Genomic DNA, 51,849 nt, shown 5'->3' with positions numbered 1-51,849 from the left:
TAATCTACTTCAGCCCCAAATATTTTAGTCTGTTGCGGATTAAACTTACCCCTATTACTCGATGTACTAATGAATCGTGATTTACCATTTGGTGAAATGAAATCACTTATTCAAACAGCCTATCAAAACGGATTAACTATTCGAGATTTCAATGATTTACAAAAAAAGGAGGACGAAGATGATTTGCTTTAGTCGCATTGATGATCGCTTAATTCACGGACAAGTCGTTACCACTTGGGTCAATCTATTCAAAGTAGAACAAATTGTGGTGCTAAACGATAAATTAGCGACCGATCAAACTCAAAAAAATATTTTAGCTATGGCTGCCCCTCAGGGAATTAAAGTCGTTGTACTGACAATTGAGAAATTTGCAGAAATTTATCGAACTAAGGGCCTCAGCAGACGCACAATGTTGCTCTTCACTAACAGTATTGATGTGTTATCAACTGTCAATGCAGGCGTTCCTATTAATGAACTAAATGTTGGCGGAATGCGTTTTCAAGAGGGGAGAACCCAATTAACGAAAGCTTTATCTGTGACTAACGAAGAGCGTTCGGCTTTTCAACAACTTTTGGATAAAGGGGTGACGGTGACCATTCAAATGGTACCCAATGATGAAAAAGTAAACTTAACGGAGGTGATTAAATGATAACTGCACTTTTCGTTGCATTATGGTCAGGCATTTGTGCGATTGATGATATCGGTACGCAAATGATTAGACGACCACTTTTGATCGCAACAGTTGTCGGCTTAATTATGGGTGACTTACAGACCGCACTTTTAATTGGCGCAACCTTAGAAGTGATGTGGATGGGGGTAGGGAATGTTGGTGCCTATTCCGCACCGGATATGATTTCCGGTACTGCAATTGGTACGGCATTAGGTATTGCCGCAGGAGGCACAGAAGCGGCGATTGCCCTTGCTGTTCCAACTTCATTACTTGCTCAGCAACTTTTGATTTTATATCGCTCAGGTATTGTAGCCCTCAACCCGATTGCAGAGCGTTGGGCTGAAGAAGGAAATTTCGATAAAATTTTTCGGATCCAATATATTCCGATGATAATCGCTTTCTTAATTCGTGCTGTGCCGACCTTTTTAGCTGTCTATTTCGGTGCGGATTTAATCGCACAAATCGTGGCGCAATTACCGGGTAAAATGATTACCGGTTTGAATGTTGCCGGCAAAATCATTCCCGCTATCGGTATTGGTTTACTTATGTTAATGATGTTGAAAAAAGCAGAACTCTGGCTCTTCTTAGTCGCAGGTTTCACGCTTGCCGTTTATCTTAAATTATCCGTCTTACCGATCACCCTAATTGCCTTACCGTTAGCCCTAATTTATGACTTAGCCATTCATAAAAATACTCAAACGGTAGCTTCCAATCAAAATACGAATGATGAGGACTATGATCTATGACCCAGCAAACTTCACACAAAATTACTAAACAGGATTTAAACAAAGTCTTTTGGCGAATGCAGTTACTCAATGTCACCAATAATTATCAATCTATGCAGGCTATCGGTTTTCTATCCAGTTTTATTCCTGTTTTAAAACGACTTTATCAAGATAAACCTAAAGAGCAGAAAGTCGAGGCAATGAAACGCCATTTAAAATTCTTTAATAGCCACGTCAATTCAGATGCCTTAATTCTAGGTATTGCGGCTGCGGTGGAAGAATCTACTCAAGAAAATGAAAAAGAAACCGTCACCGCAATAAAAACCGGTTTAATGGGCCCGCTAGCGGGATTGGGTGATAGTATTTTGAAATTCACTTGGTTACCTATCTGTGGCAGTATCGGTGCAGCACTCGCACTCAACGGTAGCCTGTTGGGCCCCATTTTAATGTTCTTGCTCTACAACATTGTCAATGTTGCCTCCAAATATTATGGTATCCATTATGGTTACCATAAAGGGATGGATATGATTAACGGTAACAGCAATATTTTGCAACGTATCAGTAATATGGCGAACGTTGTGGGGCTAATGGTTATCGGCGCACTCATCGCCTCCGTTGTAAGGGTGAAATTCGGTGTCGAATTTAGTGTGGGTGAAAATACGATCAAACTCCAAGAAATGTTTGATAAAGTGATGCCAGGTTTGTTTAGCCTATTAGTCACGGTCGGTATTTATTCAATACTGAAGAAAACCAATGGTAAATATGCCGCCACACTGATTATTGGCACAATGCTCCTCTGTATTGCCCTTGTCTATTTGGGAGTATTAGTAAAATGACGGCAAATTTACAACAACAAGCCCAATTACGAACTCTCCCCATAGAAGGAATGAATAACTTTCGTGATATGGGGGGCTATCTCACCCAAGATCACCGAAAAGTCAAATGGCAACGGCTTTATCGTTCCGATCATTTATACAATGCGACTGAAAATGGGATAGCAATGCTAAAACCCCTGAATATTCAGGCAGTGATCGACTATCGCAGTCCAAATGAAATTGCTAAATATCCCAATAAGGTGATAGGGGCAGAGAAAATTTACCAATTTGATCCCAATGCCCACACAGCAGAATTGGCGGCACAATTCACCTCATCAAAAGAAAATGAAAATGAAAATTTGGTGAATAAAATTATTGAGCAGAAACAAAATGGTTGTTTGGTACATTATGATGATATTGTGATGAAACAATACAAAAATTTTGTGGAAAAACCAGAATGTCAACAGGCTTTTGCTTCAATGTTAAAAGTTGCCGCTCATCTGAAAGGGGGGGGCTTTTATACAACATTGTCGAGGGGGAAAAGATCGCACCGGTTTTGGCGCTATGTTATTGCTAGGGGTTTTAGGGGTCGATAAAAATCAAATTATTGATGATTATATGCTGACCCATATCAATCGCTTGGAACGTAATCGTCAAAAAATGGCAATTTACCGTCAACTCACTCAAGATCAAGAAGTATTGAACTATCTTTACTCACTCATTGATACCAAACCCGAATTCATTGAAATGTCGATTGATACCATTGAACAGAAATATGGTTCAATTCAACGCTATACTGAACAACAACTTGGTATCAGTAAGGCTGAAATTCTTCAATTACAAGCAGATTATCTTGAATAATCAGGTCATATCTTCTCAAAGTGCGGTCAATTTTGCCGATATTTTTGCGTTATGCCGCACTACTCAATAACTGAGGTCTAACATGAAAAAATCATGTCTTTTGCTACTCTGCGCTATGAGCTTTTTATCAAATTATGCCGTAAGCGCTGTATATACTACGCCAACAACCGACTATCAGCTGGAAAAAATCTTTATTTTTAGCCGACACGGTGTCAGAACGCCGATTATCAAATCGGATAGTCAACTCACACAAGTTACCCCCTATCAATGGACGGCTTGGCAAGAAGCCCCGGGAGAATTAATGTCTAAAGGCGCTGACTTGGAAGTTAAATTCGGGCGTTATATTCGAGATTACCTCAATCAACAAGGTTTAACAAAAATCAACCAATGTTTACCACCTGAACAAGTGTTGATTTATACCAATAGCCTTCAACGAACCTTAGCAACAGGCCAGGCATTAACATTGGGGCTATTCCCCGGCTGTGGCATTCAGCCGGTAAACAATAGAGCCCTTGGCACAATGGATCCGGTATTTAATCCAATTGTGCGTAATGATAGCGAAACCTTCAAACAAGCGGTCATTTCCCGCATTCCGTTAAAACAAACTCATCAAAAATTACAAACAGCATATCAAGTGCTTAGTGAGGTGATTGATTATGCCCAATCCCCGCATTGCAAAGGCAAAAGCGACTGCGCTTTTTTCTCCGAAGAAGGAAAATTGAAAGTGGAAAAAGAAAAAGAAGTGGGGGTATCGGGAACATTACGTCTAGGGAAAAGTATCGTAGATAATTTATTAATTGAACTCTATGCAAACCCAACTTCATCGAAAATGCTTAGCCAATTAACACCAGAAAAATGGGAAATCATCAATCAAATTAAAAATGAATATTTCACCGTGTTACGAGGCGAAAAATTCATCGCAAGCCACCTTGCCCAACCCTTAGCCACATTTATGCAGCAAGAATTGAACAATTCCCAACGAACAATGAGTTTATTGGTCGGACATGATACTAATATTATTACCCTACTCGGTGCATTAGGGGTAAAATCATACCGCTTGCCAAATCAGTATGAATCGACTCCAATTGGAGGGAAAGTCTTTTTTGAAATATGGCGGGATAAAAAGAACAATACAAAATGGGTAAATACACAATATGTTTATCAAAGTATTGAACAAATTCAGCAAGATCAAGCACTAACACTGGCCACTCCACCACAGTCCGTTCAACTTCATTTTGAACAATGCAAAGAAAATGAACTGGGATTTTGTGCATATTCGGATATTGAAACAAAATTGACTGAAATTATAAATCAATCATTTGATTAGATTAAATAAAGGCTGTTATTTCGGACAGCCTTAATACATTAAAGAAAGGGAATTAAATGGATATTAGTCAAATTTTAAGGATATTAGATAAAAATAAAAGGTATAAAGCGATCTTTCTACTGCTATTAAGAAATAACCAACATATCAACAGTGAAAAGTTATCAAGTGAAATACAAGTAAGTAGCCGAACAATAAAAAATGATATTAAATATTTAAAAGAAGCATTAGAAAAATATCAAATTTCTATTTTTTCTAAAGCGGCTTATGGTTATAAATTGCATATCGAACAAGATGAATTAGCCAACGCCCTACTTTCCCACTTTCAAATCTCACAACTTTCTAATATCAATAATAAATTTGAACATAGAGTTAACTATATTCTACGCCAATTACTTTCCAGCGAGCACTATATTAAAATTGAGCAATTACAAGAAGCTCTCTTTTTAAGTTTTAACAGTTCGTTAAGCAAAGAACTCTATCAAGTAAGAAAAACACTCGAAAAGTATGATCTAAAATTAGTGAGCAAACCTTATTATGGTATAAAAATTGAAGGTGCAACCTTTAAGAAAATCATGCTTACGGTGAGAATGTATAAATATTTTAACTATAAAACGAAACCAAACTTTTTCATACCTCAATTCAATCAACTTTTTAATCATCCTAAAAAAGAAAAAATTCGTCTTATATTAAATAAAACATTAATTCAATCTGAAATTTTGCTTTCTGACATCTATGCAGAGCGATTTTTGTTGTATCTGATTTATTTTTATCATCAATACGATCAGCAAAAAGATTATTATATTGATCTCCCTGTTTTGCCATTCCATTATAAAAAGACAAAAGAATATTTATTTTTAACTCAACTGAGTGAAAATCTAAAACAGGAAAAAATGCCCCTTTTATTCTCTCCGGAGATTATACGTTTTCTCACTTATGTTCTCATTATGAGTAATGATCTTTATCGTTATGCAGATTGTAGTAAAGAAAATTACAACAATCTCATCAAGCAAACGACTGAAATTCATCAGTTTATTTTTAATGAGATCGCCGCTATTTTATATGTAGACATTTCAAGGGATCACACTGGTTTCAAGGATCTGTTTAAATTACTCATTCCAATTACAGTGAAAATTTCACTTGGCGTATCGGATGATGTGGATCTTGGTTTTTACAATACGAATACCATTCAATCTAATCCTTTGTTACTGAAAGTTGTTGAACGTTTAGACAAGGTATTTAAACAAAAATATTACTATCAATTCTCACAACGAGAGAATTACTTTATTTTCGATATACTTTCCGGTATTTTCAATCGCATAGCGTTAAGTAAAAAGAAGCTCAAACTAGCGATCATTTCAATTAATGGTAGGTTAAGTACACAACAAATCAAATTTAATTTAAAAAACTATTTTAGTAATGAAATACTCAAAATTGATACTAAGATGCTCTATGAATTAGAGTTAAATAAAAATCTCGATTATGATTACTACTTATGTAATAGCTATGGAAAAAATATGGATATTCCTTACTCTCCTATCTATTACGCTGATGATAATATGCAGGAAAATGAATATGTGAGTTCACTTTCCACTATTTTCTACCATACCTATCAATATGATAAAACCTTACCTAAAATCACCCCTAAACTTATTCCAAAAGAATATAAACTCAATATATTTCCTATTCAAAATCAATTAGAAAAAGGCAAACACTATCTCTACTTAGATATTTTATCTAAAAAACAGAAAATAGGTATTTACTGTAATTTATCGGCGAGAGAAGAAAAGTTTGATATCCACTATTTCTCAGATAGTGAAGATTTCACTTTACATAGTGAAATTATCTTTATGGTAATTAATCTTAATATTAACCAGAATACTCAGAAGCTAAAAATGTTGATGAATATTATTAAACAAATTGCAGGTCATCAGCTTGATTTACGCCAACTTTGTTTAAGTGAAAATCCTAATTATCAATTCTTTTTTATGCCGGATTATTACAACATTTAAAGCGATAGTTAATAGAAGATTAAACCATAATCTTTCATTATCACTGAAATTTGATATCGTTAAGGAGACATCAATGAAAATGTTTAAAACCCGCCGACTTTTTACCGCACTTTTATTCGGAATTGGGACACTTTCCCTTTCAGGATGTATGCAAAATACCCAGGATATATCACCGCTTGGTTTTACTTTATCAAGTGTCGTTGAAGCACCTAAAGGTAAAGAAACTGGACGAGGAGAGGCAATTGAGCATCTCGTTGTAAAATATGCTCAAGATTATGAAAACGATCCTTATTTGAAAGACGATGTAAAAGCTTTCCGCCACTGGGAATGGCAAAAACTTTATCGTTCTTTAGATCAAAAAGTGAAAGAAAAACCCGATTATCTTAACACCTACCGACTTCAAGCTGAAGCCTATCTCATCAATAAAGACTACCGTCAAGCCCTTTCTCAGTTAGATCAAATTCTACGCCGTAAACCGGATGATCTACACGCCCTTGCAGTCAGTATTTTGGCAGCAAGAACCTTGGAAGATGAAAAACAAGTCAATCAACGTTTAAATGCCTTAGAAAAACGTTCACCACAAGCGGCACTGGCGATGCGTAATTTTTTCCGTTTCACCGAAAAAATTCTACAACAGCCATTTTCCACTCAACCTCAAACCCAATTGAAATTTGATGCTATTGCCGTATTCGGGCAATCACCCAATCCGGACGGTTCACCATCAAAGGGCTTATTACAACGCTTAGAAAAAACCAAAGAAATGGCGGAAAAATATCCAAATGCAAAATTGGTACTAAGTGGAGGGCCGGTCAAAACGCCTTATGCAGAATCCGATGTGATGGCAAAATGGCTGAAAGAAAATGGCGTAAATCCAAATCGTTTCTTACTTGATCCGATTGCCCGAGATACCCAGGGAAATGCAATTGGTATGGTAAAACTGTTTAAACACCATAACCTGCATACCGTTCTTGGTATCGGAACACAACTTCATATCCCAAGAGCTACCGCCGTATTAAAAGGTTACGCTGATTATGTGGGCTATCCACTCAAAATTGATGGCGTTGGCGGTGGGAGCGCACCAAGTGCTGAGAAAAAACAGATTGAAGCGCTCTATACTTATGTCAATGTTGCCCGCTCAATGGGATTATTCACGCTCAGTGATTTTCAACGTTTCCAATAATCATTAAATTCACTATTTCTCAATCATCTCTCCCCGTTTAAAAACAAACGGGGAAGGGATTTGATACGCTTTTTATAAGGTAAATATGATGAAAAAATTAGGCTTATTTTTATTCACTTCAGCTCTTGTCCCTTACTCTTTTGCCGCACCTATCTATCAAGAAGAGGGCTCTCGAATTGATTTAGGGGGTTCGCTCCGCTTCCAACTACACCATAAACAAGGCGAACGCACCGATTTAGACGATAATGGCTCACGCATTCGTTTGCGGATAAACCATAAAATGAGTGAAAATTTAACCGCACTTGGTTATGTCGAAATGCGTTTTACCGATAAAAAAACAGGGAGTTCTCTCTACACTCGCTATCTTTACACTGGTTTTCAATATAAACCACTGGGCACTTTCACTTTTGGTAAACAAATTACTAATGGTGATTTACTCAGTGCTGCAGATTACAGCTATAACCTAACTGATGTAAAAAAAGTGATTAAACGGGCAGATCAGGTCATCCATTTCACATCAAGGGAGTTCTACGGTTTTAAAGTCGGAGCAGATTATATTTTTGGTGAAAGCGGTAAACAAACCGTAGATAAAAGTGGACAAGTAAAAACGTTACCGAACACCAATGGTTATGTTTTAGCACTATTTTTCAATAATACTTTTCAAGATTGGAAAATTGATGCGAAAGTGGGGGCTAGTCGTCAACGGAAATCAGAAACCAATGTCGAGCGGGCATTAGGATTGGGATTAGGATTAACCTACCACGATTTTTCGGTGGGCTTGGATTACGGTCGCCGCCGCTATCATCAACAATATGGTTTTGGTTGGCGAGGACAAAAAGTCGAGGTCAAAAACAAACAAAGCAATGTCCAATTCCGTCAAGTGGAAGAATGGCTCGTTGCTGCCAAATATCAATTTAATCCGAAAAGTAAAATTTATGCTGGCTATTTGTGGGGGAAAGCACAATCACCAATCAAAAATGGTAAAGAAAACTTCACTACACGAAAATTAAAAGGAATTATTTTAGGCGTAGATTACAAGTTACATCGCCAAGTCGTCGCATTTCTTGAGGGGGCAAAATATCGCTATAACGGAGGAAAATCATCAAAACAGCCTTTTGTAAATAATTCGGATTATGTCATCAGTTTAGGATTAAGAGTTCATTTTTAGAAAAACGAGGAAATAAACACCAACGCTGCATACCTGAATTTACAAGGCTGTATATATAATTAAACTAAAGCTTATATGACCGCACATTAAATCAGATCTATTAAAGTGCGGTCAATTTCAACCCTGTTTTTAACGATACTTATCCAAAAATTGATAGTATTTCACCCCAATTTTTGTAGCTAAATTTTTCACCCATTTCCCACCGTAAACAGAAGGGACTTTTAATCCTTCAAAAATTTGCAGGCGTTCGTCATTGCCTAAAATGGCTTCCGCAATAATGCGACCGGCCAACCCAGTTAAGGCGACACCATGCCCCGAATAACCTTGTGCAAAATAAATATGCGGAGAAATTCGCCCGAAATGGGGGGTAGAATTCATCGTCATATCAATGGGGCCTGCCCAGCCGTAATCAATTTTCACCCCCTCTAATTGAGGGAAAACGTGCAACATATTTTGTCGCATAATGGCGACCATATCTTTTTCCGAGCTGGAATCGCTACCAAAAAGCAGGCGGTTGTCCGTACTTAAACGGTAATAATCAAGCAATAAATTGTTGTCGCACACAGACATCCCATTATTAATCACCGAGTCTGCCATCGCTTGACTGAGGGGTTCGGTGGCGATAATAAAACTTTCCACCGGCATAATTTTTCGGTTAATACCATGATGAATAGATTTAGGGAGCGTATCAATATAAGCGTTGGTGGCTAAAATAACATCTTGCGAAATGACCGCACTTTGGTCGGTTTTCACCTCAATACAACCACTTTTTTCAATAAGATCCACCACCGGTGATTGTTCAAAAATCTGCACGCCAAGATCTAAACAGGCTTTCGCTAGCCCCAAACAATAATTGAAAGGATGTAAATGACCGGAATGGCTATCGTATAAGCCCCCTACATAAATATCGCTCCCTAAATGCTGTTTGAGTTTCGCTTTATCCCAAAGCTGCATATTTTGATAGCCAAAATTTTTGTGGCTGGCTTTTTCCATTTCAATCAGATCATCCATACGGCGATGGTTCAATGCCAGGGTCGCATAGCCTTTTTTCCAGTCGCATTGAATACCGTATTTTGCGATGCGTTCATCAATAATATCAATGGCTTCCAACGACATTTCCCAAAGCTTACGGGCTTTCTCAAAGCCGACTTGATGAATATATTCATCAATGCCTTCTTCAAACCCATTAATCGCTTGCCCACCACTTCGACCGGAAGCGCCAAAGCCCACCCGAGCGCCTTCCAATACCACGACTTTTTTCCCTTTCTCTGCCAGTTCCAATGCGGCAGATAGCCCAAAAAAGCCGGCACCGATAACGCAAACATCAGCCCGTTCAAGCTGTGTTAAAGGAGGGAGTTGGAAATCTTGATTGCGGGAATCAAAATAGTAGGAGGAAACGTGTTCTTGATGAGCAAAAGTGAGCATAAAACCTCTCGTTAATAAAAACCGGCGAAATCTTACGCTTATGGGGAAATATGTCAAATCCTTTGCGAAAAGTGGTCGGATTTCATTAGGATATTTTTTGAGCTATTATGCCGAAATTTGTGATTTATAACAGCTTAACAGCTTAACAGCTTAACCTTAACAGCTTAACAGCTTAACAGCTTAACAGCTTAACAGCTTAACAGCTTAACAGCTTAACAGCTTAACAGCTTAACAAATATAAAACACAAACTGTCTATCGTCTATTTTGTTAAGGAATCACAATGATGAAAAAAATCTCTTTTTTTCTTATCTCTATCTTTCCCTGCTTAAGCTACGCTGATGTAATAAAAAACGGTTCAATAGATGCTATTGAAGCATTCATTGATAATCCGTCAAAAGATGAGGAGGGATTTCATTTTTATAACTATTTAATTGTTGGTGAAAAAGATAAAGCTGAACTGACTATCAATAAGGGGAGCAAAGTTAGCATACTTGGTTATCCCGGGAAAGGAAGATATCGCACCAATGGAAGTGTGACAGTGGGTTATGGAAAAAACGGTGATGGAAAATTAATCGTTGATGGCGAAGGTAGCATTTTGAAAGTAGGCAATGCGATTCTCCTTGGGGACAGTCGTGGGAATGCTGAACTTCATATCACCAACGGTGCAAAAGTGATACAGGTAGGAATAAATGATCCTTATTCCTCAAGTAGTAATCTAGCTGGGGATAGAAACGAAAAAACACTTATTGTCATTGATGGAAAAGGTTCAGAACTTACTTATAGCGGGGGAATCGCCACCCCTGCGCGCACAGATAAAATCACCCTTCTAAATGGCGGCACACTCACCCTCCCCGGTCAACCGCTCACAGATATTGAAAACCAAGGCTACTTAAATGTGCTCAATCACACTCTAACTATTCATAAAACCCTAAAAATAGGGAGTGATGATCACAAAAATGCAGGTGAATTTAACCTTCCACATGGTGTGATAGCAAGTAGTCCGGGCGATAGTTATCCCGTCCGTTTAATTTTTAATAAATTGAAAGAAGATCAGATTATTTTCCCGTTGTATCAATGTTCAAGATGCACGATTGAATATAATGCCCCGGAAAATATGAAGATAGAATTGCTTAATCATGGGATTGGGCGAGAAGGGCAAGCGAAAAATGCGAATGTTTCTATTAAACAAGGCACTTTATCACTGACCGATCAATCAACCTTTGATCGTTTTAGCTTGCGTGATTTAACCCTTTTGAAAAAGGGTACGCTTTCGCTTAGTCATCTTGGGTACAAGCAACCTTTTGATGAAAATAGGCTAGATGTATCAAGAATTAAATCTGATCTTGAGATAGATGATCGCAATGATAATTGGCTGAGTAATGAGAACTTTATTGTAAAAAGAACCTTTCTTCATCAAGGCACCCTTGATTTAGCCGATGGCTCAAATCAACCCAATTTCACTCATTTTATTGTTAATCACTATACTTCCGGTGGAACATTGCTTGTAGATACGGTTTGGAATAAAGATTCAAATATATCAGGCAGTGATATTTTGCACGTGCTAGGTCATATTGATACCTCACTCGGTGCGACCATCGTCAAAACTAAAACAGGGATTTTTGGTGATATTGAAAAAACGGCTCAGGAACAAACATCCTCTCCCGTTGTTATCGCTGAAAAAGATCATAATGGATTAGCATTTGTTGGGAAATCAGACACATTGAATGCCGGCGAAGCACAATTAGTGAAAATTGGTAATAAATACTACTGGACACTTGAGGCACTTGAGCCGAAACCTAATAAGGAGATTAGAACAGCAGCCTCATCTACTTATATTCAAATGCCTTATACCAATATGGAGTTGGGTTACAGTGCTATTGATACCTTAGCGAAACGGCGTGGTAGCACAGTCAATCCGCAAGCATCTGCTCAAAACGGTGTTTGGGGACGGGTTGTCAGCAAATATCTGAAAGTTGAAGGTAAAAATCGTCTTAATCATAGACAAAACCAATACCTTGCTCAAATTGGTGTGGATTTAGATATCAATACCCAAGATTCAGTCACCAAACAAACAGGGATTTATGCCACTTTTGGTTATAATCACCTTAATTTTTCCGATAGATTCCGTGCCGAAAATGGGCGGATCGTTAGTGATAAACACACTGGAAAAGGAAAAACCAAAGCCGGATTATTTGGGCTTTATCATTCAATCTTTTGGCAAAATGAATCTTATCTCGATCTTGTCGGACAAGTAGGCTATTTACGTAATGAATATCGCCCAAGAGAAGGAAGTAAGCTCAGTCAAGATGATATGACCACCTTAATTTCGACAGAAATAGGACAAACTTTCCATCTTAATGAAAATTGGTCATTGGAACCGCAAACCCAATTAATTTATCAACACTTGTACTTAAAAGATCTGTACGATAAACATCTTAATATTCAATTCCATAACCAATCAGGCTTACGAGGACGATTAGGTTCAAGCCTTAATTTCCGAAATGAAGCCTATTTGTTTGCTCTGACGACAAATGTTTGGCACGATTTCCTGCACAATAAATCGGTGAAAATCGGTAACCGTGATTATCGGGAAGATTATGCTCAAACGTGGTTAGATGTGGGATTACAGTTCCAATGGAATGCAACAAACAATCTTTCATTCTATGCACATACCCATTTGGAGCATTCACTGAAAAGCCAAACCCGTAATACCTATCAGCTTGGCGCAGGTGTACAATATGTTTGGTAATTGATAAACTTCGCTCGGTAATGAAAGTTACCGAGCGATTTTTTACTTATCATTTTTTATTTTATCACCCATAGGAGGTCAATAAATTGAAAAAATCCCTTGTTCGTACTCTCAAAAATCTTTTCCTTTCTGTGACCGCACTTTTTGCAGCATCCGCTTTTGCCAACAACAAACTTTATGTTTATAACTGGACGGATTATGTCCCACCTGAACTCGTTGCACAATTTACCAAAGAAACCGGTGTGGAAGTGATTTATTCCACCTTTGAAAGCAACGAAGAAATGTATGCCAAATTAAAATTGACGGAAAGCACCGGATCAGGCTATGACGTGGTGTTTCCATCAAGCTATTATGTCAATAAAATGATCAAGGAAAATATGTTACAGCCCCTCGATCACAGCAAATTAGCGAATTTAAAACAAATTCCAAAACACTTGCTGAACAAAGAATTTGACCCTGAAAACAAATTCTCCCTGCCTTATGTTTACGGTTTAACCGGGATTGAAGTTAATGCTGATGATATCGACCCGAAAAGTATCACCAGTTGGGCGGATTTATGGAAACCCGAATTTAAACACAAAGTGCTGATGACAAGCGATGCCCGTGAAGTATTCCATATTGCACTGTTACTTAATGGCAAATCCCCAAATACGACCAACGAAGAAGAAATCAAAGCGGCTTATGAGCGTTTAGTAACCTTATTGCCGAATGTGATTACCTTTAATTCCGATTCACCGGAAGTGCCTTATGTGCAAGGTGAAGTGGCACTGGGGATGATTTGGAACGGCTCTGCCTATCTCGCCCATAAAGAAAATCCAAGCCTACAATTTATCTACCCGAAAGAGGGCGCAATTTTTTGGATGGATAACTATACCATCCCGAAAACGGCAAAAAATGTGGAAGGGGCGCATCAGTTTATTGATTTCCTCCTTCGCCCTGAAAATGCCAAAGTGGTGATTGAACGAATGGGCTTTTCAATGCCGAATGAAGGGGTGAAAGCCTTGCTCAGCCCGGAACTTGTGAATGACCCAACCTTATTCCCTCCTTCAGAAGAAGTGGAAAAAGGCATTATGCAAGGCGATGTGGGTGATGCCGTAGATATTTACGAAAAATATTGGAATAAACTAAAAACCAATTAATTCTTATAAAAAAGTGCGGTTAAAATCATCAAAGATTTTAACCGCACTTCAGTTACTTATTTTATGAAACTATTTGTTTAATTTCGCTTTGTAGGTTGGGTTCATTAAGTTTTCCACAGAAAGAATATCATCTAACTGTTCTTCGGTTAACAACCCTTTTTCAAGCACGACTTCACGCACGCCTTTGCCGGTTTCTGCACAGATTTTACCCACTAAATCACCATTGTGGTGACCGATAAACGGGTTGAGATAGGTGACGATACCGATTGAATTGAAGACGTAGTTTTCACAAATTTCTTTGTTAACGGTGATACCGTCCACGCATTTATCCCGTAGGTTTACGCAAGCATTGGCTAAGATATCGATAGATTCGAACATCGCTTGACCGATAACCGGTTCCATCACGTTTAATTGTAACTGACCGGCTTCTGCGGCAAAGGTGACGGTTGTGTCGTTACCGATTACTTTAAAGCATACTTGGTTAACCACTTCAGGGACAACAGGATTGACTTTGGCCGGCATAATAGACGATCCAGCCTGCAATTCCGGAAGATTAATTTCTTTTAAACCTGCACGAGGGCCGGAAGAAAGTAAACGCAAGTCATTACACACTTTAGAGAGCTTCACCGCCGTGCGCTTTAATGCACCGTGAACCATGACATAAGCTCCGCAGTCAGAAGTGGCTTCAATAAGGTTTTCCGCCGGGGTGCAAGGCAATCCGGTCACTTCCGCAAGGTGTTTTACGGCTAATTCACTGTAGCCTTGAGGAGTATTTAATCCCGTGCCGATTGCGGTCGCACCAAGGTTCACTTCTAACAATAATTCGCCAGTTCGTTTCAAATTACGCACTTCTTCTTCAAGCAAGACGGCAAAGGCTTTAAATTCCTGACCTACGGTCATTGGCACGGCATCTTGTAATTGGGTGCGGCCCATTTTTAAGATGTTGGCAAATTCTTTTGCTTTATTTTCAAAGCCTTCTTGTAAGTATTGGATTTTATCAACTAATTTCAGAATACTGTTATAAACAGCGATACGGAAACCGGTCGGGTAGGCATCGTTGGTGGATTGGCTGGCATTGACGTGATCCATTGGGTTGATAAGGTGATATTCCCCTTTTTGATGACCCATTTTTTCCAGCGCCAAGTTTGCTACCACTTCGTTGGTGTTCATATTCACTGAGGTGCCGGCTCCCCCTTGATACACATCTGAAGGGAATTGATCCAAACATTTTCCTGTGGTTAAAATTTCATCGCAAGCAGCCACAATCGCATTGGCAATGTCAGCCGGAATCGCACCTAATTCACCATTGGCAAGGGCAGTGGCTTTTTTCACCATGACCATTCCACGGACAAATTCCGGTACATCAGAAATGGTGACATTCGAAATATTGAAATTTTCAACCGCTCTTAATGTATGAATGCCCCAGTAAGCATTGGCAGGCACTTCACGTTCACCGAGTAAATCCACTTCTGTTCTAAATTGTGTCATTGTTATTCACCTCTTTGGGTTAGTTAATTCGTGGCTATTATAAAAATTCCTACAGGAAAAAAATTGATCTAGGTCACAATTTTAAAATGGGCTATCACGACATATTTTCATTTTTCGCATTAGTTTTTTTAAGGGAAAATTTTTTTGCTTTTCCCCTTGAAAGGGGAATTTTGCACCCTATTATAGTAAACGCATTTCAAACTTTAGAAGGAAATTAACCAATGAATATTCGTCCGTTACATGATCGTGTCATTATTAAACGTGAAGAAGTGGAAACCTTATCTGCAGGCGGGATTGTATTAACCGGTTCTGCAGCAACCAAATCAACCCGTGCAAAAGTTTTAGCGGTAGGAAAAGGCCGTATTTTGGAAAATGGCACGGTTCAACCTTTAGATGTGAAAGTGGGGGATACCGTCATTTTTAACGAAGGTTATGGCGTGAAAAGCGAAAAAATCGATGGCGAAGAAGTGTTAATCATTTCTGAAAACGATATTTTAGCGATTGTAGAATAATGAAAAGACGGTGAAAAATAACCACACTTTTCATCAATTAAGAGAATAATAACTGAGAAAGGAAAACATAAAATGGCAGCAAAAGATGTGAAATTTGGTAATGATGCACGCGCAAAAATGTTAAAAGGTGTGAATGTATTAGCCGATGCAGTGAAAGTAACCCTTGGGCCGAAAGGGCGTAATGTGATTTTAGATAAATCTTTCGGTGCGCCAACCATCACGAAAGACGGGGTATCGGTGGCCCGTGAAATTGAATTGGAAGATAAATTTGAAAATATGGGCGCACAAATGGTGAAAGAAGTAGCCTCTAAAGCCAATGATGCCGCAGGTGACGGTACGACAACGGCGACTGTGCTTGCTCAAGCCATTGTGAGCGAAGGATTAAAAGCCGTTGCGGCAGGTATGAACCCAATGGATTTAAAACGTGGGATTGATAAAGCCGTTAGCGCAGTGGTGGCAGAGCTGAAAACCCTGTCTAAACCTTGCGAAACCTCAAAAGAAATTGAACAGGTGGGAACGATTTCCGCCAACTCTGACAGCGTGGTAGGTCAGTTAATTGCCCAAGCGATGGAAAAAGTGGGCAAAGAAGGTGTGATTACTGTTGAAGACGGTACAGGCCTTGAAGATGAGTTAGCCGTGGTAGAAGGTATGCAGTTTGACCGTGGTTATCTTTCTCCATATTTCATCAATAAACCGGAAGCGGCAACCGTTGAATTGGATAACCCGTATATCTTATTAGTGGATAAAAAAATTGCCAATATCCGTGAATTATTACCGGTATTAGAAGCGGTGGCGAAAGCCGGCAAACCATTATTAATTATTGCAGAAGATGTAGAAGGCGAAGCCCTTGCAACCCTCGTGGTGAACACCATGCGTGGTATTGTGAAAGTGGCAGCAGTGAAAGCGCCGGGCTTTGGTGATCGCCGTAAAGCCATGTTACAAGATATTGCGATTCTCACTGCGGGTACCGTGATTTCTGAAGAAATTGGTATGGAGCTTGAAAAAGCGACATTAGAAGATCTTGGTCAGGCGAAACGTGTGGTGATCAATAAAGACAACACCACCATTATTGATGGCGTAGGAGATCAGGCACAAATTAACGGTCGTGTGGCGCAAATTCGTCAGCAAATTGAAGAATCAACGTCTGATTACGACAAAGAAAAACTTCAAGAACGTGTGGCAAAATTAGCCGGCGGTGTTGCGGTAATCAAAGTAGGTGCGGCAACCGAAGTGGAAATGAAAGAGAAAAAAGACCGTGTAGATGATGCGTTACACGCAACCCGTGCTGCGGTTGAAGAGGGTATCGTTGCCGGTGGTGGTGTAGCGTTAGTGCGTGCCGCTTCTAAAGTGGCTGCAAGCCTACAGGGTGACAATGAAGAACAAAATGTGGGTATCAAACTTGCATTGCGTGCAATGGAAGCGCCTTTACGTCAAATCGTCACCAATGCCGGTGAAGAAGCTTCTGTGGTGGCAAGTGCGGTGAAAGCGGGCGAAGGTAACTTCGGTTATAACGCCAGCACCGAACAATACGGTGATATGTTAGAAATGGGGATCTTAGATCCAACAAAAGTGACCCGTTCTGCATTACAATTTGCTGCATCGGTTGCAGGCTTAATGATTACCACCGAATGTATGGTGACCGAATTACCAAAAGAAGAAAAAGCCGATCTTGGTGCCGGCATGGGCGGTATGGGAGGCATGGGTGGAATGATGTAATTTTTCCTCCTATGACGAAATAAAAAGTGCGGTCGTTTTTCCATGGGAAAAGCGATCGCTTTTTTATTGCTAAAGGGGTACACTGAACAGCATTTCACTACAGGAAGAAACGATGACAATCCTTCAAGAACTTAACCAACAACTCAAATCTCAAGGGATTGGGATTAATGCTACAGAGCTTCACGGCTTTTTAAGCGGTCTCATTTGTGGTGGGGTCAACGATCAAAGTTGGCAACCCCTCCTTTATCAATTTACCCACGACAATCACGCCTATCCAAGTGTCCTTCTCGCACAAGTGAGCGCACTTTATCAACGTATTTCCGATGCACTCGCGGATATGGAAGGTTTTTCTTTTGAACTGGGCTTGCCGGAAAATGAGAATGTTTTTGCCCGTGCAGACAGTTTATCCGAATGGGCAAATCACTTTTTACTTGGTTTAGGTTTGGCACAACCTCATTTAGATAAAGAAAAAGGCGAAATTGCAGAGGCAGTCGATGACTTACATGATATTTGCCTACTGGGTTATGAGGAAGATGATGACGAAGAAGAAATGAGTGAGGCATTGGAAGAAATCATTGAATATGTCCGTACCATTGCCACCTTGTTTTACACACAATTTAACCAAGCGCCAAATACGAAAAAACCAATATTACATTAATTTAAAAAACGCATAAAAGGAGAGAGAAATGGATCTTGCATATATGGCGGAATTGCCTCAAAAAGAATTTGCAGAACGTCGAAAACAATTATTGACAAAAATGCGGACTAATTCGGCATTGTTACTGTTTTCCGAAATTGAAAAACGTCGCAACAATGATTGCACGTTTCCATTTCGCCAAGACAGCTATTTTTGGTATTTGACCGGTTTTAATGAACCGAATGCCGCTTTACTATTTGTAAAAACCGAACAATCGGAAAAAGCGATACTCTTTCTTCGACCGCGAGATCCTTTACTTGAAACTTGGAATGGTCGCCGTTTAGGGGTAGAGCGTGCGCCCCAAACTCTTGAGGTGAATGAGGCTTATTCTATTGATGAATTCGCTATTCATTTGCCAAAAATTACCGAAAATCTGACCGCACTTTATCATGTGCCGGCGCTTCATTTATGGGGGGACAAATTACTTTCGGAAAGTGCGGTTAATTTTACGGAAATTTTAGATTGGCGTCCTATCATCAGTGAAATGCGCTTGATTAAATCTCCCAATGAAATCCGCCTTATGCAACAAGCCGGGCAAATTAGCGCATTAGCCCATATCAAAGCCATGCAAGAAACCCGTCCTCATCGCTTTGAGTATGAAATTGAAGGTGAGATTTTGCATGAATTTAATCGTCATGGCGCTCGTTTTGCTTCTTATAATTCTATCGTTGCCGGCGGGGATAATGCTTGCATTTTACATTACACCGAAAATGACCAACCCTTGAAAGACGGGGATTTAGTGTTGGTTGATGCCGGTTGTGAATTTGCTATGTATGCCGGTGATATTACAAGAACCTTTCCGGTAAACGGCAAATTTAGCCAAGCCCAACGTGAGATTTATTCGTTGGTATTAAAAGCACAAAAACGTGCTATTGAGTTATTGGTGCCGGGCAGCTCTATTAAACAAGTGAATGATGAAGTCATTCGTATCAAGGTGCAAGGTTTGGTGGAATTAGGGATTTTACAAGGCGATGTCGATGAACTGATCGAACAAAAAGCCTATCGTCAGTTTTATATGCACGGCTTAGGGCATTGGCTCGGTTTAGATGTACATGATGTCGGAGAATATGGTGAGGAACGTAGCCGAACGCTCGCCGTTGGCATGGTGATTACCGTTGAGCCGGGGCTTTATATTTCGGAAGAGGCAGAGGTGCCAGAGCAATATAAGGGCATTGGGGTGCGTATTGAAGATAACTTATTAATGACGGAATATGGCAATAAAATCCTAACGGCAGCCGTGCCAAAAGAAATCGAAGAGATTGAAAATCTCATGGGAAAAAGTAGGGAATTTCTCAAAATGTGATCTAGTGCAAGTTTTTTTGATGATTGAAATGCTACTATGCATTCAAAAGAAAGACAAACTCAATCAGATAAGGAGTCGATTATGTATAAACATGTTTTAGTCGCCGTGGATCTTTCCGATGAAAGTGCTTTTTTAGTGAAAAAAGCTGCCGGCATTGCCAAACGCCATGATGCGAAGCTTTCAATTATCCATGTTGATGTGAATTTTTCGGATCTTTACACGGGGTTGATTGATGTCAATATGTCTTCTATGCAAGATCGAATTTCAAGTGAAACTCAAAAGGCGTTATTAGACCTCGCTGAAAATGCAGGTTATCCGATTCAGGAAAAATTGAGTGGTAGCGGTGATTTACGTCAGGTGCTTACCGATGCAATTGAGCAGTATGATGTTGATTTATTGGTAACGGGTCATCATCAAGATTTTTGGAGTAAATTAATGTCATCTACACGTCAAGTGATGAATAGCATTAAGATTGATATGTTAGTTGTTCCACTTCGTGACGAATAAGTGGCGCTTGTTTATTAGCAATCTAAGATAAATTTTAACCGCACTTCTCAAATTTCGTAGTGAAGTGCGGTTTTTATTTTTCAGTAATTAGTCAATATAATTTATTTTCAGCCTGTCTTTTGTCGGAAAAACAATAAGTAGCTTAAATAATCAACAAAGGCAGCTGAGTATAATTAAAAAGCCTTTTTATAAACTTGAAAAATATGCAAGAATAGTGCGTTTTAGTTTTTTTAACTTTAAATTATTTTTAACAATAGGTTTACGATGAAAACAACAGCGGAAATCAGACAATCTTTCCTTGATTTTTTCCATAGCAAAGGACATCAAGTGATCGCAAGCAGCTCGCTTGTCCCTGAAAATGATCCTACGCTACTTTTTACCAATGCAGGAATGAATCAATTTAAGGATGTCTTCCTTGGTTTGGATAAACGCCCGTATTCCCGTGCAACCACCGCACAACGCTGTGTGCGCGCAGGTGGAAAACATAATGACTTAGAAAATGTGGGATACACGGCCCGTCACCATACTTTTTTTGAAATGCTTGGCAATTTCAGTTTTGGTGATTATTTCAAACATGATGCCATTAAATTTGCTTGGGAGTTTTTAACCTCTCCGCAATGGCTTAGTTTGCCAAAAGAAAAATTGTGGGTGACAGTTTATGAAACGGATAACGAAGCTTACGATATTTGGAATAAAGAGGTGGGTATACCGGTAGAGCGTATCATCCGCATTGGCGATAACAAAGGTGCACCTTATGCCTCTGATAATTTCTGGGCGATGGGCGATACCGGTCCTTGTGGTCCTTGTACTGAAATTTTTTATGATCACGGTGATCATATTTGGGGCGGACCACCGGGTTCACCAGAAGAAGATGGCGACCGTTACATCGAAATCTGGAACGTGGTATTTATGCAATACAACCGTTTGGCTGACGGTACAATGGAAAAATTGCCACGTCCGTCAGTAGATACCGGAATGGGATTAGAACGGATTTCAGCCGTATTGCAACATGTCAATTCAAACTACGATATTGATATATTTAAAACATTAATTGCGAAAACCGCAGAAATTGTGGGAACCACCGATTTAGCGAATAAATCGTTGCGTGTGATCGCAGACCACATTCGTTCTTGTGCTTACTTAATTGCAGATGGTGTGATTCCGTCAAATGAAGGTCGGGGTTATGTGTTACGCCGCATTATCCGCCGAGCTGTACGTCATGGTCATTTATTAGGTGCAAAAGAAGCCTTTTTCTATAAATTGGTGCCGACTTTAATTAAAGTGATGGCTCAGGCCGGTCAAGATGTAAAAGAAAAGCAAGCGAATGTTGAAAAATTATTGCGTTTAGAAGAAGAACAGTTTGCCCGTACGTTAGAACGTGGGTTGACACTTTTGGATGAAGCACTTGCCGAAGTGAAAAACGGAGTGCTTTCCGGTGAAGTGGCATTTAAACTTTACGACACCTATGGTTTCCCATTGGATCTTACCGCTGATGTCTGCCGTGAGCGCAATATTATTATTGATGAAGCCGGTTTTGAGCGGGAAATGGAAGCACAACGCACCCGAGCACAGGCTGCAAGCCAGTTTGGTGTTGATTACAACAATGTCATTCGTGTGGAAGGTGAAACGAAATTTGAAGGCTATACCGAATCGGAATCTTTGGCAAAAGTGACCGCACTTTTCCATGACGGTAAATCAGTCGAACAAATTTCTGCAGGTCAAAGTGCAGTAGTGGTATTAGAAAATACCCCATTCTATGCAGAATCAGGCGGTCAAATTGGCGACAGCGGCTATTTATCCGCTCAAAGCTTGGTTTTCCAAGTAAAAGATACTCAAAAGTATGGTCAAGTATTTGGGCATATTGGTGAATTAGAGCAAGGCTCATTATCGGTTGGTCAAACCGTGAATGCGGTGGTAGATATTGAGCGTCGCCATCAAACCTCACTTAACCATTCCGCAACGCACTTGTTGCACGCTGCACTACGTCAATTATTAGGTACGCATGTAGTTCAAAAAGGGTCGCTTGTAGCAGACAACGCATTACGTTTTGATTTTTCTCACCCTGAAGCGATAAGTAAAGCGCAGCTGGCGGAAATAGAGCGTCTTGTGAATCAAAAAGTTCGAGCCAATTTCCCTATCCAAACAGATATTATGGATATTGAATCGGCAAAAGCAAAAGGTGCAATGGCTCTCTTTGGTGAAAAATACGCCGATCAGGTTCGTGTGCTAACCATGGGCGATTTCTCTATTGAACTCTGCGGCGGTATCCATGCAAAACGAACCGGCGATATCGGTTTATTTAAAATTACCGCTGAAACTGCCGTTGCCGCAGGTATTCGTCGTATTGAAGCTGTAACAGGGGAAAATGCGATAGATTGGATTTTAAATCAACAGCGTATTTTGAACCAAAGTGCAGAATTATTGAAATCGGATGTTAATACCCTTACGGAGAAAATCCAGCAGCTTCAAGACAAAGCGAAGAAAGGGGAAAAAGAACTGCACAGTTTAAAAGAAAAGGCTGCAATGCAAGCAGGTTCGGATTTGGCGAAAAGTGCGGTCAAAATTAATCATGTTTCTGTGGTTATCCATCAACTTGATGGAATTGAAACAAAATCGCTTCGTGTTATGGTTGATGATTTAAAAAATCAGCTTAGCTCGGGCGTCATTGTATTTGCATCGGTTTTAGATGAAAAAGTCAACCTCGTCGTTGGTGTGACAAGCGATTTAACTACTAAAGTAAAAGCTGGTGAGCTGGTGAATTTAATGGCTCAGCAGGTTGGTGGTAAAGGCGGTGGTCGCCCGGATATGGCAATGGCAGGAGGCTCCCAACCGGAAAATGTGGCACAGGCATTAAAAGTGGCACAGAACTGGTTAAACGAAAATCTGTAGTACAAGCCTTGGTTGGTGGGATTGCCAACCGTTCCTTGATTGATAGGGATATCTAATAAATGCAAACTAAGGAGATAAAAGATGTTAATCTTAACTCGTAAAGTTGGCGAAAGTGTACTTATTGGAGACGATATTTCTATCACGGTTTTGAGTGTACGTGGAAACCAAGTAAAACTCGGTGTTCAAGCGCCTAAAGAAGTATCCGTTCACCGAGAAGAAATTTACCAACGAATTAAGCAGGCTCAAGATGAATCTTCCAATGATTCAGCTTGATTATTCAAAATAATTAATGGATTTTAGTATGAAAGTAATTATTCCCGTCGCCGGTTTAGGCACGCGTATGTTACCTGCCACGAAGGCAATTCCAAAAGAGATGCTCACGTTGGTAGATAAACCACTGATTCAATACGTGGTAAATGAGTGTGTGGCTGCCGGTATTAGAGAAATCGTGCTTGTAACCCATTCATCAAAAAATGCTATCGAAAACCATTTTGATACATCTTTTGAGCTTGAAACAATGTTGGAAAAACGTGTTAAACGCCAGCTTCTTGAAGAAGTGCGTTCTATTTGCCCAAAAGATGTGACGATTATGCATGTTCGTCAGGGTAATGCGAAAGGGCTGGGGCATGCCGTGTTATGTGGTCGACCATTAGTGGGTAATGAGCCTTTTGCAGTGGTTCTCCCTGATGTTTTGCTTGCTCATTTTAGTGCAGATCAGCAAAAAGAGAACTTAGCGGCAATGATTAAACGTTTCAATGAAACCCAAGCCAGCCAAATTATGGTGGCTCCGGTCGATCAAGAAGATGTAAGTAGCTATGGTATCGCTGATTGTGGCGGCGTGGCATTACAAGCCGGGGAAAGTGCGAAGATAGAAAGTATTGTCGAGAAGCCCTCCATTGAAAATGCTCCCTCTAACCTTGCCGTTGTAGGGCGCTATGTTTTTTCAGCGGCAATTTGGGATTTATTGGAAAGAACGCCGGTTGGAGTTGGCGATGAGATCCAATTAACCGATGCAATTGATATGCTCATCGAAAAAGAAACCGTAGAAGCATTTCATATGACCGGCGAATCTTTTGATTGTGGTGATAAAATCGGTTACCTGGAAGCCTTTGTGGAATATAGTATTCGCCATGAAAAGTTAGGCAAAGATTTCAAAGCCTTTATTAAAAATCTTGCGAAAACACTATAAACATACTGAAAACATTGATTAAAACGAATCTGCACCTTAAAAATTAACTAAGGTGCAGATTTTTTTATAGTTAAATTGGGTTAATCAGTCAATCATTATGATTTGAGGAAATAAAACCTAAATCCCTTTTTCTCTAAGCTTCCATCGACTGACAAAGCAGAGTCAATGGGTGAATACAGGTTACATTAGATGACATATCAATTTGCCATTTACAGGTTTGGCATTCGGAAATCACATAATCAAATCCGCCTTCGTTGATATGCTCAAATAAGCTTTTCCCAATGGCTTGTGCGGTATCATAGTTTTCCGCTTTAAAACCATAAGTACCGGCAATGCCACAACATTGTGATGGCAACATAATGATTTCCAATCCCGGAATTTGTTTCAACACTTCCAATGTGTAAGGTGCCCAACCTGCTTTTTCGACATGGCACGCCGTGTGGTATGCCACCCGCAATTTCAGCGGCTTCAATGGTAAGCGTTTCCCCTCTTTAAAAAGCCGATATAAGAAAGGGGTCACCATATGGATATGTGGGCGAACTTTAGCATTGTCGATGCCCAAAATATGATGATATTCATCCCGTAAATTTAACGCACAACTTGAGGCTTCGCTAATCACCTCCAAGCCATTTTCGTCCACTATTTTGCCGATAAAATTGGTATTGAATTGAGCAATATTGCGTGCACGCTCAGGAAAACCATTCACCGTTAAAGGTAAACCGCAGCATTTTTCTTTTTCCAACAACATCACGCCAATCCCCATGGCATTGAATACTTTCAAAAATTCTTTGCCCAGTTGGGGATTGTTATAGTTCACATAACAGCCATGAAAATACGCCACTTTATGTTCAAACTTTTTCTGCGCTTCCAGGGCATTTTTCATATACCAGCTACGAAATGTGCCAAAGGCATATTTTGGTAAGGTGCGTTTTTTGCTGATATTGAGAGTTTTCTCAAGCACAAATTTTGTTGCGCTTAATCCGGTGATGGTATTTACAATCGGCGCAAGAGGTGTGTTGAGTTTGCCCATCACATCGGTGTTACTCAAAATGGCATCACGCAATTTGTTCATCAACGGTTTTTTCTGTTGTGCCAGATGATTATTGCGCGCCCGAACAATGAGGTCACCAATTTTAACATCAGACGGACAAGCCACTTCACAACGCTTACAGTTGGTGCAGTATTTAAGGGCTTCGTCATAAAGTTCGGCGGATTTTAAACGCAAACGCTCCCCATCAGGGCCGGACTGTTTCGGGCCGGGATAAAGCGGGTTATTACGGGAAACCGGGCAAACGGCAGTACAGGCAGTACATTTAATACAACTTTCAAAACTTTCATCAATATATTGATGGCTTGAGGCCGAATTAAGCGATTGTTTTGCGCTCTCAATTAATCGTTGAATATTGGTATCCATATCGCTCCCTATTTCGCCAAAATTTCATCGGCAACCGTCAATGCCGTCACCACTGCAACCCCGGAACCACAGCCGAGTTCTAAGGCATTAAAACCGCCGATGACATTCCCGACTGCATATAAATTCGTTAAAAATTGACCGCTCTTTTGCACTTGGCAATGGGCGTTAATCACCACCCCTGCCGATTGATAAGGTTGCGGATTTGCAAAACGGCTATCCGTCCAAGTGAAACGATCTTTCTCATCAAAACCGCTAACACCTGTGATATCGGCATAAAATACCGGTTCGAAAATTCGATCAAATTCGGACATTAAGCCTTTGCTGAAAAAACTCCCCGAAGCAAGCACAAAATTATCGGCAATAATTTCTTCATCATTATGCAAACGCGTCATAATGCAACGCACACGATCGCCGTCAAAATGTGCCTTTACCGCACTGTCGCCATTTATCATCAAACCGCCGAGAGATTCAAATTGACGGCGTAATTGAAGACACTGACGCATACCCAATAATGAGGGTGGCAAGGTTGGCAATTCAAATAAAGCAAGTTTTGTGGCTTGACGAAGCGCACGCATAAATGCCTGATTTTCTAACCCAAAGCACGCCGGTAAAAAGACCGCTTCAGCCCCTTTCGCCGCCTCCACAATTTCGTTTACTAAATCATCAAACGCTAATTTGTGTTCCAAAAGTTGTGCGATATTGACACTACGGAACTCTCGGGCATTTTGGCGAAGTTCGTCTAACTGTGGAATATTCAAGAAACCGCTGGTGACCTCGCAATGAGTGAATTGTGCATTAAGCACTAAATTTGCCGCTAATAATTGCGGTTGGAAATCGTGATAACCTTCAATCCCTAACACTGCAATGCGTTTGTGTGGGAAAGGTTCGTTCCCTTCTACCGTAGGCACACTATTCGGGGAAAGCCATGTGCCACGCAAACTCCCTAGCCCCGCAACCCGCCAGTGGTTTTTTTCACTCGAACCGACTAAATGAAGATTGAGCGATTGCGCCAAGTCTTCAAAGGCTTGCGCTTTGCTTATCACCTGTTCTGCACCTAATAGGCTATAAGGATGTGCCGGTAATGCGTTGCAAAGTGCGGTCAAATTTTCGGGTAAATTTTCCACCGCACTGCCGTCAGGCAAACGGCTTAATAAATCAAACGAACCGGAAGCAAAATCCATAGCGGCTTGTCCGTTGTTGATGATCACACAATGTTTACCCTGTTGTTGAAGGGCGATACCGCAGGTTAATCCTGCCAAACCGCCACCAATAATGGCTACATCAAAATTCATTACTGTCCGTCCCCTGTTGTGCTTGTTCTTCAAGGGGTTTCACATCATTCAACCCCAATACACTGCCATACATCCAAGCGGTAAATTCCGCCTCACGAATTGCCTCGCCCCAAGCGATAGGCTGAATTCCACGCCAACGTTCTTCCATAAAAGCATTCAGTTGCGTGGTGGATTGGCGAGGCGTGGCAACCTCAAAACGGTTCATCAACCCGGCAGCACGACAGGCGCAAAGTTCTGCTTGGCAAGTTCCCATACCCACTCGGGTGCGGCGGCGTAAATCCACCAGATTATTCACATCAAGTTCATCAACGGCATAACGCACTTCACCAGCTGTCACCGCTTCACATTCACACACCATGGAACGATCTAAACGATCTGTTTGAAGCAATCGGCTTGCCCTTGCACCGTGGCGATACACGGCGGAATAACGAATGGTGCTTGGTAATGAAATGACTTTTTGATTGGTTTCTTGGCGGCTTTCTGTCGAACCCGGCAAAGGACGCTCTGCGGTCACACAAGACGCATTTTTATTCAGTTTTCTGCACACCAAATCCGTAGCCCACTCCGCCATTAAGCGATAAGTCATCAATTTACCGCCGGTTATTGTGATAAATCCGTCTAAGCCATCACGCTCGGCATGATCCAATAAGACAATACCACGGCTCACATTCCGACCGGACGGATCATCATCCGTTGCCACTAATGGTCTAACCCCTGCATAAGCACGAAGCACACGGGTATGACGTAAACTTGGCGCTAATTTTTCCCCTTCACGGAAAAGAATATCCACCTCTTCAGGGGTAATTTCCATATTGTCAATTTGATCGTAAGGAATACGGCTAGAAGTGGTGCCAATCACACAAATGGTATCACCCGGCACAAGAATATCCGCATCTGCCGGTTTACGACAGCGGTTAATCACCATTTTATTGATACGGTGTCCCATTACCAACAATGCGCCTTTTGCGGGGAACATTTTTATTTTGAGATCCGCATATTCCGCAATCCCTTGTCCCCAAATCCCACTGGCATTCACCACTATCGGTGCAAAAAATTGGCGTTTCACTTTGTTTTTATGATCATAAACCTCAACACCAATGACTTTTCCCCCTTCCCGAATGAGATTTTTCACTTCACAGTAGGTGAAAACTTTCGCACCGTTTTCTGCCGCATCCATCATATTGGAGGCAGTTAAACGGAAAGGATCAATGGAACCGTCAGGCACTACCACAGCGCCCACTAAATTTGGATTAACGGAAGGTTCCATTATTTTGGCAAGTTGAGGATCAATCGCCACGGCTTCAATACCGGATTTTGTACAGCTTTCAATGAAGGTTTTTTGATAGTCGAGGGAATCTTCAGGTAGGGTAATAAATAGACCTTCTGTTTCGTCCACACAGTGACGAGCGATTTTGCGCAAAATACGGTTTTCTTTAATACATTCTTCCGCCGATTCCTGATCATTTACCGCATAACGCGCGCCACTATGCAAAAGCCCGTGATTACGCCCCGTTGCACCGGTGGCAATATCACGGCGTTCTAATAAAATGCAGGAAATCCCCCGCAATGCACAGTCACGGGCAATCCCCGCGCCGGTTGCCCCCCCACCGATGATAATCACATCTGTTGATAAAGAAGAAAAATCTCCAACATCTCGATATAAATTAGGCGATAATCCCATGTTTACCCCCACAGCCCACAAAAATAATAAAAAAACAAAACCTCTAAAAAAACCTTTGGCAAATTGTAGAGAATAACGCCTAAATTAACAACATTTTGAGCGAAAAAGAAAATAAATCTGTGAAATAGATCACAATATTTTCGCATTCACTCATATCAATATAACTTTTTTGTGAACAGGCTCACATTTTTCAATTCTCAAACTTTCTTATTTTTTATTTTTCATTATTATGCGCGCTATCCTTTCCTTTTAGTCGGGAAGGAAAACCATAACGATAAATGTTGGAGAAAAATTATGTTTGGACCATTTAAACCCGCACCGCACATTGCGGAACTTCCAGCGGAAAAAATTGATTCTACCTATAAGCGTTTACGTTGGCAGGTCTTCGCAGGGATCTTCTTTGGCTACGCCGCTTATTATTTTGTGCGTGCAAACTTTGACTTGGCTCAAAAAGGGTTAATTGAAGCCGGTATGTATAACAAGGCTGAGTTGGGTCTTGTTGGTACAGCTGCCGGTTTAGCTTACGGTTTGTCAAAATTCTTTATGGCAATGCTTTCGGATCGTTCTAACCCGAAAGTCTTTTTACCGTTCGGTTTATTGCTGTCCGGTTTATGTATGACCATGATGGGGTTATTCCCGTGGGCAACATCCGGCATCGTTGTTATGTGGATTATGATCTTCTTAAACGGTTGGTTCCAAGGTATGGGTTGGCCTCCATGCGGACGGACAATGGTTCACTGGTGGTCTAAATCCGAACGTGGAACCATTGTTTCTATTTGGAATACTGCACATAACCTTGGTGGTATGGTACCGGGTGCTATGGTGCTTCTTGCCGGCGCGCTTTATTTCAGCACACACGGTGTAGAAGCCACAGCGAAAGATGTATGGCAACAAGCCCTTTACTATCCGGGTATTGCAGCGATGATCATCGCTATTCCAATTTATCTTGTGATGAAAGATACCCCACAATCTTGTGGCTTGCCGTCTGTTGAAAAATGGCGTAATGACTACCCTGATGACTATAACGAAAAAACCTACGAGCATGAGCTTTCCACGAAAGAAATCTTTATGACTTATGTGGTGAAAAACAAATTGTTATGGTACATCGCCATTGCTAACGTCTTTGTTTATTTAATTCGCTACGGTGTGTTGAAATGGTCACCGGTTTACTTAGGTGAAGTAAAACACTTCAACATTAAGGGAACAGCTTGGGCCTACACCATTTATGAATTGGCTGCAATTCCAGGCACATTATTATGCGGTTGGGTTTCTGACCATGTATTCAAAGGTAAACGTGGATTAACCGGTTTCATCTTTATGATTTTAACCACGATCGCCGTTGTCGCTTTATGGAAAAACCCGGCAACACCGGAAGCCGAGATCGCAAGCTACGGTGCTTGGTATGAAAACCCATATCAATTAACCGACTTTATTTTAATGACGACTATCGGTTTCTTAATTTATGGTCCGGTGATGTTAATCGGCTTACACGCCCTTGAGCTTGCACCGAAAAAAGCCGCAGGTACGGCAGCAGGTTTCACCGGTTTATTCGGTTATTTAGGCGGTACGGTATCGGCTTCTGCTGTGGTTGGTTGGGCAGCAGAATACTACGGCTGGGATGGCGGTTTCTATGTGATGATCGCCGGTGGTATCTTAGCGGTATTACTCCTTTTCATTGTGATGGTTGAAGAAAGTAAACACAAAGCAAAATTAGGTGATACCTACGGTACGAAATAATTTACATAAATAAGGCGACAAGCAAAAGCTAAAGTCGCCTTTTTTATTTAATAAATCTTTAACATCAATGAATTATATTGATTCAATATTATTCACTCAAAAACAGTCTTAAAATTAACCGCACTTCTTCAAGGAGAAATAGTTATGAAACTTAAAACATTAGCCTTTTCTTTACTGGCTACGAGTGTATTAGTCGGCTGCAGCAGCCAATCTTCAATGACGGCAAGTAATATGAAATCAGAAAAAATCATTATCGCCCACCGTGGTGCAAGTGGTTATTTACCAGAGCATACACTGGAATCCAAAGCCCTTGCCTTTGGTCAACAGGCCGATTATTTAGAACAAGATTTAGCCATGACAAAGGATGGCCGCTTAATTGTCATTCACGATCATTTCTTAGACGGCTTAACGGATGTGGCAAAAAAATTCCCAAACCGCCACCGTAAAGACGGTCGCTACTATGTGATCGACTTTACTTTAAAAGAAATTCAAAGTTTAAATATGACAGAAAACTTTGAAACCAAAGACGGTAAACAAATTGCCGTTTATCCTCACCGCTTTCCGCTTTGGAAATCCCATTTCAAAATCCATACTTTTGAGGATGAAATTGAATTTATCCAGGGTTTAGAAAAATCCACCGGTAAAAAAGTGGGTATTTATCCGGAAATTAAAGCTCCTTGGTTTCATCACCAAAACGGCAAAGATATTGCGGCTGAAACACTCAAGGTATTGAAAAAATACGGTTATGATAAAAAAACCGATAAGGTTTATTTACAAACTTTTGATTTCAACGAGTTAAAACGTATCAAAACCGAATTACTGCCGAAAATGGGAATAGATTTGAAATTAGTTCAATTAGTGGCATATACGGATTGGCATGAAACTGAAGAAAAAAATGCTCAAGGAAAATGGGTGAATTACGATTACGATTGGATGTTTAAACCGGGAGCCATGGCTGAAGTGGTGAAATACGCAGACGGGGTGGGACCGGGCTGGTATATGTTAATCGACAAAGAAAAATCGAAAATCGGCAATATCCAATATACGCCGTTAGTGAAAGAATTGGCACAATATAACGTGGAATTGCATCCTTATACGGTGCGCAAAGACGCACTACCGGAATTTTTTACCGATGTGAATCAAATGTATGATGCATTACTCAATAAAGCAGGAGCAACAGGGGTATTTACCGATTTCCCTGATACCGGGGTTGAATTTTTAAAAGGTAAAAAATAATTTTTCTATGCTCAAAGAAAGAACCCAACCTTTTAGAGATTGGGTTCTTTTTTATGCTTGAAAAGTGCGGTTGTTTTTCAGCCTATTTTTCGAGCTACATCACCACTGCATAAACTGCCGCTGCTAATAATGCTCCAATAATCGGGCCTGCAATCGGAATCCAACTGTAACCCCAGTCCGGTTTAGTGTTTAACTGACGGCTAAGGAAAAGTCCTAAGGTTAAACGTGGTCCAAAGTCCCGTGCAGGGTTGATAGCGTAGCCGGTTGTCCCCCCTAAACTCAAACCGATCGCCCAAACCAGAATGGCAACAGGTAATGCGCCGATAGAACCTAAACCAATCGGTGTGACTTCTGTTTTGCCCGGTAAAGTAATATCCGCCCCAACGATATAGAAAATCACAAAGACCAATACAAAAGTACCGATAATTTCACTGACAAGATTGCTTGGATAATGACGGATTGCCGGTTCTGTACAGAAACAAGCACGTTTCGAGCCTTCATTTTCTGTAGCGAGGAAATGGCTACGATACATCACATAAACCAACAATGCACCCACCATGCCACCAACAACTTGAGAGATGACATAACCCGGTACTAGGCTCCAGTCGAACGCCCCTTTTGCAGCAAGCCCTAAGGTCACAGCCGGATTCAAATGCGCCCCACTGTAAGGTCCAACGACGACGACCGCTACATACACGGCAAACGCCCACGCGGTCGTAATCACAATCCAACCGGAACTTTGTCCTTTTGTTTTATCAAGACAAACATTGGCAACCACGCCGTTCCCTAAAAGAATCATAAGTGCGGTGCCGAAAAACTCTGCGAAATAAACATTCATAAGAGAATCTCCATACGATGATTGAAGAAGGCATTTCTAAAAAAGAAGTGCCGATAGGCAATTATGTTCGTTGTTTGATCAAAGGTGAGACACTCAATTTGAGTGTGTTCATTATCAGGCAAAAACCCTACAATTCAAGCAGGTATTTAAACTAAATTTTAGAAATGAGAAGCGGATCACATAATTTATCGAAAAAGAAAATTTTTTTGTGATCGCTGTCATAAAATCACAAAATAGGTATTTAATTTTAAGGGGAATTCCATTAGTTTATGAGCGCAATTTGTTCGTTTAAGCTCAAAATATTCGTTTATAACTAAAAAACGTGCATCAAGGAGTTTACCATGACAGACAAAAAATACATTATCGCTTTAGATCAAGGCACAACCAGTTCTCGAGCCGTATTATTAGATCACAATGCCAATATTGTTGAAATAGCCCAACGCGAATTTACTCAAATCTACCCACGTGCAGGCTGGGTGGAACATAACCCAATGGAAATTTGGGCAACGCAAAGTTCCACTCTTAACGAAGTTGTTGCCAAAGCGGGAATTACCTCCGATGAAATTGCCGCAATCGGTATCACTAACCAACGTGAAACCACCATTGTGTGGGAAAAAGCAACGGGCGCCCCGGTTTATAACGCCATTGTTTGGCAATGCCGCCGCACAGCTGATATTACCGATAAGTTAAAAGCTGATGGCTATGAGGAGTATATTCGCCACACCACGGGGTTAGTGGTGGACCCGTATTTTTCCGGTACAAAAGTGAAATGGATTTTGGACAACGTGGAAGGGGCACGGGAAAAAGCAGAGCGTGGCGAACTCTTATTTGGTACGGTAGACACGTGGCTTGTGTGGAAACTGACTCAAGGTCGTGTTCACGTCACCGATTACACTAATGCCTCACGCACAATGTTATTTAATATTCACACCAAACAGTGGGATGACAAGATGCTTGAAATCTTGAATATTCCTCGATCAATGTTGCCTGAAGTGCGTAATTCTTCTGAAATTTACGGTCAAACCAACATTGGCGGTAAAGGTGGTGTACGTATTCCGGTAGCAGGGATTGCCGGTGACCAACAGGCCGCACTTTATGGGCATTTATGTGTACACGCAGGGCAAGCAAAAAACACCTATGGTACAGGTTGTTTTATGTTGCTCCACACCGGTGATAAAGCCATTACCTCAAAAAATGGGTTGCTTACCACTATCGCTTGTAATGCCAAAGGCGAACCGGAATATGCGTTGGAGGGTTCAGTCTTTATTGCGGGGGCTTCTATCCAGTGGTTGCGTGATGAACTCAAAATTGTTCACGACAGTTTCGATTCCGAATATTTTGCGCAAAAAGTACCGGATAGCAATGGCGTTTATGTGGTTCCGGCATTCACCGGCTTAGGTGCACCTTATTGGGATCCTTATGCACGAGGTGCAATTTTCGGGCTTTCCCGAGGCGCTAATCGTAACCACATTGTGCGAGCCACCCTTGAATCTATCGCCTATCAAACCCGTGATGTATTAGAAGCCATGCAATCCGATTCAGGCGAACGCTTACAATATCTTCGTGTAGATGGTGGGGCAACAAACAACAACTTCTTAATGCAATTCCAAGCAGATATCTTAGATGTGAATGTAGAACGCCCTGTGGTAAAAGAAGTCACAGCACTAGGTGCGGCATACCTTGCAGGTCTTGCCACCGGTTTTTGGAAAGACTTGGACGAACTCCGTGATAAAGCACGGGTAGAACGCACCTTCACACCGGATAACGATAACGAAAAACGTGAACGCCGCTACAAAGGCTGGAAAAAAGCCGTCAAACGCTCACTGGAATGGGCAAAAGAAGATGCGGAATAGAGGTTAAATAACCCTTAAAAATGTAAAAAAACGGTGTTATGTCGCACTTGCACAAAACTATTGGCTATCTTCCCTCCCTCCGTTTACGGGGGGAGGTGCCGCAGGCGGAGGGGGGGAAAAGAACGGTTACTTTTTACTGAGTTTTTGCAACTTTGTTGCAATTCCCCTTAAGGTGCCGCCTCGCTCCCTGTAAAAGGAGGGAGCGAAAAATTATCTATTGTGCAACTGCTACATAATGCCGTAAAAAACGAAATTATGTAGCAGTTGCACAAATTTGATTTTAGGCTTATCTGTAGGGACACACTGCGCGCCCCTTTATAAAATTCAATTATTGCAATATGTTACAACCGGATATGCGCAGAATGTCGCTATATTTTATTGAAATGACGACTTTTGTGCATTTGCTACATAGTACCCTAAAAAAACAAAAGTGCGGTGAAATTTCACCGCGTTTTTTGTTCTTAAAGTCCTAATTTTTCCGTCATAGATTTTGCCAAATCATCCAACATCGCATAACGTTTTCGATACATTGAGCGTTTTTTACTTGGAATATCATCAAGGTTTCTATTTTCTTCCAAAGGCAAAACCCAATAATTTTTTCGCTGTCCGCCTGATTCTGAAAAAATAGCATCGTAATCCACGGTATAGCTTTTTGATTGAATAAAACGAGATTTATTTTGATATTTTTGCGGAATGCCAAGTAATGTTTTAAAACCTAAAATCTTAGTGAGAGCTTTCATTGTTTCCACCATCAAATAAGCCGGACGTAAGCCATGGCAAGATTTAGTCAGGTGTTTCACCATTTCTTTTGAACCCTCAAAATTCGGACCTTGCACAACAGCAATAAGCAAGGCATCTCTAAGTTTGGCAAAAGTGAGCAAATACACTAATTCATTTTGAGACTTATGCCACAGTTCCAATACCCAGTACCCCTCCATCGGCTGATGTGTTGTCATACTAAGAGTGATTTCAAAATCAGGAATAACTTCGCCCAAACTTAACGGCTTTTCCCATAATGGCGTAGAAAGTGCGGTGAGTTTTTCAGGTAAAAACAAAAGGTTATCGCACATACATTGAAAGCGTTGCGATGCACTAAAGCGTTTATCTAAAAAACGGGATACTAATGGATAGGCGTAATTTACACGCTCATTAAATATTGGAATAAGCGAAGGATGTTGATTAATAAAAATCTCAAATTTTTTGATCCAATACCAATGCAAAAGGCTACGCAAGTTGTAACGCAAACGTTTTAAATAATCAGATCGACCCGGACGGTCGGGGTGGATAATATTCGCTTTTATCCAAGTATATTGTTGTTTTGTTGTCATTTTTATTGTGATATCGGTTCTTAGGTGGAACTATTTTACACAATTTCAGCAAAATTATGATCTATGTTATGCTTAGCCACTATAGATAGAAGGAAAAATTATGTCTGAAATTAAATTGAATTATCACAAAACCCATTTTCTCACGAGTGCGCCGAATATCCGTGCAATTCCGGAGGATAGCGGTATTGAAATTGCTTTCGCAGGGCGTTCCAATGCGGGAAAATCCACGGCACTTAATGCGTTAACCAATCAAAAAAATCTCGCCCGCACCTCTAAAACCCCCGGTCGTACTCAGCTTATCAACTTGTTTGAGGTCGAACCGCATTGCAAATTGGTGGATCTGCCGGGTTACGGTTATGCCGCCGTACCGGAAAAAACGAAAATCCAGTGGCAAAAATCCTTAGGTGAATATTTACAAAAACGGGAATGTTTAGCAGGACTTGTTGTGTTGATGGACATTCGTCACCCACTAAAAGATCTCGATCAACAAATGATTGAGTGGGCGGTTTCCGCCGATTTACCGGTTTTACTCTTGCTCACAAAAGCGGATAAATTAAGCCAAAGCGCCCGAAGCAAACAGCTCAAAATGGTGCGAGAGGCGATTCTTCCTTTCCAAGGTGATATCCAAGTGGAAGCCTTTTCTGCCCAAAATAAAATCGGCATTGATAAACTGGCTGCCAAGTTAGATGATTGGTTTTCTCCTATTTTTGTCCAATAAAATGTGAATATTGCGATCTTATCCGCAAAAAAAGCCTATGATGAGTGATTTCATCGTAGGCTTTTTTTATAGTACGAAAACTTTTTAAATTTTAACCGCACTTTTAGGATCTTATGTCCCTTGCTATTGTTTACAGCCGAGCCTCTATGGGCGTTCAAGCCCCACTTGTAACCATTGAAGTTCATTTGAGTAACGGAAAACCGGGGTTTACACTGGTGGGATTGCCTGAAAAAACGGTCAAGGAAGCACAAGACCGAGTACGCAGTGCATTGATGAATGCACAATTTAAATATCCTGCAAAACGCATTACAGTGAACCTTGCGCCCGCAGATCTCCCCAAAGAAGGGGGACGGTTTGATTTGCCCATCGCTATTGGAATTCTTGCAGCGTCCGATCAGCTGGATGCCGGTCGTTTAAAACAATTTGAATTTTTAGGAGAGCTTGCTCTCACCGGACATTTGAGAGGGGTTCACGGCGTGATCCCTGCAATTATTGCAGCCCAAAAATCCAAACGGGAGCTTATCATTGCCAAGCCAAATGCTAACGAAGCTTCATTAGTTTCTCAACAAAATACCTATTTTGCCCAAACCCTCCTTGATGTGGTGCAATTTCTTAATAATCAGAAAAAGTTGCCGACTGCCGCTGAATTAACACAAGAAAGTGCGGTTAATTTTTCTCTTAAAAATCATCTTGATTTAACGGATATTATTGGTCAACAACACGCCAAACGAGCACTTACCATTGCTGCAGCCGGACAACACAATTTGCTTTTTCTTGGCCCACCCGGTACGGGAAAAACCATGTTGGCAAGCCGTTTAACCGCCCTGTTACCGGAAATGACCGATCAAGAAGCCATTGAAACGGCTTCAGTAACAAGCCTTGTTCAAAATGAACTTAACCTCTATAACTGGAAACAGCGTCCCTTCCGTTCTCCACACCATAGTGCCTCGCTACCAGCACTCGTGGGGGGAGGGACGCTCCCTAAACCGGGTGAAATTTCGCTAGCACATAATGGTGTGCTTTTTTTGGACGAATTACCGGAATTTGAGCGAAAAGTATTAGATGCACTACGTCAACCACTGGAAAGTGGAGAAATTGTGATCTCACGAGCCAATGCAAAAATTCAATTTCCTGCACGTTTTCAACTGGTCGCCGCAATGAACCCGAGTCCGACAGGTCATTATACGGGCACCCACAATCGCACTTCCCCACAACAAATTATGCGCTATCTCAATCGTTTATCCGGGCCATTTTTAGATAGATTTGATTTATCCATTGAAGTGCCTCTTTTACCCCAAGGCAGCTTGCAACATTCAGGAGATCGTGGTGAAACCAGTGCACAAGTGCGGGAAAAAGTCTTAAAAGTACGGGAAATCCAATTAGCCCGAGCCGGAAAAATCAATGCTTATTTAACCGGTAAAGAAATTGAACGGGATTGCCAATTAAAGGAAAAAGAAGCGCTATTTCTTGAAAAAGCATTAAATAAACTCGGGCTTTCTGTGCGGGCTTACCACCGTATTCTTAAAGTTTCACGCACCATTGCCGATTTAAATGGGGAGAAACACATCACTCAAGCTCATTTAGCAGAAGCTTTAGGCTATCGAGCCATGGATCGGTTATTACAAAAACTCGTTAATATGTGAATACGGTTGGGAAAATACAGAACGATATTATCTAATGAAGGAAGCTTTGGCGTTGAGATAATTTCTCTTAAGGAAAAAATCATCTTCCGTGGGAAAATCCACGGAAGATTTATCAGGTTATTTTTTCCAATTTTTTAAGGCATCGGCAAAGGCATTGCCCATTACACTATTGCTTGGGGAAGTTGAACTGCGATCTTGTCGTTTGCTGTGAGAGCGGTTTTTTGCTGATAAAGTGCGGTCAGATTTATCGCTGTTTTTCACCGCACTTTTTTCTAATCGCATCGTCAGGGCAATACGTTTACGGGGAATATCCACCTCTAACACTTTCACTTTGACAATATCACCGGTTTTCACCACTTGATGCGGATCTTCGACAAATTTATCACTGAGTGATGAAATATGCACCAGTCCGTCTTGATGAACACCAATATCTACGAAGGCACCAAAATTGGTCACATTCGTAATCGTGCCTTCTAAAATCATACCGGCTTTTAGATCTTCTATTTCTTCAACACCTTCGGTAAACGTAGCCGTTTTAAATTCACCACGAGGGTCACGCCCCGGTTTTTCCAATTCTTTGAAAATATCTTGTACAGTTGGTAGACCAAAACGGTCATCGGTAAACTGTGCGGCATTCAGCTGACGAATAGTATTGCTTCCCATTAATTCTTGAATGGTTTGCTGGGTCGCCTGCAAGATTTTTTCCACCAACGCATAAGCCTCGGGGTGAACGCCTGAGGCATCAAGCGGATTTTCCCCACCGGCAATACGCATAAAACCGGCGCATTGCTCAAAGGCTTTTGGCCCGAGGCGGGGCACATTTTTTAATTGTTCACGGCTATCAAAACGGCCGTTTTCATCACGATAAGCCACAATATTTTGCGCTAAAGTTTTTGTCATTCCGGCAACACGGGCCAATAACGGGGCAGAAGCCGTGTTTAAATCCACGCCAACGGCATTCACACAATCTTCTACCACCGCATCTAATTTACGGGCTAATTGGGTTTGGTTCACATCGTGCTGATATTGCCCCACACCAATGGCTTTAGGTTCGATTTTCACCAACTCCGCCAGTGGATCTTGTAGGCGGCGGGCAATAGATACCGCACCACGCAGGGAAACATCTAAATTCGGAAATTCATTGGCCGCAAATTCGGAAGCGGAATAAACCGATGCACCGGCCTCACTCACCACCACGGTTTGTGGTTTATTTTCCTTGATTTCTTTAATCACTTCTTTGGCAAAACGTTCTGTTTCACGAGAGGCGGTGCCATTTCCAATGGCAATCAATTCCACATTATGTTTACGAATTAAGCCAAATAAGGTCATTTGAGCCTCACTCTCACGACCGATATGAGGATAAATAGTTGCGGTATCCAATAATTTCCCGGTGTTATCCACCACCGCCACCTTCACACCGGTACGCAAGCCCGGGTCAAGCCCCATGGTATTTTTTGAGCCGGCAGGTGCAGCCATTAAAAGTGCGGTCAGATTTCGGGCGAAAACATCAATGGCCTCTTCTTCCGCTTTTTCACGCAATGCACTCATTAATTCCGTTTCCAAATGCAGGGAAACTTTAATTTTCCACGTCCACGCAATCACCTGCTCACGCCACTTATCTGCCGGCAGAGCGCTTAAACGCACGCCCAAATGTTCTTGGATAATCTCTTCACAATAACTGTGGCGTGTTCCCTCCTCCGCATCGGGGTCGGCATTTAAGGTCAGCTGTAAAATGCCTTCATTACGTCCTCTGAACATGGCCAAAGCACGATGTGACGGCACATTTTTCAATAATTCCTGATGGTCAAAATAATCTTGGAATTTTGCGCCTTCTTGTTCTTTCCCTTCCGCGACTTTCGCTCTAATTTGTGCATTTTGCTGTAAATATTGGCGCACTTTTGCTAATAATTGTGCATCTTCGGCAAAACGCTCCATTAAAATATAACGAGCCCCCTCCAATGCTGCTTTGGTATCCACAACGCCTTTTTCTGCATCCACAAACGCAAGTGCGGTCGTTTCCGGATCATTTTCCGGTTCGTTCCAAAGTAAGTCGGCAAGTGGCTCAAGCCCCGCTTCAATGGCAATTTGCCCTTTCGTACGACGTTTAGGTTTATAAGGCAAATAGAGGTCTTCAAGCTCGGTTTTACTTTGGGTGGCTTCAATTTGCCCCCGTAATTCATCGGTGAGTTTGCCTTGCTCTTCAATGGATTTCAAAATACTTTGGCGACGATCTTCCAATTCACGCAAATACCCCAATCGAGTTTCAAAATAGCGAAGTTGGGTATCATCTAAGCCACCGGTGGCTTCTTTACGATAACGTGCAATAAATGGAATGGTATTACCATCATCAAGCAGTTGAATGGCGGCAAGAATTTGATGAGAAGCAACATTAAGTTCTGCTGCGATAATTTGACTAATTTGTTGATTGAGCATTGGAATACATCTTTGTTAAAAATAAAGTGAATAAAATCGGGCATAGAATACTGGTTTTGATACCTTGGCTCAAATATAATTCAATAAATTTTCATCGCTTTATCAAATAAATGGCAAAATCAAACTACATCACACGTCAAGGCTGGAACAGCTTAGACAAAGAACTCAAATTTTTGTGGAAAGAAGAACGCCCCAAAGTCACCCAAGCGGTATCTGATGCCGCGGCATTAGGGGATCGCAGTGAAAATGCGGAATATATTTACGGCAAACGCCGCTTGCGGGAAATTGATCGCCGAGTGCGTTTTCTCACCAAACGTTTGGAAGTATTACAAATTGTGGACTACCACCCCAAACAAGAAGGCAAGGTGTTTTTTGGGGCATGGGTGGAATTGGAAGATGACAATGGTGAAATAAAACAATATCGCCTTGTAGGTTGTGATGAATTTGACCCGGCGAAAAATTGGATTTCTATTGATTCTCCTGTTGCTCGAGCATTAATTGGCAAAGGCATTGATGATGAAGTCCGGGTTCAGACCCCCTCAGGACCGATTACACTTTATGTGAATCATATCTGGTACGAAAAGGACTAAATGTGTCATTGTTAAAACCTGATATTTTTTGAAAATTGATTAACCTCTAAACCTCGGCTGTTTTTCAGCCCACTGCTTACAAGTAAAACAAAAAAGAACCCACACTTTTTATGTGTGGGTTCTTTTTCATGGCTTAACCTATGCTTTAGGGCCTGCGGCGATTAACGCTTTGCCTTCTGCATTGGTTGCATATTTTTCAAAGTTTTTCACAAAACGACCGGCTAAGTCTTCAGCTTTAGCCTGCCATTGGGCTTTGTCTGCATAAGTATCACGAGGATCTAAGATCGCAGGATCAACACCCGGCAACGCGTTTGGAATTGCTAAGTTGAAAATTGGTAATTCACGCATTTCCGCTTGTTCAATCGACCCGTCTAAAATCGCATCAATGATTCCACGGGTATCTTTGATTGAGATGCGTTTACCCGTACCGTTCCAACCGGTATTGACCAAATAAGCCTCTGCCCCTGCTGCCTGCATACGTTTTACTAATACTTCAGCATATTGTGTTGGGTGAAGCGTTAAGAATGCCGCACCGAAGCAAGCGGAGAAAGTTGGAGTTGGCTCGGTAATACCCCGCTCCGTACCCGCTAGTTTTGCAGTGAAACCGGATAAGAAATAATATTTGGTTTGTTCCGGTGTTAATTTAGAAACCGGCGGTAACACGCCAAAGGCGTCAGCCGTGAGGAAAATCACCTTGGTGGCATGGCCTGCACGGGAAACCGGTTTCACAATATTATCAATATGATAAATCGGGTAAGAAACACGGGTATTTTCTGTTTTTGAACCATTATCAAAATCCACAGAACCATCAGCACGCACCACCACGTTTTCTAACAAGGCATCACGGCGAATGGCGCGATAAATATCCGGTTCGTTTTCTTCGGAAAGGTGAATCGTTTTCGCATAGCACCCACCTTCGAAGTTGAAGACACCAACATCATCCCAACCATGCTCATCATCACCAATTAATTCACGTTTCGGATCAGTAGAAAGGGTGGTTTTACCTGTGCCGGATAAACCGAAGAAGACAGCAACATCGCCTTCTTTGCCCACATTCGCAGAACAGTGCATAGAAGCCACACCTTTGAGCGGTAGGAAATAGTTCATGATAGAGAACATCCCTTTTTTCATCTCACCGCCATACCAAGTCCCGCCGATTAACTGAATACGTTCCGTTAAATTAAATGCCACAAAGTTTTCAGAATTTAATCCCTGTTCTTTCCAGTTTGGATTGGTGACTTTAGAACCGTTCATCACCACAAAATCCGGTTCAAAATTTTTCAATTGTTCTTCTGTTGGGCGGATAAACATATTTTTTACAAAGTGCGCTTGCCATGCCACTTCAGTCACAATACGCACGGCAATGCGATCTTGTTCGCTGGCTCCGCAGAAACCGTCAATTACAAACAAGCGTTTGCGGGAAAGTTGATTGGTGACTAAATCTTTCAGGCTTTGCCAGGTTGCCTGATTCATCGGTTTATTATCATTTTTTGCCGCATCCGATGTCCACCAAACGGTATCTTTGGTTTTTTCATCTAATACAATGTATTTATCTTTTGGGGAACGACCGGTAAAAATGCCGGTATCCACCGCCACCGCACCGGTTGTGGTTAATGTGCCTTTTTCAAAGCCCTCTAAACCCGGTTTGGTTTCTTCTTCAAATAATTGTTCATAGCTTGGATTATAGACAACGTCTTTTACATCATAAATGCCTAATGTTTCAAGTTGTTTGATTACTTTGTTTACATCTGTCATAACTCACCTCTTATTAAATTAAAGTCTAAAATTTAACCTGAGGGTATTCTAAAGAAAGGCAATTAAAAAAAATGTTAAGTAGATCTCATTTTTATAAATTGATGTCGCTTTTGAATTTTTTTAGATAGATTTTATGATCAGTATCAAAAAGTGCGGTTATTTTTTGAAGCGTTTTTGAAAGGAAAACCGTGGAAAAATACTTTTCAAATAGATATGCCCTCAATTCCAAGAAAAACTAAGGGCATATGCTTGAATGATTATGCGATTAGTATCTTATACTTACAAAATATGCTCATATTTTTCTAACATTTCTTTCGGCCACACGCTTGATTGCACCTCACCGATATGTTTTTTACGCAATAAGAACATTGCCATACGTGACTGACCAATACCACCGCCAATCGAGAGAGGCAATTTCCCATTTAGCAAGTCTTGATGCCAATCCATTTTTAAACAATCTTCTTTACCGGCTAAAGCTACTTGCAAACGAAGTGCCGCTTCATCCACACGGATACCCATAGAAGACAGCTCAAACGCAGTGTTGAGCTGTTCGTTCCAAACGAGAATATCGCCATTTAACCCTTTGTAGCCGTTTTCAGATTCAGTTGTCCAGTCATCATAGTCCGGCGCACGCCCATCGTGTGGTTTACCATCGGATAATTTACCACCGATACCAATTAAAAATACCGCACCATATTCTTTACAAATGGCGTTTTCCCGCTCTTTACTGGAAAGGTCGGGATAGCGTTTTACCAAATCTTCGCTGTGAACAAAGGTAATTTGTTTTGGCAAAATGGAGGGAATATCAAAACGGGCTTCCACGGCAAGTTCGGTTAAACGAATCGCACGATAAATCGAATTAACGGTTTCTTTTAAATATGAAAGGTTGCGGCGACCTTCCGGAATCACTTTTTCCCAGTCCCATTGATCCACATAAATGGAGTGGGTTGGATCTAAAGAATCTTCATCGGGACGCAAGGCTTTCATATGAACAAAAAGCCCCTCTCCTTCTTTAAAATGAAAACGTGCAAGCGTATGACGCTTCCATTTTGATAAAGAGTGAACAACTTCATATACTGCATTTGGAATACATTTCACATGTACTTGAACGGCTTTCTCAACACCGGATAAGTTATCTTGCATACCATTGCCCACTTCACTTAGGATAGGGCCTTGCACTTCAATAATGCCTAATTGTTCGATTAAGTTTTGAGTGAAGGTGTTTTTAACAAAACTTATCTCTTGCTGCTGTAAAATAAATGTTTTTTTCATATTTTCCGCCTGTTTTTAAAGGAATAAATAAAATTTTGAGCATTATTTAACAAATCATCACTTTCTTTCAAGTGATTTATTTACATTTAAAATAATTTTAAATATTATCTAATTAAATTATTATTTATTAAATTATTTCTAAATCAGGATAAATTATGCACAATATTGATAGCCTCGACCAACAAATTCTTCGTGTTCTCACTAAAGATGCACGCACGCCTTATGCGGAAATGGCAAAAAGTTTTGGTGTCAGTCCCGGTACGATTCACGTTCGAGTAGAAAAAATGCGTCAATCCGGTGTGATTGAAGGCACAAAAGTGATTATTGACGAACGTAAACTGGGTTATGACGTCTGCTGTTTTATCGGAATCATCCTAAAAAGTGCGAAAGATTACGAGAAAGTGATTAAAAAATTGGAAACCTTTGACGAAGTGGTAGAAGCCTATTACACCACGGGCAATTATTCCATTTTCATCAAAGTGATGACTCACACCATCGCCGAATTGCATGCTGTTTTGGCAACCAAAATTCAATTAATTGATGAAATTCAATCTACTGAAACCCTAATTTCAATGCAAAATCCTATTTTGAGGGATATTAAACCTTAATTGTGTAAAGTTACACTCTTTACTTTTTGATTTTAAAATTGTAGAATCCCTCCACTTTTTATTGTGGAGGGAAATCTTATGCTAAAAATGAATGATTTGGTGAAACTCAGCCAAACGCCGAAATCAACAGTATTGTATTATGTAAAAGAAGGGCTGCTGCCTGAACCGTTAAAAGATAAACCGAATTTTCATCTCTATGATGAACGCTGTGTGGAATTGTTGGCATTTATTAAATATCTGCAAACCAATTTCCAAGCGAGCATTTCTCAAATTAAACAACTTTTTTCTCACCCTGATTTTGACTGGCAAAATCCTTACGAAAGTTTGATTTCATTAATTGGAATTATTATGGGCGCGGAGAATGAAACTTTTTCTCCCTCAGATCTTTGCCAAGAATTTTCCATTTCTGAAACCGAATTGCAAGCTATGGTGAATGAGGGATTGCTTAATCCGCGCGAGGGTATTTTTACTGCAAAAGAGCGGGATATTTTAGCAATTGTTTGTCGTTGTAATGCGGCAGAACGTGAAATGGTGAAAACCTATTTGCAAACGGCGAAAACCCTTGCCACACAAGAAGTAAACCTCACCTTATCAGCACTAAAAGATAGTGACCAAAAAGACGAAAAACTCAAACACCTTTTTGATTTACTGTTGGTGCTGAAACCTTATGTGTTAAATATGCAAACGCTAAAAATTTATCAAACGGAGAGTGTGAAATGAAACTCTTAAAATATGCAGGTTTTTTGCCTTATTTGGCTATTGCTTTTTTGAATGCAAGCGTGGATTTAGCCCATAAAATCACGATTCAAAATGTGTTATTGAAAAGTTTTGATGGCAATACTTTAGTCGTGCTAACGGCGTTAATCAACGCAATGATTTTATTGCCTTTTATTTTCCTTTTTTCGCCTTCGGCATTTATTAACGATAAATTCTGTCGCACCAAAGTGATTCGCTGGAGCAGCTTAGCAGCAGTGGGTATTTCAGCGGCAATTTTACTCAGTTATATGATTGGCGAATTTTACCTTGCTTTTGCTTTAACACTGGTTTTAGCGGCACAAAGTGCAGTCTATTCTCCGGCTAAATATAGCATCATTAAATCCATTGTCGGCACGGAAAACATCGGGCTTGCCAATGGTGTGATTCAAGCCTTAACCATTGTGGCGATTTTGTTTAGTTCTTTTGCCTTTTCGATTTTCTTTGAAGGCTATTATGTACCTTCCGATAATCCGAATGAGGTGTTACAAAGCGTTTGGATGATCGGTGTGGCACTCGTGGTATTTAGTTCTCTGGAGGCGTTTTTCGCCTTTAAAATCCCGTTCTTTCCACAAGAAAAAACGGAAAATGAAAAATTTTCTGCGGGTAAATATTTCTCTTTCGGTTATTTGAAAGACAACCTTCGCACGTTGCGTAGTGATAAAAATATTTGGCTTAGCGTGATTGGTTTAAGCCTTTTCTGGGGCGTATCACAAGTGATTGTGGCGGCATTTCCGGCTCATTACAAAACTTTGTTTAATGCGGATAATGCGGTGATTATTCAAGCGATTCTGGCGGTCAGCGGTTTAGGCTTAATCGTTGGGTCTTATCTTGCCGGGCGAGCTTCCCGCTTGCATATTGAATTGGGCATTGTACCGGTCGGTGCATTGGGTATTTTTGTTTCGCTCTTTGGTTTAACCATAGTGAGTACAAATTTCTCGCTGATGCTTTGTTCCTTCGGATTCGGTTTTTTTGGCGGATTATTTATTGTGCCGTTAAATGCAACCATTCAATATTTTGCGCCTGAAAAAATCAGCGGCAAAATTATGGCAGGTAATAACTTTATCCAAAATGTCTTTATGGTGGGCTTTTTGCTACTTAGCATTGTATTTGTGGAATTTAGCCTCTCTACTACCGGCATTTTCTTAACGGTTTCCGTGGTTTGTTTATTGGGAAGTCTCTATGCCATGTGGCAACTTCCACATTTATTCGTCCGCTTATTACTCTTGCCTTTGCTGAAAACCAATTACCGTTTTCACGTAGAAGGATTAAAAAATCTTCCACAAAGCGGGGGCACATTATTACTCGGTAATCACATTAGTTGGATTGACTGGCTCGTATTACAAGCGGCAAGTCCACGAGCCATTAAATTCGTCATGTTCCGCCCAATTTACAATAAGTGGTATTTGACGTGGTTCTTGCGCATTTTCCGTGTGATTCCGATTGGTGCAGGCTCAAGCCGTGAATCTATTGAAACCATTCGTGAATATTTGGCGCGTGGTGAAGTGGTCGCACTATTCCCTGAAGGTCATATTAGTTATAACGGTCAAATCAACGAATTTAAAAAAGGCTTTGAACACGTATTGAAAGATTTGGATAACGTGACAACGGTGCCGTTTTATTTGCGTGGTTTGTGGGGTAGCAGTTTTTCCCGTGCGGATAATTTCTATAAAAGCCTCACTAAAAAACAAGGTAAACGTGAAATTTTAGTGGCGTTTGGCAAACCGATTCAGGGCTTTATTGATGCGACGGCAATGAAACAAAAAGTGCTCGAACTTTCTTTCTCTGTATGGGAAAAAGTGATCGCCAAACGCAAACCGCTCACGCACCATTGGTTGAACAGTGCGAAATCCAACTTGTTCAAAGAATCTGTGGTGGATGGGCAAGGTATGAAGCTGAACAACCTCAAATTTATTGCCGCCGTCTTGATGTTTGGCAAACAGCTCAAAAAAGCCTTGGGTGATGAGAAAAATATTGGTGTTTTGCTACCAAGCTCGGCGATTGGCGCCATTGTGAATATGACGTTGATGGTAATGGGAAAAGTACCGGTGAATTTGAACTATACGCTCAGCCCGGAAGTAATGGAAAAAGCCCTTGCTAAAGCGAATATTAACAAAGTCATTACCGCTGAAAAATTCTTAAATAAACTGAATACCAAAGGTTTTGCTTTTGATGAGGTTTTGGCTGGCAAAACGATCTTTGCAGAAGAATTGGGTAAAAAAATCACAAAAAGCGAAAAAGTGCGGTCGTTTTTAACGGCGTTTTTCGCCCCACGTTGGTGGATTAAATTGATGCATTTTGCCGATGTGCGTTTGAATGATACGGCAACGATTTTATTCAGCAGTGGTAGTGAGGGAACGCCAAAAGGTATTGAGTTAAGCCATAAAAACTTGCTCACCAATATTAAACAAGTGAGTGAACTGCTCAACTTCCAAGAAGATGACGTCATTTTAAATTCTCTACCGATTTTCCATTCTTTCGGTTTAACGGTCACGACCTTAATGCCATTGTGTGAAGGGATCAAAATGGTGAGTGTAGCCGATCCTACTGATGGCGCAGAAGTAGGAAAAATGTGCGCGCGCCATAACGTGAGCATTATGTTTGGCACTTCGACATTCTTCCGTTTGTACGCCCGTAATAAAAAATTACATCCGTTAATGTTGCAAAGTGTGCGAATGGTGATCGCTGGAGCGGAAAAATTGAAAGCGGACGTGAAAGAGGCTTTCCGTTTGAAGTTCGGTTTGGAGATCTACGAAGGCTACGGTGCGACTGAAACCGCACCGGTTGCCAGTGTCAATATGCCAAATATTTTAGATCCTGATAGTCTAAAAGAATTCACCTTCAACAAAGCGGGAACGGTAGGTATGCCATTGCCGGGCACGATTATCAAAATCGTCGATCCTCATACCTTGGAAGAATTGCCAACAGGAGAGGACGGGTTGATTCTCATTGGTGGTGGACAAGTGATGAAAAGCTATTTGGACGATGCTGAGAAAACCAATGAGGTGATTGCCGAACTTGATGATGTGCGTTATTACAAAACGGGTGATAAAGGGCATATTGATGAAAACGGCTTTATTACTATTGTGGATCGTTATTCCCGTTTCGCCAAAATCGGAGGGGAAATGATTAGCCTTGGCAGTGTAGAAGAAAATATCGCTCAAGTGTTGAATGACGAAAACCAATTTGTTGCGATTGCGGTGAATGATGAGAAAAAAGGCGAAAGTGTCGTGTTATTGGTGAAATCGCCACTCAGTCTTGAGGAAATTAACAGCCGTATTAAATCCCTCAATGTTCCACCCATTATACTCCCAAGCCAAGTATTCTTAGTCGATGAAATTCCGCTTCTTGGCAGTGGTAAAGTGGATTTCAAAGGGGCGAAAAAATTGGCGGAGGAAATGATAACGGTATAACCAACCTAGAACATTCAATCATTTTCTACGAAGTGCGGTTAAAAATGACCGCACTTTTTGCTATACTCCCACCAATTTTTCTCAGTTGAACGAATTTAAGGTTAAGCCAATGCGTACAAGTCAATATTTATTTTCTACATTAAAAGAAACGCCGAACGATGCTCAAGTGGTGAGCCACCAATTAATGCTACGTGCGGGTATGATCCGCCCGATGGCATCCGGCCTTTATAACTGGTTACCGACCGGCATTCGAGTGTTGAAAAAAGTAGAAAACATCATTCGTGAAGAGATGAACAAAGGTGGGGCAATTGAAGTATTAATGCCCGTGGTACAACCTGCAGAATTGTGGGAAGAATCCGGTCGTTGGGAGCAGTACGGTCCTGAATTGCTTCGTTTTGAAGACCGTGGCACCCGTAACTTTGTATTAGGCCCAACCCACGAAGAGGTGATCACCGATTTAATCCGCCGTGAGGTTTCTTCTTATAAGCAGCTTCCGCTCAATTTATATCAAATTCAAACCAAATTCCGTGATGAGGTACGCCCCCGTTTCGGTGTGATGCGTTCCCGTGAATTTATTATGAAAGATGCCTATTCTTTCCACACTACACCTGAAAGTTTACAAGAAACCTATGATGTGATGTATCAAGTTTACAGCAACATTTTCACCCGTTTAGGTTTGGATTTCCGTGCAGTGCAAGCAGATACCGGTTCAATTGGCGGAAGTGCTTCCCATGAATTCCAAGTGTTGGCATCCAGCGGTGAAGATGATGTGGTGTTCTCAACCGAATCCGACTTTGCGGCGAATATTGAACTTGCCGAAGCAGTAGCTGTGGGCGAACGTCAAGCCCCAACTGCGGAAATGGTATTAGTCGATACGCCAAATGCGAAAACCATTGCTGAATTGGTGGAACAGTTCAATCTACCGATTGAGAAAACCGTGAAAACCCTTATTGTGAAAGGAGCAGATGAAAATCAACCGCTTGTGGCATTGATTATCCGTGGCGACCACGAGTTAAACGAAATCAAAGCCCAAAAACATCCGTTAGTGGCAGATCCACTTGAGTTTTCAGACGAAGCAGAGATCAAAGCCAAAATCGGGGCAGGTGTAGGCTCATTAGGCCCTGTGAATTTGAATATTCCTGTTATTATTGATCGTTCTGTGTCATTAATGTCGGATTTTGGGGCGGGTGCAAACATTGATGGCAAACATTATTTCAATATCAACTGGGAACGTGATGTGGCAATACCAGAAGTATTCGACCTTCGCAATGTGGTAGAAGGCGATCCAAGCCCGGATGGTAAAGGCATGCTACAAATCAAACGTGGGATCGAGGTAGGTCATATTTTCCAACTGGGTAAAAAATATTCCGAGGCAATGAAAGCAACAGTGCAAGGCGAGGACGGCAAGCCACTTGTGATGACAATGGGTTGCTATGGTATCGGTGTAACCCGCGTGGTTGCTGCGGCGATTGAACAACACCACGATGAGCGTGGTATCATTTGGCCATCAGATGAAATCGCCCCGTTTACTGTCGCTATCGTACCAATGAATATGCACAAATCCGACAGCGTTCGTGAATATGCAGAAGAAATCTACCGCACTTTACAAACACAAGGTGTGGACGTGATTTTTGATGACCGTAAAGAACGTCCGGGTGTAATGTTTGCGGATATGGAACTTATCGGTGTGCCGCATATGATTGTGATCGGTGAGAAAAATCTTGCCAATGGCGAAATTGAATATAAAAACCGTCGTACCGGAGAGAAGCTGATGATTGCCAGAGATCAACTATTTGATTTCTTGAAAGCCAATGTCAAAGCATAATTTTTTCATTTAAAAAAACAAGTGCGGTTAATTTTGACCGCACTTTTATCCTATCTCAGCAAATTTTATTTATTTTGTTCAATACCATGTCAATCAATCAATCAATCAATCAATCAATCAATCATATTTATTATATCTTCACTTATTTTCATGCAAGAGGGGGAGATTATGTAAATTTAGCTCATATTCGTGCCCTGAATAAATTGGGGTTTAATGCCTCTATTTTATTTCTCGGTAGAGATTACAACACCTTTGCAAAAGCAATGGCTGCTTTTCCTGATATCCCTATTACTAGATTTGATCTTTTCCTCACTTTTCACCCAACAGATCGATTCATTTCAACTGAATGTTATCGCTTTATGTTTGATGGAACGATAAATTTCCCCAAAGAAAACATCATCTTGCACAATCAATTACCCTCCGCAACTTACGAAATTTTTGATTCAATTCATCAACTCAACGAACACCCTTTTCAGCATATTATTGTGCCAAGTGATTATGCGAAAAATACGTTATTGGAGATCGGGGTAAATAAATCTATTAAAACAATTTATCCTGCTATTCCTGAGTTTTTCTATCCGCAAGAAAAATCACAAAAAACGATCAAACTTACTTACTCTTCTCGAAAACGAGGCGAAGATTTTCAAACATTGCTTTTTTATCTTCGCTCGCTTTATACGAATAATACACCGCTCACAATTGTCAATTTAGATAATATGAGTCGGGAAGCCGTTGCAAAAGAGATGCAGGATGCTGCAATCTATCTCTCAATGGCACACCAAGAATCCCTCGGGCTAATGGCATTAGAGGCAATGGCGTGTGGTTGCCATGTAGTAGGATTTACGGGATATCCTGACAATGCCCGGCAATCCTTACTAAAAGATGAAAATGGCGACTGGGTAAATGAAGGAGATTATTATACTTTTGCCAAAAAAGTTTGCGAAGCGGTTGAGCTATTCAAATCCGGAGCTCGGAATCCTAAAGTAAAAAATGGATTACACTTAATTGAAACCCAATTTCGACAAGCTCATTTTGAACAGGCATTGCTGCAGTTTTATAACGGGCTATCCTAAAAAAGGGTTAAAACCTT

40 protein-coding genes are annotated in these 51,849 nt (G+C 40.9%); 30 read left to right on the top strand and 10 right to left on the bottom strand.

Annotated elements, in window-relative coordinates; all coding sequences use genetic code 11:
* Window positions 1-178: 178 nt before the first annotated feature.
* The 9 genes from BKK52_RS08605 (at window position 179) to BKK52_RS08570 (ending at window position 8,755) form a co-directional block, all read left to right on the top strand.
* Complete coding sequence (locus BKK52_RS08605) at window positions 179-649, top strand: PTS sugar transporter subunit IIB (protein WP_077478512.1); 471 nt, start codon at window positions 179-181, stop codon at window positions 647-649.
* Complete coding sequence (locus BKK52_RS08600) at window positions 646-1,416, top strand: PTS mannose/fructose/sorbose/N-acetylgalactosamine transporter subunit IIC (protein WP_077478511.1); 771 nt, start codon at window positions 646-648, stop codon at window positions 1,414-1,416. Before BKK52_RS08605 ends, BKK52_RS08600 begins: the two co-directional genes overlap by 4 nt.
* Window positions 1,413-2,231, top strand: a complete 819-nt coding sequence (locus BKK52_RS08595) for a PTS system mannose/fructose/sorbose family transporter subunit IID (RefSeq protein ID WP_077478510.1) — start codon at window positions 1,413-1,415, stop codon at window positions 2,229-2,231. Before BKK52_RS08600 ends, BKK52_RS08595 begins: the two co-directional genes overlap by 4 nt.
* On the top strand, window positions 2,228-2,806 hold the full coding sequence (locus tag BKK52_RS14075; protein ID WP_279626515.1) for a tyrosine-protein phosphatase: 579 nt from the start codon (window positions 2,228-2,230) through the stop codon (window positions 2,804-2,806). Before BKK52_RS08595 ends, BKK52_RS14075 begins: the two co-directional genes overlap by 4 nt.
* Window positions 2,775-3,071, top strand: coding sequence for a tyrosine-protein phosphatase (locus BKK52_RS14070; RefSeq protein WP_279626514.1), 297 nt, complete (start codon window positions 2,775-2,777; stop codon window positions 3,069-3,071). The genes BKK52_RS14075 and BKK52_RS14070 overlap by 32 nt, the downstream gene beginning before the upstream one ends.
* Before the next feature lie 82 nt (window positions 3,072-3,153).
* Window positions 3,154-4,398, top strand: a complete 1,245-nt coding sequence (locus BKK52_RS08585) for a histidine-type phosphatase (RefSeq protein ID WP_077478509.1) — start codon at window positions 3,154-3,156, stop codon at window positions 4,396-4,398.
* A gap of 56 nt (window positions 4,399-4,454) precedes the next feature.
* Window positions 4,455-6,407 (top strand): BglG family transcription antiterminator, encoded by a 1,953-nt coding sequence (locus tag BKK52_RS08580; protein ID WP_077478508.1) that lies wholly within the window; start codon window positions 4,455-4,457, stop codon window positions 6,405-6,407.
* 73 nt (window positions 6,408-6,480) lie between these two features.
* The gene (locus BKK52_RS08575; RefSeq protein ID WP_077478507.1) at window positions 6,481-7,587 is read left to right on the top strand and encodes a YdcF family protein; all 1,107 of its coding nucleotides are present in this window, start codon (window positions 6,481-6,483) and stop codon (window positions 7,585-7,587) included.
* Window positions 7,588-7,672: 85 nt separating this feature from the next.
* Window positions 7,673-8,755 carry a porin gene (locus BKK52_RS08570; RefSeq protein WP_077478506.1) on the top strand — a complete coding sequence of 361 codons (1,083 nt, stop codon included), beginning with the start codon at window positions 7,673-7,675 and terminating at the stop codon, window positions 8,753-8,755.
* A gap of 129 nt (window positions 8,756-8,884) precedes the next feature.
* On the opposite strand, the gene BKK52_RS08565 is transcribed toward BKK52_RS08570, so the two are convergent.
* Window positions 8,885-10,180 (bottom strand): NAD(P)/FAD-dependent oxidoreductase, encoded by a 1,296-nt coding sequence (locus tag BKK52_RS08565; protein WP_077478505.1) that lies wholly within the window; start codon window positions 10,178-10,180, stop codon window positions 8,885-8,887.
* A gap of 281 nt (window positions 10,181-10,461) precedes the next feature.
* Between BKK52_RS08565 and BKK52_RS08560 the strand changes: the two genes are divergently transcribed.
* Both BKK52_RS08560 and BKK52_RS08555 read left to right on the top strand, forming a co-directional pair.
* A complete protein-coding gene (locus BKK52_RS08560) occupies window positions 10,462-12,930 on the top strand; it encodes an autotransporter outer membrane beta-barrel domain-containing protein (protein WP_077478504.1) in 2,469 nt (822 codons plus the stop codon).
* An 86-nt stretch (window positions 12,931-13,016) separates the two neighbouring features.
* On the top strand, window positions 13,017-14,069 hold the full coding sequence (locus tag BKK52_RS08555) for an extracellular solute-binding protein (RefSeq protein ID WP_077419728.1): 1,053 nt from the start codon (window positions 13,017-13,019) through the stop codon (window positions 14,067-14,069).
* A 69-nt stretch (window positions 14,070-14,138) separates the two neighbouring features.
* Here the strand turns inward: BKK52_RS08555 and aspA are convergent, their stop codons facing one another.
* The gene (aspA, locus tag BKK52_RS08550) at window positions 14,139-15,557 is read right to left on the bottom strand and encodes an aspartate ammonia-lyase (protein ID WP_077419729.1); all 1,419 of its coding nucleotides are present in this window, start codon (window positions 15,555-15,557) and stop codon (window positions 14,139-14,141) included.
* A 221-nt stretch (window positions 15,558-15,778) separates the two neighbouring features.
* Between aspA and BKK52_RS08545 the strand changes: the two genes are divergently transcribed.
* The 8 genes from BKK52_RS08545 (at window position 15,779) to galU (ending at window position 24,370) form a co-directional block, all read left to right on the top strand.
* The gene (locus BKK52_RS08545) at window positions 15,779-16,069 is read left to right on the top strand and encodes a co-chaperone GroES (RefSeq protein ID WP_077419730.1); all 291 of its coding nucleotides are present in this window, start codon (window positions 15,779-15,781) and stop codon (window positions 16,067-16,069) included.
* 72 nt (window positions 16,070-16,141) lie between these two features.
* Window positions 16,142-17,785, top strand: a complete 1,644-nt coding sequence (gene groL, locus BKK52_RS08540; RefSeq protein ID WP_077419731.1) for a chaperonin GroEL — start codon at window positions 16,142-16,144, stop codon at window positions 17,783-17,785.
* A gap of 112 nt (window positions 17,786-17,897) precedes the next feature.
* Window positions 17,898-18,443, top strand: coding sequence for a YecA/YgfB family protein (locus BKK52_RS08535; RefSeq protein ID WP_077473762.1), 546 nt, complete (start codon window positions 17,898-17,900; stop codon window positions 18,441-18,443).
* Window positions 18,444-18,471: 28 nt separating this feature from the next.
* Window positions 18,472-19,785: a Xaa-Pro aminopeptidase gene (gene pepP / locus BKK52_RS08530; RefSeq protein WP_077473763.1), complete on the top strand. Its 1,314-nt coding sequence runs from the start codon at window positions 18,472-18,474 to the stop codon at window positions 19,783-19,785.
* Between the two features lie 81 nt (window positions 19,786-19,866).
* Window positions 19,867-20,292, top strand: a complete 426-nt coding sequence (gene uspA, locus BKK52_RS08525; RefSeq protein WP_077419734.1) for a universal stress protein UspA — start codon at window positions 19,867-19,869, stop codon at window positions 20,290-20,292.
* Between the two features lie 264 nt (window positions 20,293-20,556).
* Window positions 20,557-23,181, top strand: a complete 2,625-nt coding sequence (alaS, locus tag BKK52_RS08520) for an alanine--tRNA ligase (RefSeq protein ID WP_077478503.1) — start codon at window positions 20,557-20,559, stop codon at window positions 23,179-23,181.
* 81 nt (window positions 23,182-23,262) lie between these two features.
* A complete protein-coding gene (csrA, locus tag BKK52_RS08515) occupies window positions 23,263-23,454 on the top strand; it encodes a carbon storage regulator CsrA (RefSeq protein ID WP_077419736.1) in 192 nt (63 codons plus the stop codon).
* A gap of 28 nt (window positions 23,455-23,482) precedes the next feature.
* Window positions 23,483-24,370 carry a UTP--glucose-1-phosphate uridylyltransferase GalU gene (gene galU / locus BKK52_RS08510; RefSeq protein WP_077473765.1) on the top strand — a complete coding sequence of 296 codons (888 nt, stop codon included), beginning with the start codon at window positions 23,483-23,485 and terminating at the stop codon, window positions 24,368-24,370.
* A 133-nt stretch (window positions 24,371-24,503) separates the two neighbouring features.
* Here the strand turns inward: galU and glpC are convergent, their stop codons facing one another.
* The 3 genes from glpC to glpA are packed head-to-tail and all read right to left on the bottom strand — an operon-like array spanning window position 24,504 to window position 28,757.
* Window positions 24,504-25,784: an anaerobic glycerol-3-phosphate dehydrogenase subunit GlpC gene (gene glpC, locus BKK52_RS08505; protein WP_077478502.1), complete on the bottom strand. Its 1,281-nt coding sequence runs from the start codon at window positions 25,782-25,784 to the stop codon at window positions 24,504-24,506.
* An 8-nt stretch (window positions 25,785-25,792) separates the two neighbouring features.
* Window positions 25,793-27,076, bottom strand: a complete 1,284-nt coding sequence (glpB, locus tag BKK52_RS08500) for a glycerol-3-phosphate dehydrogenase subunit GlpB (protein ID WP_077478501.1) — start codon at window positions 27,074-27,076, stop codon at window positions 25,793-25,795.
* Entirely contained in the window at window positions 27,066-28,757 is a 1,692-nt protein-coding gene (glpA, locus tag BKK52_RS08495; protein ID WP_077473768.1) for an anaerobic glycerol-3-phosphate dehydrogenase subunit A, read from the bottom strand. Before glpA ends, glpB begins: the two co-directional genes overlap by 11 nt.
* Before the next feature lie 294 nt (window positions 28,758-29,051).
* Here glpA and glpT point away from each other — a divergent pair, with 294 nt between their 5' ends.
* Window positions 29,052-30,494, top strand: coding sequence for a glycerol-3-phosphate transporter (gene glpT, locus BKK52_RS08490; protein WP_077478500.1), 1,443 nt, complete (start codon window positions 29,052-29,054; stop codon window positions 30,492-30,494).
* A 144-nt stretch (window positions 30,495-30,638) separates the two neighbouring features.
* On the top strand, window positions 30,639-31,730 hold the full coding sequence (gene glpQ, locus BKK52_RS08485; protein WP_077478499.1) for a glycerophosphodiester phosphodiesterase: 1,092 nt from the start codon (window positions 30,639-30,641) through the stop codon (window positions 31,728-31,730).
* Window positions 31,731-31,824: 94 nt separating this feature from the next.
* Here glpQ and BKK52_RS08480 read toward each other — a convergent pair whose 3' ends face one another.
* A complete protein-coding gene (locus tag BKK52_RS08480; protein ID WP_077478498.1) occupies window positions 31,825-32,568 on the bottom strand; it encodes an MIP/aquaporin family protein in 744 nt (247 codons plus the stop codon).
* 341 nt (window positions 32,569-32,909) lie between these two features.
* Here BKK52_RS08480 and glpK point away from each other — a divergent pair, with 341 nt between their 5' ends.
* Complete coding sequence (gene glpK / locus BKK52_RS08475) at window positions 32,910-34,421, top strand: glycerol kinase GlpK (RefSeq protein WP_077478497.1); 1,512 nt, start codon at window positions 32,910-32,912, stop codon at window positions 34,419-34,421.
* Window positions 34,422-34,882: 461 nt separating this feature from the next.
* On the opposite strand, the gene BKK52_RS08470 is transcribed toward glpK, so the two are convergent.
* Entirely contained in the window at window positions 34,883-35,749 is an 867-nt protein-coding gene (locus BKK52_RS08470; RefSeq protein WP_077478496.1) for a VirK/YbjX family protein, read from the bottom strand.
* A 100-nt stretch (window positions 35,750-35,849) separates the two neighbouring features.
* Here BKK52_RS08470 and yihA point away from each other — a divergent pair, with 100 nt between their 5' ends.
* Window positions 35,850-36,467, top strand: coding sequence for a ribosome biogenesis GTP-binding protein YihA/YsxC (gene yihA, locus BKK52_RS08465; RefSeq protein ID WP_077478495.1), 618 nt, complete (start codon window positions 35,850-35,852; stop codon window positions 36,465-36,467).
* A gap of 113 nt (window positions 36,468-36,580) precedes the next feature.
* Window positions 36,581-38,110 carry a YifB family Mg chelatase-like AAA ATPase gene (locus BKK52_RS08460; protein WP_077473773.1) on the top strand — a complete coding sequence of 510 codons (1,530 nt, stop codon included), beginning with the start codon at window positions 36,581-36,583 and terminating at the stop codon, window positions 38,108-38,110.
* Window positions 38,111-38,227: 117 nt separating this feature from the next.
* Here BKK52_RS08460 and BKK52_RS08455 read toward each other — a convergent pair whose 3' ends face one another.
* A complete protein-coding gene (locus tag BKK52_RS08455) occupies window positions 38,228-40,543 on the bottom strand; it encodes a Tex family protein (protein WP_077421290.1) in 2,316 nt (771 codons plus the stop codon).
* A gap of 110 nt (window positions 40,544-40,653) precedes the next feature.
* Here BKK52_RS08455 and greB point away from each other — a divergent pair, with 110 nt between their 5' ends.
* Window positions 40,654-41,133, top strand: coding sequence for a transcription elongation factor GreB (greB, locus tag BKK52_RS08450; RefSeq protein ID WP_077421291.1), 480 nt, complete (start codon window positions 40,654-40,656; stop codon window positions 41,131-41,133).
* Window positions 41,134-41,271: 138 nt separating this feature from the next.
* On the opposite strand, the gene pckA is transcribed toward greB, so the two are convergent.
* A complete protein-coding gene (pckA, locus tag BKK52_RS08445) occupies window positions 41,272-42,888 on the bottom strand; it encodes a phosphoenolpyruvate carboxykinase (ATP) (RefSeq protein WP_077478494.1) in 1,617 nt (538 codons plus the stop codon).
* Between the two features lie 279 nt (window positions 42,889-43,167).
* Entirely contained in the window at window positions 43,168-44,160 is a 993-nt protein-coding gene (gene asnA, locus BKK52_RS08440; protein WP_077473775.1) for an aspartate--ammonia ligase, read from the bottom strand.
* Window positions 44,161-44,315: 155 nt separating this feature from the next.
* Here asnA and asnC point away from each other — a divergent pair, with 155 nt between their 5' ends.
* The 5 genes from asnC (at window position 44,316) to BKK52_RS08415 (ending at window position 51,832) form a co-directional block, all read left to right on the top strand.
* Window positions 44,316-44,768: a transcriptional regulator AsnC gene (gene asnC / locus BKK52_RS08435; RefSeq protein ID WP_077421294.1), complete on the top strand. Its 453-nt coding sequence runs from the start codon at window positions 44,316-44,318 to the stop codon at window positions 44,766-44,768.
* A 78-nt stretch (window positions 44,769-44,846) separates the two neighbouring features.
* Window positions 44,847-45,488, top strand: a complete 642-nt coding sequence (locus BKK52_RS08430) for a MerR family transcriptional regulator (RefSeq protein WP_077478493.1) — start codon at window positions 44,847-44,849, stop codon at window positions 45,486-45,488.
* The gene (locus tag BKK52_RS08425; protein WP_077478492.1) at window positions 45,485-48,934 is read left to right on the top strand and encodes an acyl-[ACP]--phospholipid O-acyltransferase; all 3,450 of its coding nucleotides are present in this window, start codon (window positions 45,485-45,487) and stop codon (window positions 48,932-48,934) included. Before BKK52_RS08430 ends, BKK52_RS08425 begins: the two co-directional genes overlap by 4 nt.
* A 109-nt stretch (window positions 48,935-49,043) precedes the next feature.
* Window positions 49,044-50,759 carry a proline--tRNA ligase gene (gene proS / locus BKK52_RS08420; RefSeq protein WP_077421297.1) on the top strand — a complete coding sequence of 572 codons (1,716 nt, stop codon included), beginning with the start codon at window positions 49,044-49,046 and terminating at the stop codon, window positions 50,757-50,759.
* 86 nt (window positions 50,760-50,845) lie between these two features.
* The gene (locus tag BKK52_RS08415; RefSeq protein WP_077478491.1) at window positions 50,846-51,832 is read left to right on the top strand and encodes a glycosyltransferase; all 987 of its coding nucleotides are present in this window, start codon (window positions 50,846-50,848) and stop codon (window positions 51,830-51,832) included.
* Window positions 51,833-51,849: the final 17 nt, after the last annotated feature.

This window comes from Rodentibacter trehalosifermentans (assembly GCF_002000545.1).
In the GTDB taxonomy this organism is placed as follows: domain Bacteria; phylum Pseudomonadota; class Gammaproteobacteria; order Enterobacterales; family Pasteurellaceae; genus Rodentibacter; species Rodentibacter trehalosifermentans.
The sequence above is the reverse complement of the archived record's forward strand: the minus strand, read 5'-3'. Positions and strand labels throughout refer to the sequence as shown.

What these genes read in the sequence shown, in the direction of transcription:
- glpB (WP_077478501.1), bottom strand. Translation starts at nt 27,076, where the DNA reads ATGAATTTTGATGTAGCCATTATTGGTGGCGGTTTGGCAGGATTAACC.
- groL (WP_077419731.1), top strand. Translation starts at nt 16,142, where the DNA reads ATGGCAGCAAAAGATGTGAAATTTGGTAATGATGCACGCGCAAAAATG.
- BKK52_RS08430 (WP_077478493.1), top strand. Translation starts at nt 44,847, where the DNA reads ATGCTAAAAATGAATGATTTGGTGAAACTCAGCCAAACGCCGAAATCA.
- proS (WP_077421297.1), top strand. Translation starts at nt 49,044, where the DNA reads ATGCGTACAAGTCAATATTTATTTTCTACATTAAAAGAAACGCCGAAC.
- asnC (WP_077421294.1), top strand. Translation starts at nt 44,316, where the DNA reads ATGCACAATATTGATAGCCTCGACCAACAAATTCTTCGTGTTCTCACT.
- BKK52_RS08585 (WP_077478509.1), top strand. Translation starts at nt 3,154, where the DNA reads ATGAAAAAATCATGTCTTTTGCTACTCTGCGCTATGAGCTTTTTATCA.
- BKK52_RS08455 (WP_077421290.1), bottom strand. Translation starts at nt 40,543, where the DNA reads ATGCTCAATCAACAAATTAGTCAAATTATCGCAGCAGAACTTAATGTT.
- glpT (WP_077478500.1), top strand. Translation starts at nt 29,052, where the DNA reads ATGTTTGGACCATTTAAACCCGCACCGCACATTGCGGAACTTCCAGCG.
- BKK52_RS14075 (WP_279626515.1), top strand. Translation starts at nt 2,228, where the DNA reads ATGACGGCAAATTTACAACAACAAGCCCAATTACGAACTCTCCCCATA.
- csrA (WP_077419736.1), top strand. Translation starts at nt 23,263, where the DNA reads ATGTTAATCTTAACTCGTAAAGTTGGCGAAAGTGTACTTATTGGAGAC.
- aspA (WP_077419729.1), bottom strand. Translation starts at nt 15,557, where the DNA reads ATGACACAATTTAGAACAGAAGTGGATTTACTCGGTGAACGTGAAGTG.
- pepP (WP_077473763.1), top strand. Translation starts at nt 18,472, where the DNA reads ATGGATCTTGCATATATGGCGGAATTGCCTCAAAAAGAATTTGCAGAA.
- BKK52_RS08415 (WP_077478491.1), top strand. Translation starts at nt 50,846, where the DNA reads ATGTCAATCAATCAATCAATCAATCAATCAATCAATCATATTTATTAT.
- BKK52_RS08460 (WP_077473773.1), top strand. Translation starts at nt 36,581, where the DNA reads ATGTCCCTTGCTATTGTTTACAGCCGAGCCTCTATGGGCGTTCAAGCC.
- asnA (WP_077473775.1), bottom strand. Translation starts at nt 44,160, where the DNA reads ATGAAAAAAACATTTATTTTACAGCAGCAAGAGATAAGTTTTGTTAAA.
- BKK52_RS14070 (WP_279626514.1), top strand. Translation starts at nt 2,775, where the DNA reads ATGTTATTGCTAGGGGTTTTAGGGGTCGATAAAAATCAAATTATTGAT.
- glpK (WP_077478497.1), top strand. Translation starts at nt 32,910, where the DNA reads ATGACAGACAAAAAATACATTATCGCTTTAGATCAAGGCACAACCAGT.
- galU (WP_077473765.1), top strand. Translation starts at nt 23,483, where the DNA reads ATGAAAGTAATTATTCCCGTCGCCGGTTTAGGCACGCGTATGTTACCT.
- BKK52_RS08595 (WP_077478510.1), top strand. Translation starts at nt 1,413, where the DNA reads ATGACCCAGCAAACTTCACACAAAATTACTAAACAGGATTTAAACAAA.
- uspA (WP_077419734.1), top strand. Translation starts at nt 19,867, where the DNA reads ATGTATAAACATGTTTTAGTCGCCGTGGATCTTTCCGATGAAAGTGCT.
- BKK52_RS08600 (WP_077478511.1), top strand. Translation starts at nt 646, where the DNA reads ATGATAACTGCACTTTTCGTTGCATTATGGTCAGGCATTTGTGCGATT.
- BKK52_RS08545 (WP_077419730.1), top strand. Translation starts at nt 15,779, where the DNA reads ATGAATATTCGTCCGTTACATGATCGTGTCATTATTAAACGTGAAGAA.
- BKK52_RS08575 (WP_077478507.1), top strand. Translation starts at nt 6,481, where the DNA reads ATGAAAATGTTTAAAACCCGCCGACTTTTTACCGCACTTTTATTCGGA.
- greB (WP_077421291.1), top strand. Translation starts at nt 40,654, where the DNA reads ATGGCAAAATCAAACTACATCACACGTCAAGGCTGGAACAGCTTAGAC.
- alaS (WP_077478503.1), top strand. Translation starts at nt 20,557, where the DNA reads ATGAAAACAACAGCGGAAATCAGACAATCTTTCCTTGATTTTTTCCAT.
- glpA (WP_077473768.1), bottom strand. Translation starts at nt 28,757, where the DNA reads ATGGGATTATCGCCTAATTTATATCGAGATGTTGGAGATTTTTCTTCT.
- yihA (WP_077478495.1), top strand. Translation starts at nt 35,850, where the DNA reads ATGTCTGAAATTAAATTGAATTATCACAAAACCCATTTTCTCACGAGT.
- BKK52_RS08565 (WP_077478505.1), bottom strand. Translation starts at nt 10,180, where the DNA reads ATGCTCACTTTTGCTCATCAAGAACACGTTTCCTCCTACTATTTTGAT.
- BKK52_RS08425 (WP_077478492.1), top strand. Translation starts at nt 45,485, where the DNA reads ATGAAACTCTTAAAATATGCAGGTTTTTTGCCTTATTTGGCTATTGCT.
- glpQ (WP_077478499.1), top strand. Translation starts at nt 30,639, where the DNA reads ATGAAACTTAAAACATTAGCCTTTTCTTTACTGGCTACGAGTGTATTA.
- BKK52_RS08580 (WP_077478508.1), top strand. Translation starts at nt 4,455, where the DNA reads ATGGATATTAGTCAAATTTTAAGGATATTAGATAAAAATAAAAGGTAT.
- BKK52_RS08535 (WP_077473762.1), top strand. Translation starts at nt 17,898, where the DNA reads ATGACAATCCTTCAAGAACTTAACCAACAACTCAAATCTCAAGGGATT.
- glpC (WP_077478502.1), bottom strand. Translation starts at nt 25,784, where the DNA reads ATGGATACCAATATTCAACGATTAATTGAGAGCGCAAAACAATCGCTT.
- BKK52_RS08470 (WP_077478496.1), bottom strand. Translation starts at nt 35,749, where the DNA reads ATGACAACAAAACAACAATATACTTGGATAAAAGCGAATATTATCCAC.
- pckA (WP_077478494.1), bottom strand. Translation starts at nt 42,888, where the DNA reads ATGACAGATGTAAACAAAGTAATCAAACAACTTGAAACATTAGGCATT.
- BKK52_RS08480 (WP_077478498.1), bottom strand. Translation starts at nt 32,568, where the DNA reads ATGAATGTTTATTTCGCAGAGTTTTTCGGCACCGCACTTATGATTCTT.
- BKK52_RS08605 (WP_077478512.1), top strand. Translation starts at nt 179, where the DNA reads ATGATTTGCTTTAGTCGCATTGATGATCGCTTAATTCACGGACAAGTC.
- BKK52_RS08560 (WP_077478504.1), top strand. Translation starts at nt 10,462, where the DNA reads ATGATGAAAAAAATCTCTTTTTTTCTTATCTCTATCTTTCCCTGCTTA.
- BKK52_RS08570 (WP_077478506.1), top strand. Translation starts at nt 7,673, where the DNA reads ATGATGAAAAAATTAGGCTTATTTTTATTCACTTCAGCTCTTGTCCCT.